Source organism: Candidatus Hydrogenedentota bacterium, assembly GCA_016791475.1.
Classification (GTDB): Bacteria; Hydrogenedentota; Hydrogenedentia; order Hydrogenedentales; family JAEUWI01; genus JAEUWI01.
Map to the genome: position 1 here is coordinate 1 of JAEUWI010000053.1, position 50,438 is coordinate 50,438.

Annotated in this window: 38 protein-coding genes; 11 read left to right on the forward strand and 27 right to left on the reverse strand. The window is 62.2% G+C overall.

Annotation, left to right across the window (positions count from 1 at the left end):
- Positions 1-120: 120 nt before the first annotated feature.
- The 21 genes from JNK74_22405 to thrC form a co-directional block, all read right to left on the reverse strand.
- Positions 121-1,425, reverse strand: a complete 1,305-nt coding sequence (locus JNK74_22405) for a neutral/alkaline non-lysosomal ceramidase N-terminal domain-containing protein (GenBank protein ID MBL7648938.1) — start codon at positions 1,423-1,425, stop codon at positions 121-123.
- A gap of 928 nt (positions 1,426-2,353) precedes the next feature.
- Positions 2,354-3,088, reverse strand: coding sequence for a DUF502 domain-containing protein (locus JNK74_22410; protein ID MBL7648939.1), 735 nt, complete (start codon positions 3,086-3,088; stop codon positions 2,354-2,356).
- 153 nt (positions 3,089-3,241) lie between these two features.
- Positions 3,242-3,985: a DUF502 domain-containing protein gene (locus JNK74_22415; GenBank protein MBL7648940.1), complete on the reverse strand. Its 744-nt coding sequence runs from the start codon at positions 3,983-3,985 to the stop codon at positions 3,242-3,244.
- 111 nt (positions 3,986-4,096) lie between these two features.
- Entirely contained in the window at positions 4,097-5,332 is a 1,236-nt protein-coding gene (locus JNK74_22420; GenBank protein MBL7648941.1) for an HlyC/CorC family transporter, read from the reverse strand.
- A complete protein-coding gene (locus tag JNK74_22425) occupies positions 5,329-6,786 on the reverse strand; it encodes an HlyC/CorC family transporter (protein MBL7648942.1) in 1,458 nt (485 codons plus the stop codon). The genes JNK74_22420 and JNK74_22425 overlap by 4 nt, the downstream gene beginning before the upstream one ends.
- 52 nt (positions 6,787-6,838) lie before the next feature.
- Positions 6,839-7,303 carry an rRNA maturation RNase YbeY gene (ybeY, locus tag JNK74_22430; GenBank protein ID MBL7648943.1) on the reverse strand — a complete coding sequence of 155 codons (465 nt, stop codon included), beginning with the start codon at positions 7,301-7,303 and terminating at the stop codon, positions 6,839-6,841.
- Positions 7,300-9,813, reverse strand: a complete 2,514-nt coding sequence (locus tag JNK74_22435; protein ID MBL7648944.1) for an HDIG domain-containing protein — start codon at positions 9,811-9,813, stop codon at positions 7,300-7,302. Before JNK74_22435 ends, ybeY begins: the two co-directional genes overlap by 4 nt.
- The gene (locus JNK74_22440) at positions 9,813-10,784 is read right to left on the reverse strand and encodes a PhoH family protein (protein MBL7648945.1); all 972 of its coding nucleotides are present in this window, start codon (positions 10,782-10,784) and stop codon (positions 9,813-9,815) included. The genes JNK74_22435 and JNK74_22440 overlap by 1 nt, the downstream gene beginning before the upstream one ends.
- A 65-nt stretch (positions 10,785-10,849) precedes the next feature.
- Positions 10,850-11,152, reverse strand: a complete 303-nt coding sequence (locus JNK74_22445; protein MBL7648946.1) for a hypothetical protein — start codon at positions 11,150-11,152, stop codon at positions 10,850-10,852.
- A 38-nt stretch (positions 11,153-11,190) separates the two neighbouring features.
- Positions 11,191-12,477, reverse strand: coding sequence for a phosphopyruvate hydratase (gene eno / locus JNK74_22450; GenBank protein MBL7648947.1), 1,287 nt, complete (start codon positions 12,475-12,477; stop codon positions 11,191-11,193).
- A gap of 69 nt (positions 12,478-12,546) precedes the next feature.
- Positions 12,547-13,278, reverse strand: a complete 732-nt coding sequence (locus tag JNK74_22455) for a hypothetical protein (protein MBL7648948.1) — start codon at positions 13,276-13,278, stop codon at positions 12,547-12,549.
- Between the two features lie 94 nt (positions 13,279-13,372).
- Entirely contained in the window at positions 13,373-14,323 is a 951-nt protein-coding gene (locus JNK74_22460; protein MBL7648949.1) for a peptidyl-prolyl cis-trans isomerase, read from the reverse strand.
- Positions 14,324-14,504: 181 nt separating this feature from the next.
- On the reverse strand, positions 14,505-18,644 hold the full coding sequence (gene rpoC / locus JNK74_22465) for a DNA-directed RNA polymerase subunit beta' (protein ID MBL7648950.1): 4,140 nt from the start codon (positions 18,642-18,644) through the stop codon (positions 14,505-14,507).
- 4 nt (positions 18,645-18,648) lie between these two features.
- Positions 18,649-22,509 carry a DNA-directed RNA polymerase subunit beta gene (gene rpoB, locus JNK74_22470; protein MBL7648951.1) on the reverse strand — a complete coding sequence of 1,287 codons (3,861 nt, stop codon included), beginning with the start codon at positions 22,507-22,509 and terminating at the stop codon, positions 18,649-18,651.
- A gap of 178 nt (positions 22,510-22,687) precedes the next feature.
- Positions 22,688-23,161 carry a hypothetical protein gene (locus tag JNK74_22475; GenBank protein ID MBL7648952.1) on the reverse strand — a complete coding sequence of 158 codons (474 nt, stop codon included), beginning with the start codon at positions 23,159-23,161 and terminating at the stop codon, positions 22,688-22,690.
- Positions 23,162-23,516: 355 nt separating this feature from the next.
- Positions 23,517-23,798, reverse strand: coding sequence for a hypothetical protein (locus tag JNK74_22480; protein MBL7648953.1), 282 nt, complete (start codon positions 23,796-23,798; stop codon positions 23,517-23,519).
- A 73-nt stretch (positions 23,799-23,871) separates the two neighbouring features.
- On the reverse strand, positions 23,872-24,603 hold the full coding sequence (locus tag JNK74_22485) for an ABC transporter ATP-binding protein (GenBank protein ID MBL7648954.1): 732 nt from the start codon (positions 24,601-24,603) through the stop codon (positions 23,872-23,874).
- Positions 24,600-25,589, reverse strand: a complete 990-nt coding sequence (locus tag JNK74_22490) for an extracellular solute-binding protein (protein MBL7648955.1) — start codon at positions 25,587-25,589, stop codon at positions 24,600-24,602. Before JNK74_22490 ends, JNK74_22485 begins: the two co-directional genes overlap by 4 nt.
- A 127-nt stretch (positions 25,590-25,716) precedes the next feature.
- Complete coding sequence (locus JNK74_22495; GenBank protein MBL7648956.1) at positions 25,717-26,508, reverse strand: hypothetical protein; 792 nt, start codon at positions 26,506-26,508, stop codon at positions 25,717-25,719.
- Entirely contained in the window at positions 26,505-26,966 is a 462-nt protein-coding gene (locus JNK74_22500; protein ID MBL7648957.1) for a hypothetical protein, read from the reverse strand. Before JNK74_22500 ends, JNK74_22495 begins: the two co-directional genes overlap by 4 nt.
- A gap of 72 nt (positions 26,967-27,038) precedes the next feature.
- Positions 27,039-28,307 carry a threonine synthase gene (gene thrC / locus JNK74_22505; GenBank protein ID MBL7648958.1) on the reverse strand — a complete coding sequence of 423 codons (1,269 nt, stop codon included), beginning with the start codon at positions 28,305-28,307 and terminating at the stop codon, positions 27,039-27,041.
- Between the two features lie 520 nt (positions 28,308-28,827).
- Between thrC and JNK74_22510 the strand changes: the two genes are divergently transcribed.
- Complete coding sequence (locus tag JNK74_22510) at positions 28,828-32,340, forward strand: hypothetical protein (protein ID MBL7648959.1); 3,513 nt, start codon at positions 28,828-28,830, stop codon at positions 32,338-32,340.
- Between the two features lie 110 nt (positions 32,341-32,450).
- Here the strand turns inward: JNK74_22510 and JNK74_22515 are convergent, their stop codons facing one another.
- Complete coding sequence (locus JNK74_22515; protein MBL7648960.1) at positions 32,451-33,809, reverse strand: amino acid permease; 1,359 nt, start codon at positions 33,807-33,809, stop codon at positions 32,451-32,453.
- Positions 33,810-33,812: 3 nt separating this feature from the next.
- The gene (locus JNK74_22520) at positions 33,813-34,514 is read right to left on the reverse strand and encodes a methyltransferase domain-containing protein (GenBank protein ID MBL7648961.1); all 702 of its coding nucleotides are present in this window, start codon (positions 34,512-34,514) and stop codon (positions 33,813-33,815) included.
- A gap of 378 nt (positions 34,515-34,892) precedes the next feature.
- On the opposite strand from JNK74_22520, the gene JNK74_22525 reads away from it, so the two are divergent.
- The gene (locus JNK74_22525; GenBank protein ID MBL7648962.1) at positions 34,893-36,320 is read left to right on the forward strand and encodes a proline--tRNA ligase; all 1,428 of its coding nucleotides are present in this window, start codon (positions 34,893-34,895) and stop codon (positions 36,318-36,320) included.
- Positions 36,321-36,440: 120 nt separating this feature from the next.
- Complete coding sequence (gene rpsU / locus JNK74_22530) at positions 36,441-36,626, forward strand: 30S ribosomal protein S21 (GenBank protein MBL7648963.1); 186 nt, start codon at positions 36,441-36,443, stop codon at positions 36,624-36,626.
- Between the two features lie 651 nt (positions 36,627-37,277).
- Here the strand turns inward: rpsU and JNK74_22535 are convergent.
- Positions 37,278-39,950, reverse strand: coding sequence for a hypothetical protein (locus tag JNK74_22535; GenBank protein ID MBL7648964.1), 2,673 nt, complete (start codon positions 39,948-39,950; stop codon positions 37,278-37,280).
- A gap of 139 nt (positions 39,951-40,089) precedes the next feature.
- On the opposite strand from JNK74_22535, the gene JNK74_22540 reads away from it, so the two are divergent.
- The 3 genes from JNK74_22540 (at position 40,090) to JNK74_22550 (ending at position 43,004) form a co-directional block, all read left to right on the forward strand.
- Entirely contained in the window at positions 40,090-40,785 is a 696-nt protein-coding gene (locus JNK74_22540; protein ID MBL7648965.1) for a WbqC family protein, read from the forward strand.
- Complete coding sequence (locus tag JNK74_22545) at positions 40,760-41,770, forward strand: DegT/DnrJ/EryC1/StrS family aminotransferase (protein ID MBL7648966.1); 1,011 nt, start codon at positions 40,760-40,762, stop codon at positions 41,768-41,770. Before JNK74_22540 ends, JNK74_22545 begins: the two co-directional genes overlap by 26 nt.
- 64 nt (positions 41,771-41,834) lie before the next feature.
- Positions 41,835-43,004, forward strand: coding sequence for an undecaprenyl/decaprenyl-phosphate alpha-N-acetylglucosaminyl 1-phosphate transferase (locus JNK74_22550; protein ID MBL7648967.1), 1,170 nt, complete (start codon positions 41,835-41,837; stop codon positions 43,002-43,004).
- Between the two features lie 24 nt (positions 43,005-43,028).
- Here the strand turns inward: JNK74_22550 and JNK74_22555 are convergent, their stop codons facing one another.
- Entirely contained in the window at positions 43,029-44,186 is a 1,158-nt protein-coding gene (locus JNK74_22555; protein ID MBL7648968.1) for a hypothetical protein, read from the reverse strand.
- A 397-nt stretch (positions 44,187-44,583) separates the two neighbouring features.
- On the opposite strand from JNK74_22555, the gene JNK74_22560 reads away from it, so the two are divergent.
- From JNK74_22560 to JNK74_22570, 3 genes are all read left to right on the forward strand, one after another.
- Positions 44,584-45,015 carry a prepilin-type N-terminal cleavage/methylation domain-containing protein gene (locus JNK74_22560; GenBank protein MBL7648969.1) on the forward strand — a complete coding sequence of 144 codons (432 nt, stop codon included), beginning with the start codon at positions 44,584-44,586 and terminating at the stop codon, positions 45,013-45,015.
- A 202-nt stretch (positions 45,016-45,217) separates the two neighbouring features.
- Positions 45,218-45,670: a prepilin-type N-terminal cleavage/methylation domain-containing protein gene (locus JNK74_22565; protein MBL7648970.1), complete on the forward strand. Its 453-nt coding sequence runs from the start codon at positions 45,218-45,220 to the stop codon at positions 45,668-45,670.
- A gap of 15 nt (positions 45,671-45,685) precedes the next feature.
- Complete coding sequence (locus JNK74_22570) at positions 45,686-46,066, forward strand: hypothetical protein (protein MBL7648971.1); 381 nt, start codon at positions 45,686-45,688, stop codon at positions 46,064-46,066.
- Here JNK74_22570 and JNK74_22575 read toward each other — a convergent pair.
- Both JNK74_22575 and JNK74_22580 read right to left on the reverse strand, forming a co-directional pair.
- Positions 46,047-46,457, reverse strand: a complete 411-nt coding sequence (locus JNK74_22575) for a PIN domain-containing protein (protein ID MBL7648972.1) — start codon at positions 46,455-46,457, stop codon at positions 46,047-46,049. The two genes, JNK74_22570 and JNK74_22575, sit on opposite strands and share 20 nt — an antisense overlap.
- Positions 46,454-46,654: a type II toxin-antitoxin system VapB family antitoxin gene (locus JNK74_22580; GenBank protein ID MBL7648973.1), complete on the reverse strand. Its 201-nt coding sequence runs from the start codon at positions 46,652-46,654 to the stop codon at positions 46,454-46,456. Before JNK74_22580 ends, JNK74_22575 begins: the two co-directional genes overlap by 4 nt.
- Before the next feature lie 121 nt (positions 46,655-46,775).
- Here JNK74_22580 and ilvA point away from each other — a divergent pair, with 121 nt between their 5' ends.
- Positions 46,776-48,311 carry a threonine ammonia-lyase, biosynthetic gene (ilvA, locus tag JNK74_22585; protein ID MBL7648974.1) on the forward strand — a complete coding sequence of 512 codons (1,536 nt, stop codon included), beginning with the start codon at positions 46,776-46,778 and terminating at the stop codon, positions 48,309-48,311.
- A 139-nt stretch (positions 48,312-48,450) separates the two neighbouring features.
- Positions 48,451-50,346: a hypothetical protein gene (locus tag JNK74_22590; GenBank protein ID MBL7648975.1), complete on the forward strand. Its 1,896-nt coding sequence runs from the start codon at positions 48,451-48,453 to the stop codon at positions 50,344-50,346.
- Positions 50,347-50,438: the final 92 nt, after the last annotated feature.

The window sequence follows — 50,438 nt, forward strand, 5'->3', positions numbered from 1 at the left end:
TTGGCAATCGAGGTGTTCAGGTCAGGCTGGAAGCCCAACCCACGTTGATACACCTGCCACTTTCGAATGAATGCCGTTAAGGCGGTCGCCCTGGGTGACACTCGTGGTCTGATTTATTGCCTACTCTTTCCCCGCGGTCAGTCGCGCGGCAAACTCCGAGGCGCCCCTCACGAAAACCTCGCCCAGCGTGTCGCCGTAGAACGAGGCGGTAACTTCATAGCCACTCAGGGCGTACTCCTCCTTCGTGAGGATATAGCCGATGTGGGCATTCGTCGTGCTCGCGATCACCGGATGGCCCGCGCCGCCGTCGCGCAGGGCCTGCTTGATGGCGAAGCCGATGGCCGTGATGGGTTCGCCGGGCACGGTAATCATGTGAAAGTCGTTGACCCGGAGTCCGTAGATGGGCGCTTCACTCGGGAAGAGCACTTCCAGCGCCATGCCGAGCTGGGCCTCATCCACGCCGTATTCCTGCCCGGCTATCTTCATGAAATCGGGCGAAGCCTGCTTCGGCGGCAGGGCGACGCGCTGGGACAGCATGGCGAAGTCCTCTACGGGACCGGTTTGAATGGCTTCGGTCAGCTTGCCGGCGGCGATTCCCACTCGGCGGCCGTATTGCTCCGCCATCTCGTAGCGACTGCCGCCCGTGTAGCCGGTGGGGGCCACATCGCCCTCGGAACCATTCGTGTAGACGCAGGTCACATCGCCGCCGATGAGATCCTCCAGCGTGCGCTGCATGGCCCCCGCCCAGTCGCCGGAGATCTCCATTTCCTTTTCCGTCATGATCGTCCCATGTGCCGTATAGTTTACTACCACGGCGAGAGGTGTACCGTTCGCGCGGTCCAGGCGCAGGAGGGTCATGTCTTCATCGGTGGGCGCGCCCTCGTGTCGGCGGTTCCGATTCATACCGCGCAGCGGGGCCACGCCCGTGCCCGCGGTGACCGGCTCCAGACGCGACGCGGCTTCTTTCAACGCGGCGGCCACGCGGTCCGAGACAAAGTCGAGCATGGCCTCGCTGAAGATGCCAATGTGGGGATTGCCCAGCACATTGTTTCGATCCATCGCCATGCCCTCCAGCCCGCCGTGATCATGACTTGCGCTCAGGAGCACGTTGTCGGTGGTGAGCCCGGGGACGCCCGCCTTGTTGACGGTATCCTCCAGGAGCGACCAGGGTGTGGTGCAGATATCCAGGCCCACGAGCGCGGCGAGGGTGTCGCCCGATTTCATCACGAGTACCTTGGCGTAGATCGTGTCGTGAATTCCCGTGGCGGGCTGGCCGTTGCGTTCGCCGTAACCACCCAGTTGCGTGGGGATGCCCACTTCCAGCGGGGTGATACTGGCGCGGGCCGTGCCCGCCAGAAATTCGGCATGGGCCCAGGAGCTCAGCAACAGCGCGCAGAAAAGTGCCAAAACATCGCGACCATTCATCGTAGTTTTCTCCCTGTTGGACATATTCATGTGTTGGACGGGATATTAGAACATGCTGTCCCCAGGAAAGCGAAAATTCTCGAAGGAGAAGTGACACAGAATTTGTTTCGCCGGGTATATACAGGGTGGAACGAGACGGTGGCTGTTATGCGCCGCGGCAAGTTCAAGACCTTTGCGGCGTTGGAACTTCAGGGAAGTTGTCAACCCTCCACCAGCCTCAATCGTTACTTAAATAGCAGCGGTCGCCGCTCCCTGGCGGCGACTCCTCCCACAGTTGAATGAATGCTTCAGGATGACACAACACTGTTTCCTATTGAAGCGGTTTCTGGTGCGAAGGCGAAACACGAAAAACCTCAAGCCAGTCCCGGCAACCTCAATTGAGACATGGTGATCGCGTGAAACCTTTCGAATACCCCAGGGTATTAAGGGAATAACAGCAGATAAACGCGGCGTTTCCTTGAAAGCAAAGGACTTAGCAAAAGCCCGTCCATATTGGCACAGTGATTGCATATAGATTGGCAGAAGCGAAAAAAATTTAATGAATACAGGGACGAAAACATCGTCCAGTATGCATGTAACAATTGAATAGACAGAACGCACTTTAAAGAGGTTCCCAATGCGTCGAATGTCTCCCCAATGTGCCGGCTCCCCGATTGCCCCACACCAACCGGCACAACAGCGGTTCTCTCCCATAATAAATCCGCTACATTCGGCGTTGGTCTCCCCCGGGTCACTCCTCCCTCCCCATTACCCGGGGGAGACCCTCTCCTCTTTTCTGTAAACGGACAGACCTTCCTTCCCTGTCCAATATACCCAGCCCCGGCGCACCGTTCCCATGCGCCGGGGCTTCTCCTTTGCCGGGGTCGATGGACAAAGGCCGACAGGCTGCGATATGCCGAAAGGGGAGCACTTACGGCCGGGGGAATCTCTACTTGAGTTCGGGGCTGGCGCCTTCGGTTTTACCGGGGGGTATATAGGCGCCGCCGGAAACGATAAGCTTCATGGCGTCTTCCACGCTCATATCGACCTCGATAACTTCGTCTGGTCGTAAATAGAGCAGGAAACCCGAAGTGGGGTTGGGGGTGGTGGGTACGAAGATCGCCAGGTACGCCTGGCCGGCGGCGTCCTGGATGGCGCCCTGTTCCGCGGAGGTGACGAAGCCCACACCCAGGACACCCTTTCTCGGGTATTCGAGCAATACGACTTTTTGAAACACCGCGCCCTGACGATTCACGAAGACGTCCCGAATCTGTTGTACGGCGAGGTAGACCCGGCTGATGAGGGGTATCTTGCCGACGAGCAATTCGGCCAGGGCGATAATTTTGCGGCCGATGAGGTAGCGGGTGAGAAAGCCGGTGCAAAGGAACAGCAGCACGGCGAGGAGGAAACCGGTGCCCAGGGACGCGATGGGCGAGTCGAGGCGAAAATGCTCCAGGAACCCCAGGCGGGGTACCCGTGCGCCGAGCTGGTTCACGTAGGTTTCCACGTGGTCCATGGAAAACTTGATGGTCTGGGCTATTTTCGACACGAAGAGCCAGGAGACCCACATGGTGATGAAGAGGGGTACCCAGACCATGATGCCCGTTGTGACATAACGCTGCATCTGGCGAAAGTAAGCACGCATGAAACTGGTGAAGCTGCTGTGTTCGGATAAACGTCGCATGGCGAAGGGGACCTTCCCGGTGGGCCTGAACCGCGACCGCGCGGGCGCTTTGACATTCAGCCCGCGGCCTCCGATGTGGATTGCGGCGTGGGCAGGGGGAGTATACAGGGCCGGAGGCGAAACCGCCAAAGACGGCGGTGCGCACGCCGGAGGTCAGGTGTTTGGAGCGGCAATCACGTCCACGGCGCTGGGCATGCCCGGCATGTAGGCCCCGCAGGAGACCACGAGTTTCATGGCGTCTTCCGAGCTCATGTCGATGGGCATGAGCTTTTCAGGCGCAAGATAGACGAGAAAGCCGTTGGTGGGGCTGGGGACGGTGGGGACGAAGACGGCGCAGAGTTTCTTGCCGCCGGAGGCGATCTGAACGGGGCCCTGATCGTTGGAGGTGACAAAGCCCACGTGGTAGTGGTCGGGGCGGGGATACTCGATGAGGACCACCTGCTGAAACACGGTGCCCTCGCGATTCACCAGCACGTCGCGGATCTGCTGGACGGCCAGGTAAACCCGGCTGATCAGCGGGATTTTCCCGACGATGGTTTCGCCGATGGCAATAATCTTGCGCCCGATGAGGTAGCGTGTGAGGAAGCCTGTGCAGAGGAACAGCAGAACGGCCAGGAGGATCCCCACCCCCATGGAGGCAATGGGCGAGTCCAGGCGAAAGTGCTCCAGAAAGCTCAGGGACGGCACACGGGAGCCGATCCGGTTCACATAGCCTTCGACATGGCCCATGGAGAATTCGATAGCCTGGGTGATCTTGGAGATGAAGATCCAGGAGACCCAGATGGTGATGAAGAGGGGTACCCACACCATGACACCCGTGGTCACATAGCGCTGCATCTGGCGGACATAGGCCCGCGCAAAACTGGAAAGACTGCTGAACTCCGGCTCTTTCTTCATGACGAGAGATGATTCCTGCTGTGTTTGCGGTGCTGCCCGCGCCGCGATATTCTGGCGCCGTCGGGCGGGTTCATCCCGACCGGTGCGCGGTTTCCAGGTGGGGACCCGTCACTATGCGTCGCCGCCACTATCCTGCTTGATATCGACGCGCACGCGGGTAATCCGGTTGGCCTTGCCTTCCAGAATGGTAATCCGGAATGGCGGATGGTTGATGACCTCGCCGATCAGGGGGATGCGTCCGACGGTGTGGGTGACCCAGCCGCCCACGGTTTCCACTTCGGTGTCGTTGATTTCGGCGCCCATCTTTTCCGCGGCGACGGCCAGTTCCAACTGGGCGTCGATCACGAATGCGCCGGGGCTGATTTCGCGAATGCGCGTCTCCGCCTTGTCGTACTCGTCGTGAAATTCGCCAAAGATCTCTTCCAGCACGTCTTCCTGCGTAATCAGTCCGTCCGTGCCGCCATACTCATCGGTCACCACGGCGATGGGCTGGCCCGTCTCGCGCATCTTCTCCAGCAGGTCATCCAGTTTCATGGAATCGGGCACGTGGAGCACTTCGCGCACAAAGCCCGCGATGCCGTCGTCGTGATGTTTGGCCCGGAGCACGTCGAAGGCATTGATAACCCCGATCACATTATCGATGGAGTCCCGGTAGATGGGCAGGCGCGTGTAGCCGCTTTCCACCAGCTTCGCGATGAGTTCGGCCCGACCGGCGGTTTCGGGGAGGGCGACGATGTTGATTCGGGGCACCATAATTTCCCGAACCTGGCGCGACTGGAGGTCCATGACCGAGTGGATCATTTCCTTTTCTTCTTCCATGATCGCGCCGCGATCCGCGCCCTCGTCCACGAGCACCCGCATGTCCTCCGCGGTGCTCATGATCACGGCCTCGCCTTCGCGGAGGCCATCGGCCAGCCGGGACAGGCGCCCGGAGAACCAGGTGAAGGGCAGGACCACCGGCGCCAGCACGACATCAAAGAAACGCATGACCGGAAGCAGTTGCAGGGCAAGCCGGGTGGGGTGGATTCGGAAAATACTCTTGGGGGCCACTTCGCCAAACATGAGGAAAAGGGGCGTGGCGATGGCCATGCTCCAGAGCGGGCCCGCCTCAATGGTGAGGGCCATGGTGCCCGCCACGAGGGCCAGGTTGGTGCCCACGAGCACCAGGGCCATCATCCGCGCGGGGCGTTTCAGGTAGGCGTTGAGGCGCTGGGCGCGGCGGTTTTTCTCTTCGTCGGCCATATGGCGGATGCGGATGCGGTTTACCCCGGCGAATCCGGTTTGATAGCCGGCAAAAAAAGCGCTCAGGGCGATTCCCAGCAGGAAAACGATGATCGTCGTGCTCATCCCCGGGCCTCTTCCTGGGTTGCGGGGCTCTGCAGGATCTGAATCTTCAGCCGGGCGACCCGTTTGCCGTCCACTTCCTCCACGGTATAGCGCACGCCTTCGTGTTCGATGCGATCGCCCACTTCCAGCACCTTGTCGCTCTGTTCCATGAGGAATCCGGCCACGGTCGTGTGCTCGTCATCGTTCACGGGTACGCCCGTGAGGGCCTCCAGTTCATCCAGCGGCAGACTGCCGTCCACCTGGTAGACGTTCTGCCGCACCTGGGTGTAGAGGGGCGGTTCGTCGCGCCAGTCGTCTTCCAGCTCGCCCACGACCTCGCGGAGGGCGTCCTGAAGGGTCACCAGGCCCTCGGTGCCGCCGTATTCGTCCACGACGATGGCGAGGTGGGAACGGAGGTGCTGAACCGATTTCATGAATTCCAGCACGGTCATGGTTTCAGGCACATAGTTGGCCTTGCGCAGCAGGGGTTTGATGGGCGCGCCGAGTTCGCCCCGATCCACGAGGGAAAGGAGGTCCTTGGCATAGAGGATGCCCACGATGTTGTCCAGATTCTCACGGTAGGCCGGCATGCGGGAAAACTCGTGGGTGCAGATCAGTTCCAGGGCTTCGGCCACCGTGGCCTCGTCGTTCAGGGCCACGATATCGGGCCGGGGCACGAGGATCTCCCAGAGCATGACATCGTTCACATTGAGGATGCCCTGGATCATTTCGGCCTCCTCCTTTTCGATGGCGCCGGTGGCCTCGCCCTCGGAGAGGATGGAGGCAAAATCGGCGTCGGTCATGAAGGGGGCCGGTTGCACGCGGCTGAAGCCTGTGACGCGGAAGAGGAGCCCCACGAGCCAGACGACGGCCACGCGCAGGGGCACGAGCAGGACGCAGGCCAGGTGGAGCGGGAGCGCCGCGCCGCGGGCGAAGCCTTCGCTGTTGCGGACCACGGCCAGCTTGGGCACCACATCGCCGAAGAAGGCCAGAAACAGGGTGCAAACGGCGGCGGCGGCCACGTAGTGAAAGGGCTGGACCAGAAACTGGCCCGTGGCCAGCAGCACGGGCTGGACCAGTACGATGCTGAGGAGGACCTTGGCGATGGAATTGCCCATGAGCACGGAGGTGAGGAGCTCGTGGGGCCGGAGCATGAGCCGACCCACCAACTGATTGAGCACGCTCTCGTCTTCGCGCAGCGCGCGGATGCGCGCGGGGCTGAGCGAAAAATAGGCGATTTCACAGGCGGAAAAGAAAGCGGACAGACACAGGAGCCCCAGGGCGAGGGCCCCCATGGCCGGGAGCCCGGAGGCGTCCATCCAGCCGACGAGCCCGCCCGAAAGGGGAATCGGCGGGCGATCCGCGATCTCCGGTCCCTGTCCCACGCCGCTCAATACGAGGGCGAGACCGACCCAGGCCGCCGCAACCAGCAGGCTTTTCCGCCACGTTCCAGAACCACTACTGCCATCTTCCAATGCGCTACCGCGCTCCACCTCAAGGGGACGTACAACCCGGCGATAGAATCGCTTACGGGTCCATCCGCCATGCGGCATCGTAATTTACGCCCAGATAGAGGGCCTGTTTCTCCGTCATGCACCGGCGCTCGGCGGCGGTGGCATGGTCATATCCCAGCAAATGCAGCATCCCGTGGCAGAACAGCAGCCGTACATCGGCCCGCATGGCCTCAATGCCGCCTTCACCCCGGTCTTCCACCGTTTCGAGGGATATCACAATATCGCCCAGCACCCGCACACCAGGTACCGGGCCGCTTTCCTGCTCGAAAGAGAGGACGTCGGTCGCCTTGTTCTTTCCGCGGTAGGCCTTGTTGAGGGCCTTGATTTCCGCGTCGTCGCAGAAGAGCACACTGACTTCCACTTCGGCGGCGTCCACGCCTTCACCCATGCAAATCTTCTCGGCCAGGCGCTCCAGCGCATCCCTGCGATACAGGCGCTTGCGCGTGGAGTTCCGCTGGACGGCGAGGTTCACCTTCATTCCATCTTCCCGGCCATGGGGATGACGTTGTCCACTTTCTTTTCCTCCCGCATCGAGGGGTAGGCCACCCGCGTGTGCAGGTTCGAGACGATGCGCTGCGCGACCACCTCGGCGATGGTGTCCAATTGTTTCAGGGTCAGGTTGCAATCATCAAATTGGCGATCGGCCGAACGGGCGGCCACGATCTTGTCCACGAAATCCCGCACACGCTCCTCGTTGGGATTCTTGATGGAGCGCACGCCCGATTCCACGGCGTCGCAGATCATCAGAATGGCCGTTTCGGGGCGCTGGGGCTTGGGTCCGGGATAGCGAAAATCGTCTTCCAGCACGTCGCCGTGCTTCTGCTGTTTCAGGGCCTGCTGGTAGAAATAGCCGATGAGGCAGGTGCCGTGGTGCTCAAAAATGCCGTCGATAATGGGCTTGGGCAGGTGATACTCCCGGGCGAGCTCCGCACCCTGAATCACGTGGGCCGCGATGGCCCGGGCGCTCATGCGGGGCGACAGTTCGTCGTGGATGTTGTAGCCGTTCTGGTTCTCCGAGAAGTATTCCGAGCGGCGCATCTTGCCAATGTCGTGATAGAGGGCACAGACCCGGGCCAGGAGACCGTTGGCGCCAATGGCGTCGGCCGCGGCTTCCGCCAGATCGCCCAGCATGCGGCTGTGGGCGCTGGTGCCCGGCGCTTCCACGGCGAGCTGGGCCAGCAGCTCATTGTTGAAGTCGGAGTATTCCAGCAACTGGATATCCGTGGTAATGCCGAAAAGCCGTTCCAGCGGGGAGAGCACGGCCGGCACGGCAAGCAGGCATATGCTGCCATTCAATCCGATGAGCACGAGGCGGCGGAAGGTGTTTTCGTCGGCGACCTTGTCCATGGCGAGGATAACGGCGATCATGGCGAAAACGCCCACGAGCGTCGCCGCGATGGAGGCCGAGGCCATGTCGCTTCGGCGGCGTACCCGGACAATGCTGAAGGCCCCGGCGAGGGACATGGCCGCGCCGACGATCATGAGGCGCCAGTCGTAGCTGTACTGGGCGGAAACAAGTGCGGCGGTAACGAAGCTGACCATGACCGCGAGGCCCACATTGGCCAGGATGGCATAGAGAATGCCGCAGGCGGCCACGGGCACCATGAAGCCCGTGGGCTCGAAGTAGTAGGCGATGCGGCTCAGAATCAGGAGGCCGCAGATGAGCAGCAGGGCGAGTTGAAACAGGGTGGTTTCGCTGGAGGTGCTCTCGCCGCGGAAGAGCACAATGGCGCGGTGGAGACAGGCCAGGGCCAGGGCCACCAGAATTACGTTGGAAAGGACGCTGGTGACGAACTGGGCCAGGGGGTGGGCGTCGCCCCGGAGCAGGTCCAGATAGACCTTGGCATCGGAGCGGGACTGGGCGGTCCATCGGCTGCCGCCGTCCTGGATTTTTTCGGAGGCGAGAATCTTCTTTTTTACCGGTTCAACCGTGGCCCGCACCCGCTCCCGGGCGCTTTCGGTGTAGGCGCCGTCGAATTGCAGGGTATCGGTGATGAACGCGGCGGCGAGGGGCAAGGTGGCGTCGGAAAGGGCGCCCCATTCGCTGCCGCCGGCCACATTCTTGGAAAGTTCGGACAGGCAGGTTTCCAGGTACTCCCGTGCGCCCGCCGGATCGATGATGTCTTCGAAACGCGTTTCGGCGGTGGCCCGGCCGTCTTCCGTGGCGGTTTCCCGCAATACGGCTATCGCCTTTTCCCCCTCGCCTCGCTGGAGGTTTTCGGGGCGCACACCGCTCCGCAGCGCGGCGCTCAGGCCTTCTTCAGCGAGCTTGCCCAGGATATCGCTCTGGTGGAAGGTGAGCATAAGGGGTGCGGCGACTTCGGGGGCGTCGGCCTCCCGCTTCTGATCTTCCGGCTGGTCGGCGGCGCCGTCCCCTGGCGCGGTGTCGTCCGCCGCGGGCTTCGGGGCGATGGGGCGGGGCAGGGAATCCTTGTCGGGCATAAGCCACTGGGCCAGGGCGTGCTCGTCCATCAACAGTTTGTAATCGGGGTCGCTCTGGAGCGTGCGGGCGAACTGGTGGACCGCCTTGGTGACGGCGTCTTCCGGGTTTTGTGCGGCCTCGGGCGCGCTGAGCGCTTCGGTGACAAGGGCCTCCACCAGGGGGCGCTGCTTTTTCAGGGCGTCGATCTGCTCCCGCAGGGCCCGGAGCTGCGCGTCGACCCGGGATTCGTCCACGCGATAGTAATCGGGGACCTTGGCCATGGCCTCTTCCTGGGCGCGCTGGGTGGGCTCCAGGTCCACGGTTTCAAAGTCGAAGGCGGCGCGAATTTCGCGGCTGGAGAGCTGGGTGTCGATCTCGTTTTCCAGCACGTCGATCATGGGATCGCGGTGGGAGAAGCGGGTGACGGCGGCCACGATGCAGACGAAGGCGGCGGCGGTCACCGCGCCGTTGATCCAGCGGGTGCGGGCGGCGGCCCGTCGCTTGCCTTTCTGGGAAAAGGGAAACAGCCGCGAGCGGCGTTTCTTCTGCGGTGTGCGGACGGCCATCAGGTGGCGCGGACCTCGTTGCGCTCGTCGCGCTCGGTTTCATAGGCGCTGATGATGCGTTCCACCAGCGGATGGCGCACCACGTCGCGGCGCGACAGGTGAACCATGCCAATTTCGGGTACCGATTTGAGAATGCGCGCCGCTTCGGCCAGGCCGGACTTCGTGCCTCGGGGCAGGTCGCACTGGGTGACGTCGCCGGTGATAATGGCCCGGGAGCCCTGACCCAGGCGGGTGAGAAACATCTTCATCTGCTCGGAGGTGGTGTTCTGGGCCTCGTCGAGCAGGATAAAGGAGTGATCCAGGGTTCGACCGCGCATGAAGGCCAGGGGGGCCACTTCGATACGCTGTTCTTCGATCATGCGCTGCACTTTGGTGAGGTCCACCATGGCGTAGAGGGCGTCATAGAGGGGGCGCAGATAGGGGCTGATTTTTTCCTCGAGATCGCCGGGGAGAAAGCCCAGATTCTCTCCCGCTTCCACGGCGGGCCGGGTGAGGATGAGGCGTTTTACTTTTTTGTTCATCAGGTGAGACACGGCGACGGCCATGGCCAGGTAGGTCTTGCCCGTGCCCGCGGGCCCGATGGCGAAGGTCATCTCGTGGCGCGCGATGGCTTCCAGGTACTCCTGCTGGCCCTGGGTGCGCGGACGGACACGGAGATCCGGCCGGATGAGTCCGGGGGTATCGACCCCGTGGCGGACACGGGGACGCCCGCCCTCTTCGCCGGCATCGGCGAGTACGGTGCGGATGTCTTGCAGCGTGGGGGTATGGCCCTGACGGACCAGTTCCAGCAGTTCGCCGAGGAGCTCCGCGATGAACCGGGCGTTTTCGTCGTCGCCGATGATGGCGACATGGGCGCCCCGATCAACGATGCGCACCTGTTTGGCATCCTGCAGGTGCTTTCGGAGTTCACCATTTTGACCCAGAAGCTTGAGGGCTTCTTCCTGATTCTCTAACTGTATTTCGTGGCTCAGGTGTGGCGTGTCCTATGTTCGCCCCGCTGGGCGGATGCCGGGAAACCGCTACCCCGCCGCGCCGGTTACTTTCCGGGCTGCGGCTCGATGCGGTAGATGATTTCCCCTTCACGCACCAGGCGCTTGATGCGCCGGATGGTGGCTTCCTGTTCCAGGGGGTCGGAATCCATGCCTTTCAGTCGATGCTGGGCGTCGTTTACGGCGGCCTTGAGGGCCTCGACTTCCGCGCGTTGCACCTCAACCGTTTCCATGGTCTTCTGGTACGCTTCGTACCGGCCTTTGAGATCGCGCTTCTCAATATAGGCCAGCGCCAGCGCACAAATGAGCGCCAGCGCCAGCCAATACCACGTGTAGTCTGTTTTCTTCATAAGCTCCAGCACGCCCCGAGGCGGCCCGGTAGCCGCGCTCAGCGCAGGTTGTAGAAGGCGTTCAAGCCGAGGTAGGCCGAGCGGCTGCCCAGTTCTTCCTCGATACGCAGAAGCTGATTATACTTTGCAATGCGGTCGCTGCGCGAGGCGGAGCCCGTCTTGATCTGGCCCGCGTTCAGCGCCACCGCGATATCCGCGATGGTGCTGTCCTCGGTCTCACCGCTCCGGTGGGAAATCACCGTGGTGTATCCCGCGCGGTGGGCCATCTGGCAGGCGTCCAGCGTTTCGGTCAGCGACCCGATCTGGTTTACCTTAACAAGTATAGCATTTCCGACGCCTTCTTTGATCCCGCGGCCAAGATAATCCACGTTGGTCACGAAGAGGTCGTCGCCCACGAGCTGGACATTCTTGCCCAGCTTGTCCGAAAGGGTCTTCCAGCCGGTCCAGTCGTTTTCGTCCAGGCCGTCTTCGATGGAGATGATGGGATACTTTGCGCACAGGTCGGCCCAGAAGTCAATCATGTCGTTGGCCGACTTCTTCGGCTGGGCCTCGGCGCCCATGGTGTAGGTGCCGTCCTTGTGGAACTCGCTGGCCGCCGCGTCGATGGCCAGTTTGATGTCTTTGCCGGCTTCGAAGCCCGCCGCCTTGATGGCGGCCAGAATCACTTCGATGGCTTCCACATTGGAGCCCAGGTTCGGCGCGAAGCCGCCCTCGTCGCCCACGGCCGTGTTCAGGCCCTTGTCCTTCAGCACCTTCTTCAGGGCGTGGAAGACTTCGGTGCCCATGCGGAGGCCTTCCTTGAAGGTCGGCGCGCCCACGGGCATGACCATGAATTCCTGGATGTCCACGTTGTTGTCGGCGTGGGAGCCGCCATTGAGGATGTTCATCATCGGCACGGGGAGGGTGTGGGCGTTGGCGCCGCCGATGTAGCGATAAAGGGGAATTTCCAGGGCTTCGGCCGCGGCCTTGGCCGTCGCCAGCGACACGCCCAGGATCGCGTTCGCGCCCAGCTTGCTCTTGGTTTTCGTGCCGTCCAGCGCGATCATCGTCTGGTCGATTTCACGCTGGTTCAACGCGTCCATGCCGAGCAGTTCTTCGGCGATGGTGTTGTTCACGTTGTCCACGGCCTTGCTGACGCCCTTGCCGAGGTAACGGGACTTGTCACCGTCGCGCAGTTCAACGGCTTCGTGTTCGCCGGTGGAGGCGCCGGAGGGAACGGCGGCGCGGCCCATGATGCCGGAGCTGAGGAAAACGTCCACTTCGACGGTGGGATTGCCCCGGGAGTCGAGAATTTCGCGTGCCTGAATACCCGTGATGCGTGTCATAGTTCTGGTCTTTCTTTCTTCGCGTTGTGTGGCGGGATCCGGGTCCGTCCGCGTGCGGCGCGGCTCCGGTCATCCCTTCCAGGGAAACAAAATGTCTTTGAACCCGCGGTTCAAAAAGATGTCTTTTTCATCCGGCGTCGGCCCGGTTTCATCCGGAGCCGCGCCTTCGCCCGGGGCATGGTGGCGCGCCAGCAACTCATAGGCGCAACAGACCAGCGTCACCAGGGGCATGGTGGACAGGAGCAGCATACCCGGCGGCGTCGCCAGGAGGAGACCCTGCGCCAGCATCAACACCAACAGGCCCGGTGTCAGCACGGGGTGCCGGCCCGCCAGCACGAAGCTGGTGCGCAGCGCCCGGAGCGCCGTGCCCCGCTGATTGACGAGGGCCGGCAACACATAGACACAGGACATGAGCAGGGCCACGGCTCCCGACAGGCAGAGGCCACTGAGCAACAGACCCACCATGGGCCGGGCGGGCGGAAGCCGGTTCGCATAGAACCAGGCCGCCAGGAGCGCGGCCACGAGGGCCATCGCGAAGAGCGCGGCCAGGCCGACAACCCGGGGCCCGTGGGCCACCACACCGGTAATCACACGGCGGAAGGAGAACTCCGCTCCATCCAGCAGCGCGGTAATCAAGGTGGCCTGACCCGCCACCGCCAGCGCGCCCAGGAGGGCCGCCAGCAGCGCCGCGACCGGGGCGCCGCCGCCGGTGAGCTTGAAGAGCAGCCAGGGGGGTCCAAAGACCGCCGCGAGACTGAGCACATTCAATACGATCAGGTAACCTGCATAATCATACAGCACCCAGAAGGCCATTTTCTGCACGCGCCATAAAATGAGACGGTGCCGACGATCGTGGCGCTCAAGGCCGCCGACGCGACCGCCTTCTCCGGGAAGTCTATTCGAACTTCCGCACACGGCTCCGCTTCCGCAGCTCCGCCATCCACTTCTGGTATTTTTCGTCGGCATAGCGCTGGCGCAGGGTCGGCTCGATCTCGTTGCGGACCTCCTCGAAGGGCGCCTGTCCGGCTTCGACCTTTTCCTCGGCCTTCAGGAGCATCATGCCGAACTCCGTTTCGATGACGGGGCTGATACTGCCGGGGGCGAGGGAGAAGGCCACGTTTTCCAGATCGGGCACGAGTTCGCCGCGCTCCACCCAGCCCACAAAGCCACCTTCGGCGGCACCGGGGCCTTCGGAATGCTGGATCGCCAGCTTGCTGAAATCGGCGCCGAGGGTCAGCTCTTCACGGAGGGCCTCGATCCGGGCCAGGGCTTTGGCTCGGGCGGCGGGATCCCTTTCCGCGGCGATGAAGATGCGGTAGAGCTTGACGCGCTCCGGTTTCTGGAACTCGTCCACATTATCCTGGTAGTACTGGGCGATTTCCGCTTCGGAGATGGTGATCTCTTTTTCGAGCTGGTAACGCTTGCTCATGCCCATGGAAAGCGCCACGGTCTGCTTGCGGATGCGCTCGCGAAAGTCGCTGAGGGTCTCGCCGGCGTCGGAGAGGGCTCTGAGAAAGGCCTCCTCGGAGTCAAACTGGTCGCGATACTTCTTGATGCGCTCTTCCAGTTGTTCGTCGGTGATCTTGATATCGTTCAGCACGCCTTCGCGGTACAGGATTTTCTGTTCGATGGCCTGGTCCAGCGCCGTATCGAAGAGGGCCTGTGCTTCGGCCTCGCCACCGGTCAGCCCTTCCAGGGCCGGGCGGATCTCGGTGACGATCTCGCTCTGGAGGATGACTTCTTTGTCCACCGAAGCCACTACGGCGTCGATGAGTTCGGCGGGGGCAACTGCCGCGACGGAAACGCCGAGCGCGAGGAGCGCAAGCACTTTTTTACCTACGGCCATAGCATAGATACCTGTGTTTCTGTTGGTTCCGATGTCGGGGAAGAGCATAGCACACCCGCGCGGGGCCCACAAAACGCCGGCCCGGCGCGGGTTTGCTACCCTGGTATATTCTTCAGGGGCGGCCCGTGTACCGGGCCGCCCCTGCATGTCTAATGTTACACCGCGCGCGGGATTTGCGCGCCTAGATCGCCAGCTCCGCGGGATCGTTGTCCGGGTCTTCGTCGTCCCGTTCCACGATAGTCGCGATCTCGAGTTCGTCGCTGAATTCGCTGAGTTCCTTGTTCTTCCGGTGCGGGTGCGTATCCTGGTAGTGGGGGCTGCCCGTGCCGGCCGGGATCAGGTGACCGATGATCACGTTTTCCTTCAGGCCCGTCAGTTCGTCGCGTTTTCCGCTCAACGCCGCCTCCGTGAGGACGCGGGTCGTCTGCTGGAAGGACGCGGCGGCGATGAAGCTCTCGGTGCTCAGCGCGGCCTTGGTGATACCCTGCAGGACCGGTTCGGCCTCGGCGGGGCGCCCATCGCGACGCTGGGTCTGTTCGTTCACATCGGCGAAGCGGATCTTGTCCACTTCCTGATGAGCCAGGAAGCTGGTGTCGCCCGGATCGTCCTTGATCCGCACTTTGCGGAGCATCTGGCGGATGATCACTTCGATGTGCTTGTCGTTGGTGCGCACACCCTGGAGGCGGTACACCTGCTGCACTTCGTCGAGCAGGTAACGGCGGAGGGCGTCTTCACCCTGAACCGCCAGGATGTCCTGCGGGATGATGGGACCATCGGTCAGGCGCTGGCCGGCGTACACGCGGTCGCCCGTCTGCACGTTGAGGTGCTTGCCCGGCGGAATGGTGTATTCGCGCTCTTTGCCGACCGGCGGGATGACCTTGAGCTTGCGCATGCCCTTGGAGGCGCCGCCGAGCTCGACCATGCCGTCGATGTGGCTGATAACGGCGGGGTCCTTCGGCTGGCGGGCTTCGAAAAGCTCGGCCACGCGGGGAAGACCGCCGGTGATATCTTTCGTCTTGCTGAACTGGCGCGGCGTCTTCGCGAGCAGGTCACCGGCGAGGATCTGTTGGCCGTGGGTTACGACCACGTGGGTCTCGGCGGGAATCGTCGCAAAGGAGAGTACTTCGTCGTCCGCCCCATGGATGGTGATCTGGGGGTGGAGGTCCTGCTTGTGCTCGGTGATTACGCGTTCTTCAAGGCCCGTATCCGGGTTGATGTCCACGCGCATCGTCACGCCTTCGACCATGCCGTCCAGCTTAACGGTACCGGACTGTTCGGCCATGATGGAGATGTTGTAGGGGTCCCATACGTAGATGAGCTGGCCCTTCTTCATCTTCTGGCCGTCGGCGCAGTGAAGTACGCAGCCCGTCGGCATGGCGAAGCGGTGGATTTCCTTCTTGTCGTTGCCGACGATCCGGATTTCACCGCCGCGGTTTACAACCACTTCCTGGCCCTGACGGTTCTTGGCGGTGCGGACATTGTTGAACTCCACGCTGCCGTTGTCCATCATCTTGATTTCGGTGCTCTCCACCTGGCGGCTTGCGGCGCCGCCGATGTGGAAGGTACGCATCGTAAGCTGCGTGCCCGGTTCGCCGATGGACTGGGCCGCGATGATACCCACGGCTTCGCCCATTTCCACCACCTTGCCGGTGGCCAGGTTGCGACCGTAGCAATAGGCGCACACGCCGCGCTTGGACTGGCAGGTGAGCACGGAGCGGATCATGATGCCCGGCAGGCCGGCCGCGATGATTTCCTCGGCCACCTTCTGGGTGATTTCTTCTTCGGCGCGCGCGAGGGGCTCGGCGCGACCGGGAATGCGGATGTCGTCCAGCGGATACCGGCCCACGATGCGTTCGTCGAGGGGCGCGATAATGTCGGAACCGTCCATGAGGGGTTCCATCCACACGCCGTTCAGCGTGCCGCAGTCGATTTCTTCAATGCTCACGTCCTGGGCCACGTCGACCAGGCGGCGGGTCAGGTAACCTGCGTCAGCCGTCTTGAGGGCCGTGTCGGCCAGACCCTTGCGGGCGCCGTGGGAGGAGATGAAGTATTCCACCACGGTGAGGCCTTCGCGGAAGTTCGACGTGATGGGGGATTCAATGATATCGCCCGACGGCTTGGCCATCAGACCGCGCATGGCGGCGAGCTGGCGGATCTGAGACTTGCTGCCTCGCGCCTTGGAGCGATACATCAGGTGGATACCGCTGAAACCCTGCTCGTTGGTCTCCATCTGCTTCAACATGGCCGCCGACACTTCTTCGGTGGTGGTCGTCCATTCGTCGATGATCTTGTTGTAGCGCTCGCCTTCGGTGATCAGACCGTTCTGGTACATGTCGTCGATGCGCTCGACCACGCCCTGGGCCTTTTCGATAAGCCCCTGCTTCTCCTGGGGAATCACCATGTCCACGATGGACACGGAGACGCCGGAGATGGTGGCGTATTTGAAGCCGGTGCGCTTGAGATCGTCGAGCAGTTCGAAGGTCTTCTTATGACCGTGGGTGTTGTAGCACTTGGCGATCACATCGCCGATGCTGCCCTGATCGTGTTCTTTGTTCACGTCCTGGATGGTGATTTCCTTCGGCAGGCCTTCGCACAGCAGCACGCGGCCGACCGAGGTATCAACGATGCCCTGGGGGGTGTGAATCTTGATCGCGGCATGGATATCCGCCTCGCCCATCTCGTAGGCCATGATGACCGACGCGGCGTCGTGGAAGATCTTGCCGGGCTTGGTGAGCTGGCCGTCTTCGCGGGTCCATTCGGGTTTCCATTCGCCCTTCGCGCCGGGGCGGATACGGGTCATCCAGGCGATGCCCAGAACGATATCCTGCGACGGCGTTACGATGGGCGAACCATCGGACGGCGAGAAGATGTTGGAGGACGACATCATCAGCAGGTGCGCTTCGAGCTGCGCCGCCGGCATGAGGGGCACGTGCACGGCCATCTGGTCGCCGTCGAAGTCCGCGTTGAAGGCGCGGCACACGAGCGGGTGGATGCGGATGGCCTTGCCTTCAATCAGCACGGGCTGGAAGGCCTGGATACCAAGACGGTGCAGCGTGGGGGCGCGGTTCAGGAGCACGGGGTGGTCCTTGATCACGTCTTCGAGAATATCCCACACCTCGGTGCGGCCCTGGGCAATCGCGCGCTTCGCCGCCTTGATGGTGGAGGAGATGCCGCGCTCTTTGAGCTGGTGAATGATGAAGGGCTCGAAAAGTTCGAGCACCATGTACTTCGGCAGACCGCACTGGTGCAGCTTCAGTTCGGGACCCACCACGATGACCGAGCGGCCCGAGTAGTCCACGCGCTTGCCCAGCAGGTTCTGGCGGAAGCGGCCCTGCTTGCCCTTGAGCATGTCGCTCAGGGACTTCAGGGGGCGGTTGCCGGCGCCGAGCACGGTGCGGCCGTGGCGGCCGTTGTCGAACAGGGCGTCCACGGCCTCCTGGAGCATGCGCTTTTCATTGCGCAGGATGACTTCCGGCGCGCGCAGGTCGATAAGGCGCTTGAGGCGGTTGTTGCGGTTGATCACACGGCGATACAGATCGTTCAGATCGCTGGTGGCGTAGCGGCCGCCTTCGAGGGGCACGAGAGGGCGAAGATCCGGCGGAATCACCGGGATCACGTCCAGCACCATCCAGGAGGCATTGTTCCCCGACTTCCGCAGGGCTTCCACCACCTTCAGGCGCTTGATGGCCTTGGCGCGGCCCTGGGCCGACGTGGTGCTCGCAAACTGGGCGTGAAGCTCGGCGCTCAGGGCGTCGATATCGATTTCTTCCAGCAACTGCTTGACGCCTTCGGCGCCCATCTTGGCGATGAAGCGGTCGGCGTATTCGGCGCGCGCGTCCTGGTACTGATCTTCGGTGAGGGTCTGCATCTTGTCGAGGCCGGTGTCGCCCGGATCGATCACGATGTAGTTCTCAAAGTAGATCACCCGCTCCAGGGAGCGGATGGACAGGTCCAGCAGGTTGCCGATGCAGCTCGGGGTCGTCTTGAAGAACCAGATGTGGGTCACGGGCACGGCCAGCTTGATGCTGCCCATGCGCTCGCGGCGCACCTTGGACTCGGTGATTTCCACGCCGCAGCGGTCGCAGGTGATGCCGCGGTGCTTCACTTTCTTATATTTGCCGCAACCGCACTCCCAGTCCTTGACCGGTCCGAAGATGCGCTCGCAGAACAAGCCGTCTTTTTCCGGCTTGAAGGTACGGTAATTGATGGTTTCGGGCTTTTTGACTTCGCCCCGGGACCATTTCGTGATTTCCTCGGGAGAGGCCATCCGAATGGCCAGCGCGTCGAAGCGCTCACCGGTAGTAGGGATATACTTGGCCAACGTCTTAGTCCTCCAGAGTTTCTTCTTCTTCTTCTTCGACTTCGGTAGCGCCGTCAACCTTGACCAGCTTGATGACGTCGAGACACAGGCTCTGTATTTCGCGAACGAGCACGTTGAAGGATTCGGGCGTACCCGGATCCACTTCGCGCTCGCCCTTGACGATCGCCTCGTAGGCCTTGGTGCGGCCCTGAATGTCGTCGGACTTGAAGGTCAGCAGTTCCTGGAGCGTGTACGCCGCGCCATAGGCCTGAAGCGCCCACACTTCCATTTCGCCGAAACGCTGGCCGCCGAACTGGGCTTTACCGCCCAGGGGCTGCTGCGTCACCAGCGAGTACGGCCCGATGGCACGGGCGTGAATCTTATCATCCACCAGGTGGTTCAGCTTGAGCATGTAAATCTGGCCCACGCAGGTATCCTGGTGCATTTCCAGGCCGCTGCGGCCGTCGCGAAGGCGGATTTTGCCGCTTTCCGGCAGGCCGGCTTTGGCCAGGAATTCGCGAATGACTTCTTCGGTCGCGCCGTTGAACACGGGCGTGGCCAGCTTCATGCCGAGGGCCTTCGCGGCCCAGCCCAGGTGGGTCTCCAGCAACTGACCCACGTTCATGCGCGAAGGCACGCCCAGAGGATTGAGCAGGATCTGCACCGGGGTGCCGTCCGGAAGGAAGGGCATGTCTTCAACCGGCACGATACGCGCCACCACACCCTTGTTGCCGTGACGACCGGCCATCTTGTCGCCGACGGACATGCGGCGCTTCTTGGCCACGAAGACCTTCACGAGCTTGATCACGCCGGGAGGCAGTTCGTCGCCCTTGCGCATGCGCTCGATCTGGCTGTCGCGGAAGGCGATAAGCTTCGCCTCTTCCATCGCGGCCATGTTCACCAGGCGCGTGAGCGTCTGCTGGGTCTTTTTGTCTTCAATGCGCAGGCGGGCCAGGACGCTGTAGTCGCCCTTTTCCAGGTGCGCCATACGGATGCGCTTGCCCTTTTCGAGCACCAACTCTTCCGTCTTGTGATCGTATACGTCTTCGAGGATCTTCAGGCCGACCAGGTCGTCGCGGACGAGGTCCACGAAGGTCTGGCGGATCTCGTCGATCCGGTCGTCGTACTGGCGCTTGATCTTGGCCACGTCGGCCAGGAGCGTCTTCTTGCCCTGGGCGTCGGCGGACTTGTCCTTGCGCGAGCAGACCTTCACGTCCACCACCACACCGGAGGATCCGGGAGGCATGGTCAGTGAAGCATCGCGGACGTCTTCGGCCTTTTCACCGAAGATGGCGCGGAGCAGTTTTTCTTCCGGCGCGAGCTCGGTCTCGCCCTTGGGCGTTACCTTGCCGACGAGGATGTCGCCCGGGCCGACCTTGGAGCCGATGCAGACAATGCCGCTTTCGTCCAGGTTTTTCAGGGCTTCTTCGCTCACGTTCGGGATGTCGCGGGTGATTTCTTCCGGTCCCAGCTTCGTGTCGCGGGCTTCGAGTTCATACACCTGGATGTGAATCGAGGTGAAGACGTCTTCCTTCACGAGCTCTTCGCTCAGGATGATGGCGTCCTCGAAGTTGTAACCTTCCCAGGGAAGGAAGGCGACGAGCACGTTGCGGCCGAGGGCCAACTCGCCGTTGTCCGTGGCGGGACCGTCCGCAATGATGTCGCCCGCTTCCACCTTGTCGCCCTTGGCGACGATGGGCCGCTGGGTGATGCAGGTGTTCTGGTTGGAGCGCACGTATTTCTTAAGCTCGTAGATGTCCTCTTCGGAGCGGAAGGGATTTTCGTTCTTCTTCTTCTTGCTGCGGATGCGGATAACTTCGCTGTCCGCATATTCCACCACGCCCTCGCGCTCGGCGCGGATAACCGTGCCGGAGTTGCGGGCGGTCACGTGCTCGAGGCCAGTGCCCACATAGGGCGAGTCGGTCTTAAGAAGCGGCACGGCCTGGCGCTGCATGTTGGAACCCATCAGCGCGCGATTGGCGTCGTCGTGCTCCAGGAAGGGGATCAGGGCGGCGGCCACGGACACCAACTGCTTGGTGGAGATGTCCATGTAGTCCACGCCTTCGGGGCTCGCCTGGGGGAAGTCGCCCCGGTGGCGGCACAGCACCTGACGGCGCTCGAAGCGGCCCTTCGGATCCAGCGGCGCGTTGGCCTGGGCGATGACGTAGTTGTCTTCGTCGTAGGCGGAAAGCATCTCCACCTCGTCCAGCACGCGACCGGCCTCCACCTTGCGGTAGGGGGTCTCGAGGAAGCCGTACTCGTTGATGCGCGAATAGGTCGAAAGCGACGCCATCAGACCGATGTTCGGACCTTCGGGGGTCTCGATCGGGCAGATGCGGCCATAGTGGGTCGGGTGCACGTCGCGCACTTCGAAACCGGCGCGCTCGCGGCTCAGACCGCCCGGTCCGAGGGCGCTCAGACGGCGCTTGTGGGTCAACTCCGCCAGGGGGTTGATCTGGTCCATGAAGTGGGAAAGCTGGCTGCGGCCGAAGAAGTCTTTAATGACGGCGCTGACCGGCTTCGGGTTTACCAGGGTCTGGGGCGAAAGCTGATCTTCTTCCTGGAAGTTCATCCGCTCGCGGACCGTGCGCTCCATGCGGACCAGGCCGATACGGACCTGGTTGGAGAGGAGTTCGCCGACGGCGCGCACCCGGCGGTTGCCGAGGTGGTCGATATCGTCCAGCACGCCTTCACCGCCGCGCAGCTTCACCAGATACTGGAGCGTGGCGACCACGTCTTCCTTGGTCAGGATCTTGACTTCCTGGCTGGTCTGGAGGCCGAGTTTACGGTTGATCTTGTAGCGGCCCACGGGGGCAAAATCATAGCGGCTGGGGTCGAAGAACAGGCGCTGGAAGAAGGTGCGGCAGGTCGCGTCCGTCGCCGGATCGCCGGGGCGGATGCGGGCGTAGATTTCGCGCAGCGCGTCTTCCTGGGTCTGGGTCTTGTCCTGGGCCAGGGTGCTCACGATGGTGGCGTCTTTGGCCACATCTTCCTTGTGCAGAACCTTGATTTCCTGGACCGTGGAAGCCATGACCTTCTCCACGATGGAAAGGGTCAGCTCGGTCGCGGCGTCGGCCATGATTTCGCCCGTTTCCGGGTCGATCACGTCGGAAGCGACCCACATGCCGACTACCGCCTCGGGATCCAGGGATTCGCCGGCCAGCTTCACCTTGGTGCGGCCGAAAGTCATGGAGTCGAAGCGGTAGAACAGGGCGAGGATCTCTTCGGATTCAATATAGCCGAAGGCCCGCAGGAAGGTCGTCGCCGGCAGCTTGGAGCGGCGGTCGATGGTCAACCAGAGGTAGTCGTTGATGTCATATTCAAACTCAAGCCACGCGCCGCGATAGGGGATAATACGGGCGGAAAGGAGGGGCTTGCCGTTCTGGTGCACCTTGCGCTCGAAGGAAACGCCGGGCGACTTGTGGAGCTGGCTCACGATGACGCGCTCGGCGCCATTGATGATAAAGGTGCCGGTGGCCGTCATGATGGGCAGCTCGCCCAGGAAGACTTCCTGCTCGAGCATCAGTTTTTCGCGCAATTCGCGGTTCGCGCCGGAGCCCACTTCCTCGTAGCGCACCAGGCGCAGCAGCGCCTTGAGCGAAGCCGAGTAGGTCATGCCACGTTCCTGGCACTCCTGCACGGTATACTTGGGGGGCGCGAAAGAATAGTGCACGAACTCCAGGCGCGTGAGCTTGTTGGGCGCCTCGATTGGGAACACGTCCAGGAAAACTTCCTGCAGGCCCTGAGCGATGCGTTCGTCCGGTGGCACATCCCACTGAAGAAAGTCGCCATAGGACCTGGTTTGAATCTCAATGAGATCGGGAAGCTCGTAGGTATCTGGAATCGTACCCAGAGAGGGTCGCTCGTTGCGGGGAGCTACGGCCATGCAGAGACTCCTTTGTCTATGTTTAGTACTGACAAGGCATTACAGACAACGAGCGGCGGGGCCCGCGCTACGCTGCACTGTTGCCAAAGACAGATCTATCCCCTGAGGGAATGCAGCACACCAGAGTAGCAAAAAACGACAGGGGGTGTCAAATTTGATTCCCAACCTGTGAAAGGGATTAAGTTCCGGTCAGTCCGGCTTTCGCATACTCGTCGAGATCATGGGCGTTTAGTGCCATGGCTCGCCCGCTGTCACATCGGTTTAGGTCGGTAATCGGTATCTTGGCTGCCACGGCCCGGAGAGACTTTTTGTCACTTGAACGGTAACCAAAGATCTCCTGGTGGCAAGGGTCAGGGGGAATAACACCACTCTCAGTAGGCTCCACGTGGCCTTCAGGAAAGTAGTCGGCGACGTCAAATTCCCAGAAACACGGCGGCTCGCCGATGATGGTTGGGTAATAGCGCTCTAGATGGCTACAAACTGACCCGCTTGTCCTGCGGGCGCAGGACGCGTCAAATACGGAGAGCCCGTTGTTATCGCTCGATGGCGTGACAGCCGCACTGCTGAGCCGCTTCTTGTGCGCACTGTAGTGGTACTTAAGGTTGATGACCCTGACAACCAACTTTCCCGGCACTTCAGCTTTTTCAGCCACCCTTCGGCATCCTCCGGCGAGAGCCCAGTTTCGTCCTCGCAGTATTCCCCGTGCCTTTCGACAAGCAAGTCAACCCGCCCCTTGTCAGTAACGGTCAGCTCAATCTCCAAGTCTTCCGATGGATAAAGACTAATAAGCAGTTCGCCGTTTACGCCAGGAAAAACTTCTTGAACTGAATATCCCAATTGGTCAGAAAAGGTGGAAAGGCGCCGGGCGAGAGCAACGGTTACCATCGAAAACGACAATCCCTCGCCGTAGTGCCACCCATGCCTCAGTTTGCTGAATTCTTCAAGACGCAATTCGACACTAGCCGGACGCTGTGATGCGGTCAAGAGTCTACACTCCAATCCGTTTGTCATTCGGTATCACCTTCCAAGCTGGCTTTGACAACGTCGGCAGTTAGCATCTCTCGCCCCGTTTTCTTTTCCAGCAAGGACACTACTTCGGAAAGCTTTTCAGCGAGTGATTTTGCGATAGTGTATGACAGATTTATTACAACCACGGGTTCTTCATTACACTTTCCTACGACAACAATATCTCCAGTGCTTAGTGAATTCACGAAGCCGTTGATATAAAGCTTCGGGACTGCTGGGTCATGAATTGCACTCTGCAATTGTGAATCATAGTCGTCGGTCATAATGGTGTCTCCTTAACTTCACTATGATAGTCGAATTCGTTCAAAGACTGTCAACTTTATTGCCTTGGTGTACTTAGCGTCCCATCAGCCTTCGCTGCCTGGCCATGAACTGTTCCACGAACTCCGTAGCGGGGGCCTCCAGGATTTCCCGGGGTGCTCCAATCTGGTGGCAGGCGCCGTCTTTCAAGATAGCGATTCGGTCGGCCAACTCCAGCGCTTCCTCCTGATCGTGGGTCACGTAGATCGCCGTAATCCCAAGTTTTTTCTGGATTTCACCCAGTTGCTCCCGGGTGCTGTGGCGCAGTTCCGCGTCGAGGTTGCTCAGGGGTTCGTCGAGCAGCAGGATTTCCGGGTGGACCGCCAAGGCCCTCGCCACCGCCACACGCTGCTGCTGGCCACCGCTCAGATCCGTCACCCAGCGCTTGTCCAGGCCTTCGAGCTGTACCAGGGCGAGGGAATCGCGCACGCGCGCCGGGATCAGAGCCTTATCCACCTTCTGCGCACGGAGGCCAAAGGCCACATTCTCGTACACATTCATATGGGGAAAAAGGGCGTAACTCTGAAAAACCATGGCCGCCTTGCGGGTTTCGGGCGGTTCCCGGGTCACGTCGCGCTCGCCAAAGAAAATCTGTCCGGAATCGAGCATTTCCAGCCCCGCGATGCTGCGGAGGGTCGTGGTCTTGCCGCAGCCGGAGGGTCCGAGGAGTGCGAAGCACTCGCCCTGGGCGATATCACAGGAAAAACCGCGGACGCCGCCGCCTTCGGGGTAGACCCGGGTCACATTGTCGAGGCGTACGCTGCTCATGGGGCGTCGAAGACCTCCGCCTTCCAGCGGTCACACCACTCCTTCTCCTTCGCGGCGAACTCCGCCCAATCGATGGCCATCGCCTGGACCGGCTGGGCCACAAGTTTGGGGGGGAGCTTGGAGGGATCGATATCGCCGCGCGCGGGTAACTTGGCGTATGCCGAGGCCTGCTGGAGCAGGGCCTCCTCGGTGGTCACAAAGTCATAGAATTTTTTCGCCCATTCCTCGTGGGGCGCGCCCTTCACGATCGCGATGCAGTCGGTCAGCACGGGCGTATCCGGTGGAATGTGGTACCCGAAGGGGAAGCCATTGCGCACGGCCTGCATCACGATGTCGGGCATGAGCCACACGCTGATATGATCGGGGTTCTTCTTGATGTGATCAAAGAGCATGGCCGGGTTGCCCAGGTACTCACCGGTGTTCTGGTGGAAGCGGCGGAGCCATTCGATGCCCGCGTCGTCGGTTTCGGCGCGATCCACCATGGCGCTGATGAAGGTGCGCATCGTGCCCGATTCGAGGGGCGAGCGCAGGCTGATCTTGCCCTTCCATTTCGGATCCAGAAGCGCATCCCAGGTCTGAGGCACGTCTTCGGCCTTATAGTGGCGGTCATTGAAGAGAATCGCGATGGGCGAGCGGTAGGTCGCATGCCAGCGCCCTTCGGGGTCCTTGAACTCCGGCGCGAGCTTGTCCGCCCAGGCGGGTGTGTAGGGCGAAAGCAGCCCCTCGTCCGCCGCCTGCATGAACAGGGTCGACGGCGCGCCCCACCACACGTCGCACTGGGGACGGCCGCTCTCCGCGCGCACGCGGGTGTAGGCATCCTTCGCGCCCATGTCGAGCATCTGGACATCCACCTCGGGGTGGGCGGCCTCGAAGAGGGTTTCGTAGTCGCCCAGCATTTCGGCCCCGTGGGGACTGTAGACCACGACTACATGGGGAGAGGAACAACCGGCCATGAGGAGACCGATGAGCCAGATGGAATGTTTCATGATGGAGACTTTCTAGAGTAGGTCATATCCGAAATCCTAACTTCTACGCACCAGAGAGTTGTCTGCATTGTTCGGAAATGCCCACGATCAGTTCGCCGGCGAATTCCGGGTTGTGGTGACCGACACGTCAGGCTACCGCCAGCAGCCCATCCAACGCCTCTTCCGACTCGTAAACGGGCACGAAGATGTCGCAAACCTCCTCGCCTATCCGCATGGAGTCATTGTCCCAATGCTGCGAATCAGGGTCGAAGACCATTGCTTTAATCAGATCGGGATGGGCGTTCTTCAGGTCGGTCCACCGCCAGCCCCATTGCTCCATATAGTTGCGCAGGTGCCGGGGCCGACCCACGGGCTGCAACGCCAGAGGCCGTACCCCTTCCAGGTAGAAGTCCACCTCGATTGCAGTTTCCACTACCCCGGCCAGCTTGTGGTGGCGCTTCGGGGCCCACTGCTTGTCATAAAAATATCGGCTGATCCGATCCTCGATTCGCTGCGACGCACGGGCAACCACCACATCCTTCCGTTTCGGGCACAAATGGCTAAGCGCCACCAGCCCCTCCGCGAATATCTGAATTTCCGCCGGATCAAAGGGAAAGCGCACCGTCCGCTGGAGAACCAAGCCGTCGCGTTCAAATCCATAGATCCGCCCCTGGGAGGCAACCGCTTCCCGCAGCCCCTTGCCGTCCGGGCCTTTCCCGGCGTCGTCGAGCATCCCGAGGGTAGCGCCCTGGTCGCTGAGGATCCACTGTCCCGGCGTGAACGGTATAAGATGCACCACCACCTGCCAGCCGGAGGAATCCATCAGCGGCATGGCCACAGCCAGGCCATCGCCCTCAGGCTCAATCTGCAATTGTCCGTCCCAGAACGATGTCAGGGCCACCCGAAGCCCGTCGTGTGTGTCTATTAGTGTGTCTCTCATAGCATCGTCTCCAATTCGGGGGGCAGCACAATATTCCAATGGGCGCAGACGAGCCGGCGGAAGTCGACGAAGTCCATTGGGGCAAAGTCCGGCATGGCCTTCCGTTCATGCTGTCCTTTTTCACCCGTCTCTCGGTTTGCATCAATTATATCCTCATGCCACCCCTTCGGGATCGTTTCTTTGTAGAAGCGACTCCGCGCAACCGCGTGGTAATCAATGCCACGAATCCGTGTGTTCTCCAGCAGAAGCGCAGCAGCAAAGGAATGGGGGTCGTCAATGCGCCCGGCCCGCACTATCAGCCGGATTCGATCTTCCTTCGCGTCACTGCGCTCCAGCAGCGAGTCAAGGCGACGCGAGCGTTCCCGGCTTTCTTTGATTTCCAAGTCACCGGCGAATCTCGGGTGCTTCACAGCGTTTACAACTGCCGCGATCTGGACGTTGCTGTAGGAAAAACCCACGCGTTTTGAATCTCCGCCAAAGATCAAGAAAACTACGAGCGCACAAGCAACGTGCCGTTGGGTCGCCCGAAATCACGGTACACTACGCGCCGTCCTTGTTGCGCATTTCGACTCTTCCAGCACCCGCCGCAGACTCGCCAGCGTCGCCGGGATTTTCGGCACCGGCGCCGCCGAATCCGCCAGTCGGCCCAGATCCTTCAAGCCGCTGCCCGACACTATACAACATACGGTTGTGCCACTGTCCATCAGCGGAAGGTGCTTCAACGCCGCGATGGCGCTGGCCGTGGCGATTTCGCAGAGCAGGCCCTCGGTCCGCGCGAGCAGTGCCTGGGCGGCAATCATTTCTTCATCCGTCACGGCGATGGCCGTGCCCCAGGTCTGGCGCAGCGCGGGCAATACCGTATGCCCATCGAAGAGAATATCGTCCGCAATGGCGCCGGCGATGGTCTTCGGTTCGCGCCAGGGATGGGCCAGGTGCTCTTCGAAGTTCCAGTCGTTGTCCATGGCCTCCTGGAGAGGCGCGCAGCCGGTCGCCTGTACTCCAACGAGCCGTGGCAGCGCGGACAGGAGCCCGAGAGCCTTCAAATCCAGCAGGCCGCGCCAGATACCACCAAGTAATCCACCACCGCCCACGGGGGCCACGATCCAGTCGGGGAGGGCGCCGTTGTACTGCTGGTAGAGCTCATAGGCGATAGTCTTGGCCCCTTCCACATTCCAGGGTTCATACATGCCCGCCGTGGAAAGGTGGTACCAGCCAAAAGTCTTGCAGGCTTCGATGCACAATTGAAAAACACTGTTGGGAGAAGGGTCGTCCACGGAAACTACCACCGCGCCATAGGCCTGAGCCTGGGCGATCTTCGCGGGGGAAGCCTGGCCGTGCATAAACAATACGGCCTTCATGCCGGCCCGCGCGCAATAGGCCGCCGCAGCCGAGGCCACATTGCCCGAACTGACCACGGCCACCGTGTCGTAGCCCTGACTTCGGGCCCAGGTAAGCCCCACCGAAACCTGACGGTCCTTGAAGGAGCCCGTGGGGTTGGCCATCTCGTTCTTCAGGCCCAATCCGCCCAGATGATGGAGGTTGGCCAGGGCCGGCGCCAATACCAGCGGCGTGGCGCCTTCACCGAGGGTAATCGCCTCAGCCTTCCTGGGAATGGGAAGAAAGGCCCGGAAATCCCAGAGCGAGCGGGCGGGTCGGGAGAGGAAGGCGGGGTCGGGGGCGCCGGTGAATCTCAGGCTCAGGGGGGCGCGGCACCCCTCACATAGAAAGGTGTCCCCGGGAGCTCCATCGGCCCCGCACGGATAACAGTGAAACGAGAAATCGGGCAGGGGGTGTAACACGGGGCCGGTGAACTCCATAATAAAGAGGCAGGCGCCCCGGCCGGTAGCCAAGGCGCCTGTCAACGAAATTCGTTGGGTGATTCCCGGACTAGAAGATCCAGCCGAACAGGAAATCGAAGATGGATCCGAAGAAGTCAACGACCCAACCAAACACGTCACCAATAAAATCGATAATCATGGTATTCTCCTTTGGGACCTAAGTCTACCGTGGTTGACATTTGTGCGGACCATGCGGCAACACGGCCCGCTGACGATTCTACTTCGTTACTACGATTATGTTACATGTTTGGGGAGGGCCATGCAAGGTGGGTTCTCGCGAGCCTCCTCCTTCCCGGTTTCCGCCATACCGGCTCCGCCCCCCCATGGGCACGATCCACTTGCCGAACTCGCGACGATAGGCTACACTGCGCTACCACCACCAGCGGGGTGGAGTAAGACGTGAATCCCGCCCGAATCACACACCCGACGGGCGGTCGTGTCTGGATCCTTTTGGCGGGCAAAAACGTGGGAGAGCACGAACGTGAGTTGTTTCATGAAGGTAACAGGTCGAAAAATTGGGGGGCTCACTTGGATGGGGGGATTGTCGGCCCTGGTGCTGGGGGGCTCGGGGGCTTTCGCCCAGGTGACCGTAGACAGCGCCAACCTCCGCTTCGAATCCTTTGCCAACGTGTCGGCTTCATCCCGTAACGCGAGCCTGGTGGCCGACAACGATAGCTTCAATGAAACGGTGACTATCGATCCCGGCTTCGAGGGCACCATCAACCGCCCCATCAACCTCAGCGCGAGCGTAACCGGCGAGGTGGGAAATTCCGGCAGCGCCTCGGTGATTGACGCGTCCACCTTTGCCTACGCCAACACCCCCACGGGTATCTCCGTCACGGGGGTGCTGGATTACGACATCGTCGGGGCGGCGAACGACGGCACGGAGGATATCTCCGGCGGCGACGCGTCCACCCGCTTAATCCATCAGGCGACCTGGAACATCACCGTGACGGGCAACGACGGGGTCTTGACCTTTTCCTACGAGGGGGTCCACCTCGCCTCCGGCGGCGGCGGCGGTGCCTCCTTCCCTTCGGTATCCTTCGTCGTGGAGCCCCAGGGCGTGCCGAACATGCAGAATATCGTGCGGTCCGTCACTTGCACGGCGACTAACTGCCCACCGCTCTCGGAATGCGAGCCGACGAATACCTGCGGGCCCAACTTCATCGCCATACCCACCACGCCCCTGCCCCCGGGCCAGTACCGAATCACCTTTCTGGCGCAGACCGAGACCCAGGACAATATGACGATGGAGGTCCAGGGTGATCTGGAACTCCGGGTGGAAAACGCCGACTTCTGCAACCCGCGCTGGACCATTGGGGAGTCCGGTAATTTCGCCGACGAAGCCAACTGGGACCCGCCCGTGGCGCCGGTGGACAATGGCGAGGGCTGCGCCAATCTCACCTTTGCAGAGTCGGGCGAATACACGGTCACGCTGCCCGGCGGCGCTTCGGCCAATCGGGTCAGAGTTTCCGGCGGCAGCCCCACCTTCAGCGGCGGAACCCTCGCGCTGGGCGGCGCGGGCGATGAACCGGCATTGGGCGTCTTCGCGGATGGGCGCCTGGTGCTGGAGGGCACGACGCTGACGGCCGCCGAGGTGGCCATTGGCCCGACCGCCGCTGCGGGCGAGGCCTTTTCCTTTCTCCAGATTGCGCCGGGCGCATCGCTCACCGGTACCGGCGGCGTCTCGCTGGGTCGGGACATCGGTGCGCGGGGCGAACTTTCTCTGGGCGGCGGCGGCGCGGATGCGTCTCTCGACGCGGGCCTGGGGCTCTTCGTGGGCGGCGCGGGCGAAGGCCGGATCCTGGGCATAGCGCCGTTGTCGATTGAGGTGCCCGCGGGTGACTTTTCCCTCGCGCTGGAATCGGGCAGTGAGGCCTCGGTGGACCTGACGGGCAATGGGGAAACGGATGATGCCGCCACGGTGGACCTTTCCGGCACGCTTCTGATCGGTGCGGGCGGCACGGGCATCTTTGCCCTGAACAACCATGGCACGATCAACGCCGACAAGATGAATCTGGGCGCGCTGGAAGGCGGCTCGGGCACCTTTGCCGCCAGTGGCTCCGAGACGAGGGCCACCATCATCGACAGCGTTGTGGCGGGCGATGAAGGCACGGGCCGAATCCTGCTGAGCGAAGGCGCCCGCATCACGGCGGCCACCCTCACCCTGGCCGAAGGCGAAGGAAGTACGGGCGATATCGAGCTGGCCGGTCCAGGCACGCACCTCGATATCGTCGATGTGGTCCAGACCGGCAATCAGGGTGTCGGTGAAATCGAAGTGACCAATGGCGCGCGCCTCACGGCGGGTGATCTGAATCTGGGAATCCTGACCGGCGGTATTGGTTCGCTGACGTTGCGCGATGGCGAAGCGGGCCTCGCCAATCTCACGGTCAATGGGAGCCTTATCGCGGGCCTGGGTGGTCTCGGCACGATCACGGCCGAAGGCGGCGCGGAAGTCTCCATAACCGACAGCTTTCTGCTGGGCGCCCTGGGCGGGGTCGTGGGCACCGCGACGATCACCGGCGAGATCGCTTCGGAGGCCAATCCGAATCCGCCTCAATCACACTGGACCATTGGCGATGAAATCCAGATTGGCGTTGATGGCGCGGGCGAACTCACGATTAGCGACAACGCGCGCGTGGAAGCCCGGGCCATGCGGCTTGCTGTGGGCGCGGACAGCACGGGCGAGTACCGCGCCAGCGGTCTATTCGCCACTACGAAGATCGTCGATGAATTGGTCATCGCCGGCGCGGGTGACGGCACGGTAACCCTGGAGAGTGCCGCGCCACTCCGGGCCAGCGCCGCAATCCTGGGATCGGCCACCGGCGGCCTGGGTATCCTCCGCCTTTTCGAAAACGCGCTGGTGGACCTCGCCGAGCCCGCGCCCTCTGAAGGGGCCACGCTGGCCCCCGGCTTTCTTGAAGTGGGCAAGAACGGCAACGGCCTGGTCGAACTTTTCGACCAGGGCACCACGCTGCACTGCCTTGAAGCCATCCTGGGCGGTGCGAGCGCCGACGCGGGCGGCACGGTCAATGTGGACACCGACGCCACCTTCACCTGCGACGGCAGTGTTTCCGTGGGCAATTCCGCCGGTGCGGGTTTGCTCCGTGTGGCCAACGGCGGCAATGTGGGAATTGGCTCCCAGCTCCTCATTGGTACTCGGGGCCTGGTGGTGGCCGGCGCGGGCGCGAATGTACAGAGCAGCTTTGTTTCCAACGGTCGGATCCAGATCCTGCTGGAGGTGACCATACCGCGACCTGAAGAGAAGTCCAGCACGGCCGCGGATAAAGGCGTACCAACGGGTCCCGTCGTGATCGAAGGCGATCTTGTGCTGGAGGAAGACGGAATCCTGGAGATCGAGGCCGGGGCCGAGTCCATGCTCCAGGTCGGCGGCAACGTCACCCTGGCGGGGGCGCTGCGCATCGTGCTGGTGCCCGGACGGGTCTATGGCGACGACGTCTTGAGCCAGTTGGCCAGCTTCGGCGGGACGGTGGACGGTGCGTTTGCCGCTGTCGAGTTCGTCAACGCGCCCGAAGGCTTCGACGCGGCTGTGACCATCGAGAACGGCGAATTGATCCTTGACATCGAAAGCGACGGGGTCGGCGGTGAAGGCGAGGGCGAGGGTGAGGGTGAAGGTGAAGGCGAGGGCGAGGGCGAGGGTGAAGGTGAGGGCGAGGGCGAGGGCGAGGGCGAGGGCGAGGGTGAGGGCGAAGGTGAGGGCGAGGGCGAGGGCGAGGGCGAGGGTGAAGGCGAAGGTGAGGGCGAGGGCGAAGGCGAAGGCGAAGGCGAAGGCGAAGGTGAAGGCGAGGGCGAGGGTGAGGGTGAAGGCGAGGGCGAAGGTGAGGGCGAAGGTGAGGGCGAAGGAGGTGGTTGTCCAATGTCGGGTGCGAAATCGCTGAGCGATTTTCTGGGTGACCTTTTCCTCCTTGGTTTGGCCGTTTCTGTGTTATTGGGTTTTGGGCGATTGCGGCAGCGATCAGGCGAATCCGCCTGAAGGTATTGCCTGAGAAAGGGGCCGGTTCCCGTCGGGATCCGGCCCTTGGTTCTTTTGCATCGTGTGGCATTGACTCGGCTGGTTGGCAAGCGCGGGTGCGCCCCGGAGCCTCAGCGGTTTTCGCGCCGATTGACGCCCCAGAAGAGCAGTCCGCCCGCCGCCACCGTTGCCAGTGCGAGGGAGGACTCCACCGGTCTCCCGCGGAAGGCCCACACCATTGTCCACAGGGAAACGGCGATGAAGAGCAGGGGGGTGTAGGGGTAAGCCCATACCCGAAATGGCCTCGGAAGATGGGGGGCCTTAATCCGCAGGGTGATCACGCATGAGACCGCGATGGCGGAGAAGAGCGTGAGGGTAAAGCCGGCGTAAAGCAGGATCTGGTCGACCCGACCGGACAGTACGATGATGGAGACGACGGTGCCCTGAAGCAGGAGCGATGGCCACGGCGATCCGTTTGGCGACGACCGGGCGAGCCAGTACAGGGCGCGCATGTCTTGACCGAAGGCGAAAAGGACGCGGGATCCCGCGATGGTCATGGCGGAGACCGAAGCGAGGATCGAAACGCAGAGTAACAGGGTAACCGCGGTCACGCCGGCGGGGCCGAAGAGCTTTTCCGCCGCCAGCGTTCCCACGTTCAATTGTCCCTGAAGTCCATCCACCCCGGCGCCGTAGAAATAGACCACGTTGAGCGCGAGGTAGAGACCCGTCACGATGGCGGTGCCGGTGAGGAGTGATTTCGGCAAATTCGATTGGGGGTCCTCCATCTCGCCGGCCACATAGGCCGAGCCGTTCCAGCCCAGGTAGCAGAACGTGACGAAGATAAGCGAGGTCGCCATTGCGACTGTGAGATCCGCGGGCGACTTATCCCCATAGTCCGCCGCCTTCTCGACAATGTTCGCGACCCGTCCATCGCCCCAGAACAGGGCCGCCGTGATAATCGCGACAATACCCAGGACCTTGAAGGCGGTCACGGCATCGCTGAAGCGCATGCCGGTCTGAGCGCCGAGGCAGTGGATCGCCACAAGGGACCACACCACCCCGATCGCGCAGAGGTCGACCAGCGCCACGCCGAGGACGGGCGGGTTTTCGCGGAGGGGATCTATCAGATAGCCGAGATAGACGGTGAAGCTCTTTGCTGCCGCGGCGATGGGCGCGGAGAAGCCGGCGCTCAACGCGACGAAAGCGCTCACGAAGGCCAGGGCCTGCCCATAGGACTCGCGGATATAGACATACTCCGCGCCGGCGCGGGGCAACATCGCCCCGAGCTCGGCAAAGCAGAGGGCGCCGCAGAACGCGAGTACACCGCCGAGAGCCCAGAGCGCGTAGATCAGACCGGGGTGGCCCAGATCGGCGGCCTGAAAGCCGGTCGTCGTGAAGATTCCCGCGCCTATCATGTTTGCGACGACCAGCCCCGTTGCCGAGCGCAAACCGATGAATCGGGTCAGTCCCGCGTCTTCCGGTGCGGGCATGGTTTATTCTTTCGCGGGCTGTACCTCAGCCGCGCGCTTGACGAATGTGATCATGTACTGCTCCTTCATGCCGGTTTCCTGCTTCTCGAGGAAATCAAAGCCGGCTTGTTGCAGCTCGTCGATGACGCCCCCCATGCCGCGGCGCACGTGTTTGAGAGTCCAGTCGCTGCTGCGGCCCTCGATCCGGACGAAGTCCACGATTACAAGCTTGCCGCCCGGCCGCAGGGCGTCATGGATCGACTTCAGGGTGTCGAAGGGAAATTCGAAATGGTGGTAGGTGTCGCAGATAAAGGCCAGGTCGATGGAATTCACGGGCAGGCGCGCCGAGCGTTCATCACAGACCACGCCTTCGACATTTTTTCGTCCGCTTTCCGCGCTGATCTTGTTGATATGCTCGACGAAGTTCTTGGCGATATCCACGGCGTACACGCGCCCCTCCGTCCCTACCACGTCGGAAATCATCATAGAGAAGAAACCCGTGCCGGCCCCGATATCGCCGACGCACATGCCGGGCTTCAGATCCAGGGCATCCAGGATGGCCTGGCGGTGGGTGTAGATCTCGCGACTTTCCCCCTCGAATCGCGCGACGTACTCATCGACATTCGGATTCTTGAAATTGTCATTGATGCCCGGGGCGACGCTTGTCTCCTGGGCAAAGGTCGTGGCGCAACCCAGAAGGGCGAGGGCAATCAGGTATCGCATCATGAATTTCTACTCCTCAGGACGGCGGCGTTGCAGGCCGCGTGTTGAGCCCCCGCAGGGCGGTGTAAAAGGGTCGAATACCCGTTCCACGGGGGTGCGTTCACAGGACGGCACGTTGCTATTGGCACCCCGACACCGTCCCCCAGGTACCGTGGCGCTTCCCAGGCGTCGCCTCTTCCAGGCAGGCGACCCGCGCGCCGACGGGCAAAACCGGCGCAGCGGAATTGGCGGTGTCAGTTTAGAAGGCGGGACATCCGCTGTCAACAGGTTTCAGGCGCCCGGCCATTTTGTGCTATAATTCGGTCTTCATCCATGGGGACCCGGTCCCGGGTTGTCCCCCAATCCTTCATCGGCATTCGCAAACGCTACAGGAACGCATCCATGGCCAAGGGCATCACCAAGCGCTCGGAAGACTATTCTCAGTGGTATATCGACGTGGTTCGAAAGGCCGAGATGGCCGACCACTCCCCCGTGAAGGGCTGCATGGTCATCAAACCGACCGGCTATGGCATCTGGGAGAAGATCCAGCAGCGGCTGGACCGCATGTTCAAGGAATCCGGCCACGTCAACGCCTATTTCCCCATGCTGATCCCCGAGAGCTTCCTGAAGAAGGAAGCGGAGCACGTGGAAGGCTTCGCCCCCGAGTGCGCCGTGGTCACCCATGGCGGCGGCAAGAAGCTGGAAGAGCCCCTGGTCATCCGGCCGACTTCCGAAACCATCATCTGGGACTCCTACCGCACCTGGATCAATTCCTATCGCGATCTGCCCATCCTCATCAATCAGTGGGCGAATGTCTGCCGCTGGGAAATGCGTACCCGCCTGTTCCTGCGCACCACGGAATTCCTCTGGCAGGAAGGCCACACGGCCCACGCCACCTTTGAAGAGGCCGAAGAAGAAGCCTACAAGATGGTCCGCATCTACCAGCAGTTCGCCGAGGAGTACCTGGCCATGCCCGTGGCCGTGGGCAAGAAGACGGACAGCGAAAAATTCGCCGGCGCGCTTCACACCTACTGCATCGAAGGCCTCATGCAGGATGGCAAGGCGCTCCAGGCGGGGACATCCCATCACCTGGGCCAGAATTTCGCCAAGGCCTTCGACGTGAAGTTCCAGGACAAGGATAAGGAGCTCAAGTATGTCCACGCCACGAGCTGGGGCGTCAGCACGCGCCTCATCGGCGGCATGATCATGACCCACAGCGACGACAACGGTCTCGTAATACCGCCGAAGCTCGCCCCGTTGCCCGTGGTTATCGTGCCCATCTACCGCAACGACGACGAGATGGCGCTGGTGCTCGGGAAGGCCAAAGCCATGACCGAAGGCTGGGATCCCCTCTTCTTCAAGATCGATGATCGCGACCACTACAAGCCCGGCTTCAAATTTGCCGAATGGGAACTCAAAGGCATCCCCCTTCGTGTGGAGCTTGGACCGCGCGACGTGGAAAGCGGTCAGGTCATCGCCGCGCGCCGCGATACGGGCGAGAAAATCACCCTGCCGATGGACGGCCTGCGCGAGAAACTGGAGGCGCTGCTGGAAGACATCCAGACGAACCTGTTCCGCCTGGCGAAGGAACGGACCGCCGCCAATACCCATACCGTGGACAGCTACGAAGAGTATCAGGCCCGCATCGGCAACGGCGGTTTCTTCCGCGTATTCCTCGATCACAAGAACCCCGAAGTGGAGAACCGGCTCCAGGCGGACACCAAGTCCACCATCCGGTGTATTCCCTTCGACAAGGAAGAAGAAGAAGGCGAATGCATGATTACCGGCGCCCCGTGCCATTACCGCGTCATCGCCGCCCAGTCCTATTGACAGGCTAACTTCTTTATTGGTACACTGATGGGCCCTGCGAAAGCGGGACTAACCGCATGACTAACCATCGCCCGCCGAAAGGCCGGGGCGAAATCCACTCCGAGGGGAGGTTGAGTATTCGTGACAAAAGTTCGCGTAAAGTCCGACGAGCCGTTTGAAAAGGCGCTCCGTCGTTTCAAAAAGAAGTGCAACAAAGAGGGTCTGATGCAGCGCATCAAAGAGATCAAGCACTTCGAAAAACCCAGTGAACGCCGCCGCCGCCGCCTTGCCAAGGCCATGGCCCGCGCCGTACTGGAACAGAAGTAAATTCCCCCACCATCCTGAATACCCCGCGGGGCTGGATTCGTCCAGCCCCGCGTTTTTTGTATGGGGACGGACCCGCGGCAATACGCGGCGGCTAGTTTCGGCTTGAGTGGCTGCGCCCCGCGGGCGCAATTGCCGACAAGATGTCGGCGCTCCCAACTCGCAAATCTATTTGTTTCGTGACGAGATCGCCCTGAATTGGAGACCTCTCTCCACCGCGACGTTACAACAGGGCGATGATGTTTGCTTCCCCGAGCACCTCACACCCTTCCGCAAAGTAGACTACGGACCCCGCCCCGAAATCCGCGCCCAGGATTTCTTCGGTTACAAAGGCGATCATCACTAGTTTCTCCTCCCCCGGGTGAATCGTTTCCGCATCCATAATGTCGATTTTGCCGCTGGTTCTACCGGGGCCTCCCGTTCCGTTCACCCCACTTTCGGATCGCGCCCAGAAGGTGGGCCGGTATCCAGAACAAAAGGGCATGTTGCGCTTACCTTTTCCCGAATAGAGGTGTAACCGTGCTTTAACCGTTCGCATCAATTTTCCTCGCGAAATGCAGATTCAAGTTCACTTTGCCGGCGGGCCGTCGGCGCTCCCAGCTTGCAAATCTATATCGATAGATTGGCAAGATCGCGCTAAATCGAAGTCCACCTTCACCCGACCGGCCTCCCATCCGCACCGTCATCCACGCCATCCCCATCCGTGTCCCGCAGCCTTGGATCCGTCTCGCCCTTGTCCACGCCCCCGTTGCGGTTCGTGTCTTCCAAGCCATCGGGAAGACCGTCGCCGTCGCTGTCGGGATCGAGCCAGTTGGTTTCGTCGCCGTCCACGGCGCCATTGTCATTCTGGTCTTCCGTGGCGTCCAGCAGGCCGTCACCATCGCGATCATCGACGGAATATCCGGCGCGGCTGAGCCAGTAGAGCAGATCCAGGGCGAAGGCCTGGTTCTCCGGACCTTGCAGGGATTTGGTGTTGAGGGGCGTGGGCGCGGCGAGGAGCGCGATGCGCCCGTAGCCGTGGGCGCGCGCCAGGAAGGCGAGGTTGTCTGGCGCACCGGGCGATGCCAGCGCTCTGGCGTCGACGGGGATCATCACGCCGTCGCCGGTGCTGGCGCTCAGGGCGCAGCCCCGATCGATGGTGAAGCCCTGCCAGTGGCGCAGCAGGTCCTGCGAGGTGTCCGCCGCCACGGGACCGTTGACCGGCGTGTTCATGCTGATCTTCACGCCGAGGGGCGCGAGCCACGATCCGAGATCCCGGTAGTGTTCGCCCTCCAGATGTTCACCGAGGAAGAGCACGGCGCCGCCGTCGCTGAGGTAGTCAAAAAGGGCCTTCTGGGTGAGCACGCCTTCCGCCGCCGCGCGTGCGCCGATGACCACGACGGAGTAGCCGTCGAGGGTGCCGGACATGGGCCCGAAATGCTCGACATGGGAGAAGTGAAAGGGAAAGCCCGCCGCCAGATCGCCGAGGGCGCGGAGGCCCTGGGGGTCCGATGGGTCGCGAAAACCCGGTGTGCCCTGTGTCGCGGGCCAGAGCCAGAGGATAGTGCGGAGTGGATCGCGGGGCGGCTCCACCCGAATGTGGACCGTGGCGGGGCTGTAGGCCGCGGCATAGCCGGGCCGGTTGCCCTTCGGCTTGCCGGCCAGCGAAACTTGGATGGTGCCTGAAGTCACCCCGGCGGGGTCGAAGCGCTCGGGGTCCACGCCCATATAAGCCTGGCCCGAACCGCGGAAGTTGCGGGGGTGGACGCGGAGCCAGGGCAGGGTCTCCGGGTCAAAGTCGATCTGCCACTGGGCATCGGGCGCGCCGAGGCTTTCAATCGGCAGCGCGCGCAACTGGCGGCCCACGGCGGTATAGGGAAAGACCACCTCCGCGCCCACCTTCAACTGGGGGGAAGGCGCGCTCGGGAAGGGGTCGCTGCCGTCGGGGATACCGTCGCCATCGGAATCAGCCTGATCCGGGCGGGTCTGCTGGCGCCGCTCCGTGTCATCATCGATGCCGTCGGCGTCCCCATCGGGTCGGGGAAGGGAGGCGGCCGGAATCTCCTGAAAATCGGTAACCCATCCGCTTTGGAAGTCCAGCGTTGCCCGCGGTGTACACGCAGGGAGTGTGATCTGATGAAGTCGATTGCCCTCGGCGATTACGGGTCCGGATTCCGTCCAGCGGACCAGGGTGATGGGGGCGTCATAGGTCGTGAATGCGGTCAGTTTACTATCCCGGTCAATGCGCGCGACCCGCGAATCCACGGCCACGATCACCTCATCGGCGGCAGCGGCGATGGACAGGGATTGCTCCACGCCCACCAGAGGAAGGGAGAGGGACTCGGCGATTCCGGCGTTTGCCCGCGTGGCCCTGGTCACCCGACCAAAGTCCGTGCCGGGCGTACGCGTGGCCACCCAGCACTGCCCGCCGGGTCCGGCGGACAGGGCCTGAAATCCGACGGCGGCGATACCCGGAATCGCCAGAGGCGCGCCCGGTGGCAAGGCGTTTCTCAGATCAACCGCGTAGAGCCATGATTCCGGCGCGGCGCCGGCCTCGCCCATTTCGAGTGCGGAAAAAAGCACCCAGAGTATATCTTCCTCGGGCGCGAGCGCGGCCGCCGCCAGGTGGCGCTGATCGGCGGGGTGAGTGCCGTCGGCGATGGGGCGTGGCCCCTCCGAAACCTGGAGGGCCGGATCGGCGCGCTCCGCCAGCACCAGACCGCCGCTTCCCGCCACACCGACGGTGAGAAAACTCCGGTTGCGCAGGGGAAAGACGAATCGGGGCGCGAGACCCAGCGGCGTTTCGCCACCCGCCGATTGCACGCGGCCCGGCGTGCCTTCGGGGGGCCAGGGGTGCGCCACCAGTTTTCCCCGCCAAGCGCCGGATTCGTCCTGGCGAATGGCCGCCGTTACCCGGAGGAAGCTGAGGGTCTGCTGGTCCTCCACCACACCCACGGCCCAGTCGCGCCAGCCGGGTTCCGTGGCGGTATCGGCCCCGGTCCAGGGGTTGAAGGGTGCGGTGTGAAAGGCGCGCAGGGCGCTTTCGAGGTGGGTGGTTTCCAGGCTTCCGCCACGCCAGGGGCGTCCGCTGCTCGCCAGCACGCCGCCATGGGGCGGATCGAGCACCAGCGGGGTGATCAGCGCGGTGCCGGGCAAGGGGTGACCGCCGGGCAGGCTCCCCCCGATCCCGAAATCGGCGCTGTGAAGTGTAAGACGCGCCGCTTCACCCAGGGCGCTGCGCGCTTCCGTCACCACGACCATGCGCTGGCCCGGAGCAGTCAGGCAAAGCCCGGCGAACGCAAGAATCGCCACAAGTGCAAGGTTGGTATGCCGCGGGAAAGAGAACATGCCCAGTACCATACGCAAGGGGGTGAAAGGGTTGCAACGAAATCCGGTGTCGGGCTTGCGGTGGGCTTGCGGGCGGCGTATATTCGTGCGGGGATGGTGTGTCGCCCGGGGCGATCGACCCGCATGGAGTTCGTAATTCGTGGTGGTTGGGATTCATCAGCTTCACTACTTGCCGTGGCTGCGCTATTTTCACAAGATAGCGTGTTCAGAGGTTTTCGTGGTGCTGGACAATATTCAGTACAACAAGAACGGCTACCAGAACCGGAATCGCATCAAGACGCCCCAGGGTCCGCTTATGCTCTCAGTTCCGGTCTATGATCGCTTTGCCCAATCGCTGGATGCGGTACGGATCGACAACAAGCGCAACTGGGCTGCGAAGCACTGGCGGAGCATCGAGCAGAATTATCGGCGCGCGCCGCACTTTGATTCCCTTGCTCCGGCGCTCAGGGAATTCTATCTTCAACCCTGGGAAACCCTGAACGCCCTGAACCGGGCCATGCTGCCTTTCTTTCTGGATGCCCTCGGAATTACAACGCCGATCCGGTATTCCTCGGAGATGGATGCGCCGGGCGAAGCAACCACGCGCCTCGTGAACTTGATCCACGCAGCCGGTGGCTCGGCCTACCTGACGGGAGCCTATGCCCTCGACGCCTACCTCGATGCGGAGGAACTGGCCGCCGCCGGCATCGCGCTGGAGATCCAGGCGTGGAAATCGGTGGAATATCCTCAGGCCCACGGCCCCTTCGTTCCCGATCTTTCCATCCTGGACTTGCTGATGCATTGCGGACCTCAATCACGGAGCGTGCTTCTTGGACAGCCCCTCGATACCCCATAGCCGACCCACCATCGGACCCGAAGAGCGGGCCGCCGTGGATCGCGTGCTGCGGAGCGGCAATCTGGCCCAGGGCCGGGAAGTGGCCGCGTTTGAAGACGAATGTGCGGCGGTGGTTGGCCGAAAACACGGTGTGGCCGTGAACAGCGGCACGGCGGCGCTCCATCTGGCGCTCATCGGGATGGGGGTGTCGTCGGGTGATACCGTGGCCATGCCCTCCTATGCCTGCGCGGCCCTGGCCCAGGCGGTGGCCTGGCAGGGCGCCACGCCGGTGCTTTGCGACATCGGCGCGGACAACAATATTGATCCGGAGCGGGTACCCGATTCGGTCATGGGGGTGATTGTGCCCCACCTCTTTGGTGCGAAGGCTCGGCTGCCAAAGAATCCTTCCGTGATTGAGGATTTGGCCCATTCCATCGGCGGCCCCACGGGCAACGCATCCATCTTGGCGATTGCGTCGTTTTACGCCACCAAAATGATGACCACGGGCGAGGGCGGCATGCTCCTGACGGACGATGAAGGGCTGGCGGAGCTGGCCCGGGATCTGCGCGACTACGACCACCGGGATGATTTTCAGGTACGCCGCGCCTATAAGATGACCGACTTTCAGGCGGCCATGGGTCGAGTTCAGTTGCGGCGGCTGCCGGCCTTTGTCGCGCGGCGCGCCGAGATTGCCGCGCAGTACCATGCGGGCCTGGCGGGCCTGCCCCTCGAACGTCCCCGCCTGGAGGACAGCGTGCATTTTCGCTATGTCATCGCCACCCCCGAGCGCGATGCGCTGGAAGCGTGGCTGGCCGGGCGCGGGGTGGGCGCCTGTCGCCCCGTGTATCGTCCGGCGCACCACACGCTGGGGGGGGACTATCCCCGTTCGGAGCGTGCGCATGGGGAGAATCTTTCGTTGCCTATCTATCCGGGGCTGACTACCGCCGAAGCGTCATTTGTGATAAAATCCCTTGTAGCGTTCCATGGAGCGCAGGGCGGGCGTTGAAGCGCCCCGAATTCATGATCCAGGTGGACGCCCTGACGGGCCCCCCGAGGCGCACAAAACACGGATGTTGCTGACCGAACTCGAGTACTGGCCGCGTACCTATCTTCTGGTGGGTACGACGGCTTTTCTGATCGCCGCGCTGGCGATGCCGCTGGGCATCCTGGTGTTCCGCAAGCTCGGAATGATGGATCCCCCTTCTCCCAACAAGATACACAAGACACCCGTGCCCCGGGGCGGCGGCATCTTTATTTTCTGCGCCTTTGCGGCGGCCGTGCTGCTGCCGGGTTACCGGAGCGACGGGATGAACGGCATCCTGCTGGGGGCCTTCATCTGTCTCGTCGTGGGGGCGCTGGACGACTATATCGGTGGAATTCCGGGCTTTTACAAGCTCATAACTTTGGTGGCGGCCACGTTGATTCTCTCTCAGTTCGACGTCCGCATTAATCTGTTCCAGAACGCTTTTCTGGACGTGGCCGCCACCATTCTCTGGATTGTGGGCGTGACGAGCGCCTTCAACGGTACCGACAACATGGACGGGCTGGCCTCGGGCCTCGCGTTCATCGTCGCGGGCATGTTCTTCGCCATTGCGGTGCAGACCTACATCGAGGCGGGCCGGGAGACGAGCCTCTCCTGGTTCGGCATGCTGGCGGTGGGCCTCATGGGGGCAAACCTGGGCTTTCTGATATTCAACAGCAACCCCGCGCGAATTTTCATGGGCGATTCGGGCAGTTTCTTTCTCGGTTTTACCCTGGCGGCTCTTGGCGTCATGGGCGAGTGGACGGAGAACCGGATCATCGCTTCCACCATTCCCGTGCTGATCCTCGGTGTGCCACTCTTTGATTTCGCCTACATCATCATCGCCCGGATCATCAAGGGGGAGACGCGGACCTTTCGCTCGGTGATCGATCATTGCGCGCCCGACCACCTCTCCCACCGGCTGGTGTGGTTCGGCTTCACCCAGCGCCAGGCGGTCTTCTTCATTTACCTCATCGCCATTACCCTGGGGATCAGCGGTATCCTGCTGCGCAACACCACGAGTATTCTGGATAGCCAACTGGCCCTGTTTCAGGGCTTTGCAATCGTGTCCATCATCCTGATTCTCATGGCCCTCGCGGCACGGCGCCATGCGGCCACGCTGGAGGCCCATGAGGCGGCCTACGAAGGCCTGGCGCGCCGACTGGAGGCGACCACGGGTGCGAAGGACGGCGAGGATATCCCGAAGGGCGGGGGCTGAGCCTCCTTCCGCGTGCGTCGGCTGCTATTTCTTTGTGGTCAGGGCTTCGCGCGTCAGGCGGTAAATCTCCCAGGCGATGGCCGAATTGATCACGCCCGAGGCGGGGCAGGCGGGCACGTCGTAGTTGGGGATCTGCACCACCCCATCGGCCCAGGGCCACATGGGGTCTATCCATAGCACGTCCTGGTCGTTGTTGGGGTAGTCCCGGTGCTGAAGTATATCCACGTAGGCCACTTTGGCTCCGGCATGCTTCGCCCGGGGTAAGAGCTCATAGGGCGGGTGCTGGTAGCCGATGTGGAGGAGCACATCGCCGGGGCCGTAGGGATCGTTCGGGGGCGGCATCTGGGAGAAGCCGGAGTACCACACTTCCGACTTGAAGAGGGTGCCGATTTCCGTTTCGGCCACTTCGTGGGGAAACATGTGGCCCATGTTGTACATGATGGTCTGTTTGCCGGCGGCGTGGGCCTCGGCGCTCCACGCTGCGGCCAGGGCGATGCGCGGGCCCATCTCGCGATTCACACGTTCGAGCATGGCGCTCAGGGTTGTGGTGTAGGCGAGACCGAGCGTGCCGGGGGGGATGGTGGGTACGGTGTGGGGTTCGTGCCAGTAAATGCCCTGCTGCTCGAACTTCGCGATGCGCTGGAAGCCGCTGTAGAGTCCGATGGTCTCGTAGATCACCGGCATTTTGCCTTCGCGCGTCAGGGCGGCAATGGTCTCCGCCAGGTACACCCAGCCGGTGATGGCGCCGGCCAGCGTGGGAGACAAGCCCGATTCGGTGGCGACGCTCAGGGCATGGGCCCCTTCCGGCGCGCCGCCGCCGATCCAAACGAGCGTGGCCCCTTTCGCGGCGATGGCGGTTGCTTCTTCGGCGTTGACGATTCCGCCGGGCGTGTAGAGAATGGTGTCGCCGTGGCCGGCTTGGTCGAGCTGGAGCCCCTTGAGATACATGAAGCCGCTGGCGCGACCGGAAAATTCGCTGACGAGGGCGGGGTGACCCGCCGCCCAGAATTTTCCGCCGCCCGCCAGGGACTTGGCGGTGGCTTCCGCCGCCGCGATGACGGCGGGCATGTCACGGGCGACGGCATCGAGCGCGTCACGGGTGCGGGTGAGATACGAAGTCTCCGCACCGGTCCAGCCCGCGAACATCAGCGTGATAAGAATGCAACCCATTCGACCCGGCATGTATGGTTCTCCACGATTTCTGCCGGTTCCATACCGGCCATACGACAACGTTGTTCCCCACAGTTTCCGACCCCATTGTGACGTTTGTGCCGATCGGGGTCAACTTGAAGGCGCGCGGGACGCACCACGCGCGGCAATTTACCTTTCGGGACGAAAATTGTCACTTGGGGCCGCACAACGGAGCCAAATTCCCGAACGCGCAGTCGGAATTTTCGGATGGACTCGAGATGAATTTTGTATAAGTTGTTTATTTTGAGCGGCTTGCGGGTTGGCGCCATCTTTTGGCATGGCGATTGCCTTATGGAGTTCAACAGTTGAACAAGCGTAGTCGGGTCCCGCTGGTGGGAACCGGTTGAACGAGTTTGCGAAACGTAACAATCCAACAGGAGGAATTGCCATGAAAAAGTCTAACAAGGGTTTCACGCTGATTGAATTGATGATCGTGGTTGCCATTATCGCCATCATCGCCGCTATCGCCATCCCCAACCTGCTCCGCTCGCGCATGCAGTCCAACGAATCCAGCGCCATCGGCAACCTGCGCACCATCGTGGGTTCCGAAGTGGCCTACCATGCCGCGAACTATGAGTACACGGCGGACTTCGCGGACCTCACCGGCGCGACCCCCTCGTTCCTCGACGGTAACTGGGCCGGCACGAAGAGCGGCTACAACTACGTTCTCGGCGGCGACACGAACAACTTCACCGCCAACGCCAACGCGGCCGTATACGGCACGACGGGCGGTAAGGGCTTCTTCACCGACTCCAGCGGTGTTATCCGCTACGCCGACGGCGCCGACGCCGACGCCTCCAGCGACCCGATTGGTGAATAATACCCCGCTAACGCGAGGCGCAAGACGGGTTTAACCCCCGGACGGCGAGGCCAGCCAGCCTCGCCGTCCGCTTTACTTTCCGGGGTTCCGGGGGTACACTTCAGGCTCAGTTGACCCGCGGGACTGCACTGAACCGGAGCAGTAAACCTGGAGTGGGAACACGACAACGTGACCGCGCAATCCGGTCCGGGAGACACGCATGTTGCAGAGGAAGGACGGCTTTACCCTCATCGAATGGATGATGGTTGTGGCCATCATTGCCATCATCGCGGCTATCGCCATTCCCAATTTGCTCCGCTCCCGCATTCAGGCCAACGAGGCCGCCGCCGTAAGCGATTTGCGAACGATTTGCGCGGGGCAGATTGCCTGTGCCACCGCCCGCAGGACCTTTGGCGACTTCGCCATGCTGGTGGCGGAGACCGACGGCGAGGGGACGGCCTTTCTGGATGACTCGTGGTTTGAGGGCCGGGTCAAGGCGGGCTACAGCTTCAATATGGCGGTGGTGTCGCCGGATGACTTCACCTGCTTCGCGGACCCGGTCAGCGTCGGGGTTACCGGGCGGCGCTTCTTTCGCGTGGACGGATCGGGCATTGTTCGTTACAACTCGGTGGGACGTCCCGCCGCCGATGCGCCGGGACTGAACAGCGGGGAATAGGGGGGGGCACCGTGCATGAGCGACGAAATTACCACTTGTTTTCGCCCGGTCGGCCAAGCCGAATTGGACCGCGTGCGGGCATCTGGATTTAAGCGCTGGCCGCCGCGCTTACCCGAGCAGCCCATTTTCTATCCCGTCACCAACGAGCGCTACGCCATCGAATTGACACAGTGGAACGTCACGGATTTGGGAGCGGGCTCTGTCGCGCGTTTTTCGGTTGAGAAAACCTTCATGGATCAATACGCGATCCACTGCGTGGGGGCGGCGCATCAGACGGAGTGGTGGGTGCCGGCGGAAGACCTGGAACGGTTGAATGATCGGATTGTGGGAACCATTGAAGTTCTGGGAACCTATGGGGGGAGAGCGACTAAGCGCGTCACATCACGCCGGGATTAAACAGGCGGATGGGTAGGAGCTTTGCGTAGTGCTGGAAGTCTTTGTCCGTCGTGAGAATCGAAACTTCGTGACGGACGGAAGCGGCGCACAATAGAAAATCCGTTCCAGATCCCTGAACACCCTTTGCTCGGCAGGTATTAGAGAATTGCGCAGCTTTGATGTAGTCGGAACCCTCCAAGGACAGATCGGAAAACCCGTGCAGGACAAGGACCAGTCTTTCAAAATGGACCCGATCCGTCATACCCGATAGGAGTTCCTGACGGATGGGTCCCATGATGAGGGCCCGATTTTCCAATATCAGTTGCCTCAAGGCCTTCGCCGCTGGATCCTTTGAACCGGCAGGTCGTCGCAGCACGAGCGACCAGACACACGTGTCCACCAGCACTTTCACCGCCTGCTGCGCTCTTTCTTGTAATCATAGTTGGGGTCAAAGTCGAAGGTGCCAAAGTGATTGATAATCTCGATACGCTCGAGGTAACCCACATAGTCTTCCAGCGCCTTAGTGACTGCTTCCCTCTTGGTCTTGTGCGCGCCAAGCTTCACCGCTTTATCGATTAATTCGTCGTCGAGTTGTAGGTTTGTTGCCATAGTTCACCTCTTTATTTAATTCTACACAATGAATTGTGTCGCGTCAACTGGAGACCTTATTGCCGACCCACGATGCGCATCAACCTCCCTCTTTAGAGGCGTTCACCGTCCGTCGTCCGGTATGATCGGTGTGGTGGGAACACAATTCAAGGGAAATCTCATGCGCGAGCGATTGTTTCAGGAAATCTTGATGGCCCGGCAGCGGGTCTATGCCGTGGCGCCGCCCACGCCGCTGGAGCGGTTGAATTTGCCGCTGGACGCCGAGGTGTATATCAAGCGGGAAGATCTCTCGCCGATTCACGCCTACAAGTGGCGCGGGGCCTACAACCGCATGGCGCTGCTTTCGGACGAGGAGCGCGCGGCGGGCGTTGTGTGCGCCTCGGCGGGCAACCACGCCCAGGGCGTGGCGCTGGCGTCGAGCAAGCTGGGGGTCCACGCGCGGATCTATATGCCCGTTTCCACGCCGCGCATGAAGCAGCATGAGGTGCGGCGTCATGGCGGCGATCACATTGAGATTGTGCTGATCGGCGATTCCTACAGCGAGGCGGCGGGCGCGGCGCTGGACTATGCCGAAGCACAGGGCCTTACTTTTGTTCACGCCTACGACGACTACGCCACCATGGGTGGCCAGGGCACCATCGCGGATGAAGTGGTGATGAGCGGCCATGGCGCGTTCGACGTGGCTTATCTCCAGATTGGCGGCGGCGGCATGGCGGCCGCGGTCGCGTGCTGGCTGCGCGCGTATTATCCGGACATCCGCATCATAGGCGTGGAAGGCGTGGATCAGGCGAGCATGGCGGCGGCCGTGCGCGCGGGCAAGCCGGTGGCGCTGGACTATGTGGATGTGTTCTGCGACGGCACGGCGGTGAAGAAGGCGGGCGCGCTGACCTATCCGCTTTGCGCGGAGTTGATCGATGAGTTCATCACAGTGACAAACGAGGAAGTGGCGGCGGCGATTGAAGCGCTGTGGAATACCTGCCGATGCATCTCGGAGCCCGCGGGCGCGATGGGTGTGGCGGGTCTGTTGAAGCAGGCGGAGCAGGTGCGCGGGAAGAAAGTGCTTACGGTACTTTGCGGCGCGAATGTGGATTTCGAGCAGCTCGCGTGGATCTCGCAACACGCCGGCATCGGCGCCGAGCGCCGGAAATATTACCGCTTCCGAATGCCGGAGACCCCCGGCGGACTCCTCCACTTGCTCGACAGTATCCTGGACGGCATCAACATCATCGAAGTGCAGTACGGTAAAGTTTCGAACGAAGAAGCGTGGCCGGTGATCGGCTTTGAAGCCTCGCCGCCCGCCCTGCAATTGCTGGACGCGCGGCTGACGGAACAACGCATCCCCCACGAGGACGTGACCTCGCGGGCGGATGTGGAGTTCCGCATCATCCACTATGAGCCCCAGCTTTTCATGCATGCGTACTTGATCACCTTTGAATTTCCGGAGCGCGCCGGTGCGCTTCGGGAGTTCCTCCACACGCTGGAGGGCGGGAGCATCTGCTACTTCAACTACACCTATTCCGGCGAGCAGGTGGGCCGGGCATTAATCGGCTTTGAGTTCGCCTCGCGCGATGATCATGATCGCTTTCGCCTGCGGCTGGCGGGCTCGAAGCACGCCTATCGCGAAGTGGAGGAATCGGTGCTGGCGCGGATGCTGTAGTAGATAGGGCGGATTCGACCGATAGGACCGATTTATCGGTCCTATCCGTCTTATCCGTCATTTTCTTCCAGCCGCGTTGCATCGCCCGCGTGGCCCGCGTTAGAGTGGCGCGTCAGCTCAGGAAGGAACCCGCGCAGCCATGCCCCACACGCCAGACCACGCCCGCGCGCAGGCCCGCGCCTTCTGGCTGGGGCTTGCTTTCTGGATCGGGGTGTGCCTTCTGGCGGTGCTGGTGCGCGGGGTGCGCTGGGAGGAGGGCTACGAGCGCGCTCAGGTGCTGCTGGGCATCACGCCCTACCCCGAAGGACATCCGCACCACCGTTGGGTCTTCAACGGCTTCTCGATTCACTACTACGCCACCGGGGCGCTGCTCTGGCTGACGGATAGCGCCGCGCTGATCTGCGGCGGGCGCCAGTTCCTTGCGACCCTGGCGATTCACCTGCCGATCTTCGGCGTGACGTGGCTGTTGACGCGGCGCATGGGACCGGTACACCTGGCCATGGTGCTGAGCTTCGCGGGGGCCGATGTGTTCTTCCAGAGCTACATGCCCATCTCGCCCTGGGCCACGAAAGCCACCAGCGGCATCATGGGCATGGGCTGGGCCTTCGCCGCGCTCCTCGCGCTGGCGGCGGGACGCTGGCGCATGGCGGGCGTCCTCTTTGGCCTCATGCCCCTGATCCACCTCGGCCAATGGCCCATGATCCTCCTGACCGCCATCGCGACCTGCGCGTGGCTTTGGTGGCGTGGCGAGGGCACGGCACTGAAGCAGTTTGCCGCGTGCGCCGCCGTCGGCATAGTCATCACGGTGCTCTTCGCGGTCGCCCAGCGACCTTTCCTCGTGCCGGATCCGGTTGATGGAGCCTATTACGCGGAAACGGACGGGCACGCGATCTGGGCGGCGTACACCACGAACGAGGACATGCACCGAAAGCGCACGGAATGGCCGCGCTTCGGCCTCTTCGGCCACAGCATCATCGGCCTCGCGGGTTTTCTTCTGTTGGCCCTGCCCCTGGCCTGGCGGGCATGGAAAAGCCCGGCACGACGAGGGCCGGTGCTGATTCTGTACACCTATGCGGCGCTTTCCACGGCCGCGATTGCCTTTGCCTGGATCGTGCACGCGCGCATGGATATTAATGTGCCTTACGTCGTCGTAAGCTGGATGCCCTATCGTCTCGTGATCCATGTAGCCATGCTGCTCATGGCCGCCGTGTGCGCGTGGAACGTGGGACGGGGTGGCGCATGGGTCGCGTTTATCGCTCTCGGCTGGCTCGCGGCGATACCGCTGTGGCCCCATTTAATGGACCCTGATTTGGCCGCGCGCTACTTCGCCACACCGGAAACGGCCCTCTTCCTCCTCGCGGGCGCCTCGATACTGGGGTTGTGGCGAAACATGGACGATAGGTCGCGCTTTCGGCATACATGGCTGGCGTTGCTCGTGGTCGGGCTGCTCACCCTGGCCTGGTATCACAAGGTCGCGGCGGCATCCGTGCTGTGCGGGTTCGTCATCGCCTTCGCGGGTGATCGGATCGCCTGGAATGCGTGGATGCCCCGTGCGGGAGCGATTGCGGCCTATGCGCTCGGTGTCCTCACGCTGATCCACCTCTTCGCGGGTCAATGGCGCACACGCGAGCATCTTCCGATTTCGCCTTTTGAGTCGGAGCTGGCCGCATATTTCGCGGAACACAGCGCGCCCTCCGACATGGTGCTGACGACCTTGGAGGAGCACTGGCAGATGGTGCTGAATCGGCCCGTGGTGGCGACCTTCGAGACGCGCCAGTTCATGTCGTACATGAAATCCATCGCGGCCACGACGGACAAGCTCTTCGCCGATCTCTACGGCGTGAAAGATGGCCGCTGGTATGACTGGGACCTGTGGCAGCGAAGAACCGAGGCGGAGTGGCGCGCGCTCGGCGATGCCTACGGATTCCGCTATGTGATCAGCAAGGAGTTTCATCCCCTGCACTTGCCGGAGCGACTTCGAAGCGAGGGACTGGTGTTGTATGAAGTGCCCGGCGCGAACTTGTCTCTTCCGTGAAATTCCGTGCCCTTCCGGTGCGTCAGGCTAAGTCTGACCTGTCTATCAACTTGAAAGGTAGTTGACATGGTACTTGCTCGTTCACCATGTAG

Bases quoted from the DNA above. Each gene is read 5' to 3' on its own strand.
- JNK74_22410 (MBL7648939.1), bottom strand. From the start codon at position 3,088: ATGCGACGTTTATCCGAACACAGCAGCTTCACCAGTTTCATGCGTGCT.
- JNK74_22460 (MBL7648949.1), bottom strand. From the start codon at position 14,323: ATGGCCGTAGGTAAAAAAGTGCTTGCGCTCCTCGCGCTCGGCGTTTCC.
- JNK74_22520 (MBL7648961.1), bottom strand. From the start codon at position 34,514: ATGATGCGATACCTGATTGCCCTCGCCCTTCTGGGTTGCGCCACGACC.
- ybeY (MBL7648943.1), bottom strand. From the start codon at position 7,303: ATGAAGGTGAACCTCGCCGTCCAGCGGAACTCCACGCGCAAGCGCCTG.
- JNK74_22420 (MBL7648941.1), bottom strand. From the start codon at position 5,332: ATGAGCACGACGATCATCGTTTTCCTGCTGGGAATCGCCCTGAGCGCT.
- JNK74_22515 (MBL7648960.1), bottom strand. From the start codon at position 33,809: ATGCCCGCACCGGAAGACGCGGGACTGACCCGATTCATCGGTTTGCGC.
- JNK74_22435 (MBL7648944.1), bottom strand. From the start codon at position 9,813: ATGGCCGTCCGCACACCGCAGAAGAAACGCCGCTCGCGGCTGTTTCCC.
- JNK74_22535 (MBL7648964.1), bottom strand. From the start codon at position 39,950: ATGTTCTCTTTCCCGCGGCATACCAACCTTGCACTTGTGGCGATTCTT.
- JNK74_22485 (MBL7648954.1), bottom strand. From the start codon at position 24,603: ATGAGCAGCGTACGCCTCGACAATGTGACCCGGGTCTACCCCGAAGGC.
- JNK74_22490 (MBL7648955.1), bottom strand. From the start codon at position 25,589: ATGAAACATTCCATCTGGCTCATCGGTCTCCTCATGGCCGGTTGTTCC.
- JNK74_22555 (MBL7648968.1), bottom strand. From the start codon at position 44,186: ATGCCGGGTCGAATGGGTTGCATTCTTATCACGCTGATGTTCGCGGGC.
- JNK74_22550 (MBL7648967.1), top strand. From the start codon at position 41,835: ATGTTGCTGACCGAACTCGAGTACTGGCCGCGTACCTATCTTCTGGTG.
- JNK74_22480 (MBL7648953.1), bottom strand. From the start codon at position 23,798: ATGACCGACGACTATGATTCACAATTGCAGAGTGCAATTCATGACCCA.
- JNK74_22570 (MBL7648971.1), top strand. From the start codon at position 45,686: ATGAGCGACGAAATTACCACTTGTTTTCGCCCGGTCGGCCAAGCCGAA.
- JNK74_22415 (MBL7648940.1), bottom strand. From the start codon at position 3,985: ATGAAGAAAGAGCCGGAGTTCAGCAGTCTTTCCAGTTTTGCGCGGGCC.
- JNK74_22495 (MBL7648956.1), bottom strand. From the start codon at position 26,508: ATGAGAGACACACTAATAGACACACACGACGGGCTTCGGGTGGCCCTG.
- JNK74_22580 (MBL7648973.1), bottom strand. From the start codon at position 46,654: ATGGCAACAAACCTACAACTCGACGACGAATTAATCGATAAAGCGGTG.
- JNK74_22405 (MBL7648938.1), bottom strand. From the start codon at position 1,425: ATGAATGGTCGCGATGTTTTGGCACTTTTCTGCGCGCTGTTGCTGAGC.
- eno (MBL7648947.1), bottom strand. From the start codon at position 12,477: ATGACACGCATCACGGGTATTCAGGCACGCGAAATTCTCGACTCCCGG.
- JNK74_22445 (MBL7648946.1), bottom strand. From the start codon at position 11,152: ATGAAGAAAACAGACTACACGTGGTATTGGCTGGCGCTGGCGCTCATT.
- JNK74_22590 (MBL7648975.1), top strand. From the start codon at position 48,451: ATGCCCCACACGCCAGACCACGCCCGCGCGCAGGCCCGCGCCTTCTGG.
- ilvA (MBL7648974.1), top strand. From the start codon at position 46,776: ATGATCGGTGTGGTGGGAACACAATTCAAGGGAAATCTCATGCGCGAG.
- rpoB (MBL7648951.1), bottom strand. From the start codon at position 22,509: ATGGCCGTAGCTCCCCGCAACGAGCGACCCTCTCTGGGTACGATTCCA.
- JNK74_22560 (MBL7648969.1), top strand. From the start codon at position 44,584: ATGAAAAAGTCTAACAAGGGTTTCACGCTGATTGAATTGATGATCGTG.
- JNK74_22525 (MBL7648962.1), top strand. From the start codon at position 34,893: ATGGCCAAGGGCATCACCAAGCGCTCGGAAGACTATTCTCAGTGGTAT.